Source organism: Agrobacterium radiobacter (genome assembly GCF_040801995.1).
Lineage (GTDB): Bacteria > Pseudomonadota > Alphaproteobacteria > Rhizobiales > Rhizobiaceae > Agrobacterium > Agrobacterium radiobacter.
Window position 1 is genome coordinate 1,270,390 of record NZ_JBEGHX010000001.1, and the last position, 56,522, is coordinate 1,326,911.

General features: G+C 59.6%; 53 protein-coding genes, 2 tRNA genes and 1 riboswitch (2 of these 56 only partly in view). Of the genes, 23 read left to right on the forward strand and 32 right to left on the reverse strand.

What is annotated here, in order from left to right; translation table 11 throughout:
• The 4 genes from MRBLRC7O_RS06430 to MRBLRC7O_RS06445 form a co-directional block, all read right to left on the reverse strand.
• Positions 1–489 carry the 5' portion of a CTP synthase gene (locus MRBLRC7O_RS06430; protein WP_003502929.1) on the reverse strand. 1,140 nt of this gene lie to the left of the window's left edge, so the window shows 489 of its 1,629 coding nt (coding positions 1–489); it begins with the start codon at positions 487–489; its stop codon lies beyond the left edge, outside the window.
• A gap of 159 nt (positions 490–648) precedes the next feature.
• Positions 649–1,104 carry a preprotein translocase subunit SecG gene (gene secG / locus MRBLRC7O_RS06435; RefSeq protein WP_003502931.1) on the reverse strand — a complete coding sequence of 152 codons (456 nt, stop codon included), beginning with the start codon at positions 1,102–1,104 and terminating at the stop codon, positions 649–651.
• 115 nt (positions 1,105–1,219) lie between these two features.
• Positions 1,220–1,990 carry a triose-phosphate isomerase gene (gene tpiA / locus MRBLRC7O_RS06440; RefSeq protein WP_080866158.1) on the reverse strand — a complete coding sequence of 257 codons (771 nt, stop codon included), beginning with the start codon at positions 1,988–1,990 and terminating at the stop codon, positions 1,220–1,222.
• Positions 1,991–2,201: 211 nt separating this feature from the next.
• Positions 2,202–3,083: an alpha/beta fold hydrolase gene (locus MRBLRC7O_RS06445; protein WP_080866159.1), complete on the reverse strand. Its 882-nt coding sequence runs from the start codon at positions 3,081–3,083 to the stop codon at positions 2,202–2,204.
• 224 nt (positions 3,084–3,307) lie between these two features.
• On the opposite strand from MRBLRC7O_RS06445, the gene parE reads away from it, so the two are divergent.
• Together parE and MRBLRC7O_RS06455 are read left to right on the forward strand one after the other, a co-directional pair.
• Complete coding sequence (parE, locus tag MRBLRC7O_RS06450) at positions 3,308–5,431, forward strand: DNA topoisomerase IV subunit B (protein WP_080866160.1); 2,124 nt, start codon at positions 3,308–3,310, stop codon at positions 5,429–5,431.
• A 67-nt stretch (positions 5,432–5,498) separates the two neighbouring features.
• On the forward strand, positions 5,499–6,389 hold the full coding sequence (locus MRBLRC7O_RS06455) for an NAD-dependent epimerase/dehydratase family protein (RefSeq protein WP_080866161.1): 891 nt from the start codon (positions 5,499–5,501) through the stop codon (positions 6,387–6,389).
• Positions 6,390–6,397: 8 nt separating this feature from the next.
• Here MRBLRC7O_RS06455 and MRBLRC7O_RS06460 read toward each other — a convergent pair whose 3' ends face one another.
• From MRBLRC7O_RS06460 to MRBLRC7O_RS06470, 3 genes are read right to left on the reverse strand one after another with little or no spacing between them, the layout of a single operon-like run.
• A complete protein-coding gene (locus MRBLRC7O_RS06460) occupies positions 6,398–7,006 on the reverse strand; it encodes an ATP-dependent Clp protease proteolytic subunit (protein WP_020809782.1) in 609 nt (202 codons plus the stop codon).
• Between the two features lie 43 nt (positions 7,007–7,049).
• Entirely contained in the window at positions 7,050–7,406 is a 357-nt protein-coding gene (locus MRBLRC7O_RS06465; RefSeq protein WP_080866162.1) for an SRPBCC family protein, read from the reverse strand.
• A complete protein-coding gene (locus MRBLRC7O_RS06470; RefSeq protein WP_003502944.1) occupies positions 7,403–7,717 on the reverse strand; it encodes an ArsR/SmtB family transcription factor in 315 nt (104 codons plus the stop codon). Before MRBLRC7O_RS06470 ends, MRBLRC7O_RS06465 begins: the two co-directional genes overlap by 4 nt.
• Positions 7,718–7,873: 156 nt before the next feature.
• On the opposite strand from MRBLRC7O_RS06470, the gene MRBLRC7O_RS06475 reads away from it, so the two are divergent.
• The gene (locus tag MRBLRC7O_RS06475) at positions 7,874–9,433 is read left to right on the forward strand and encodes a phospholipase D family protein (protein ID WP_003502946.1); all 1,560 of its coding nucleotides are present in this window, start codon (positions 7,874–7,876) and stop codon (positions 9,431–9,433) included.
• A 22-nt stretch (positions 9,434–9,455) separates the two neighbouring features.
• On the opposite strand, the gene MRBLRC7O_RS06480 is transcribed toward MRBLRC7O_RS06475, so the two are convergent.
• The 5 genes from MRBLRC7O_RS06480 to MRBLRC7O_RS06500 all read right to left on the reverse strand — a co-directional run bounded on the left by MRBLRC7O_RS06480 (position 9,456) and on the right by MRBLRC7O_RS06500 (position 17,682).
• Positions 9,456–10,289, reverse strand: a complete 834-nt coding sequence (locus MRBLRC7O_RS06480) for a response regulator (RefSeq protein WP_060725838.1) — start codon at positions 10,287–10,289, stop codon at positions 9,456–9,458.
• A 160-nt stretch (positions 10,290–10,449) separates the two neighbouring features.
• A complete protein-coding gene (locus MRBLRC7O_RS06485) occupies positions 10,450–12,963 on the reverse strand; it encodes a GcvT family protein (RefSeq protein WP_003502951.1) in 2,514 nt (837 codons plus the stop codon).
• Between the two features lie 216 nt (positions 12,964–13,179).
• Positions 13,180–13,515 (reverse strand): hypothetical protein, encoded by a 336-nt coding sequence (locus MRBLRC7O_RS06490; protein WP_020012673.1) that lies wholly within the window; start codon positions 13,513–13,515, stop codon positions 13,180–13,182.
• A complete protein-coding gene (locus MRBLRC7O_RS06495) occupies positions 13,512–14,780 on the reverse strand; it encodes a hypothetical protein (RefSeq protein WP_367727399.1) in 1,269 nt (422 codons plus the stop codon). The genes MRBLRC7O_RS06490 and MRBLRC7O_RS06495 overlap by 4 nt, the downstream gene beginning before the upstream one ends.
• Positions 14,781–15,012: 232 nt before the next feature.
• Complete coding sequence (locus tag MRBLRC7O_RS06500) at positions 15,013–17,682, reverse strand: mechanosensitive ion channel family protein (protein ID WP_162690803.1); 2,670 nt, start codon at positions 17,680–17,682, stop codon at positions 15,013–15,015.
• Positions 17,683–17,804: 122 nt separating this feature from the next.
• Between MRBLRC7O_RS06500 and MRBLRC7O_RS06505 the strand changes: the two genes are divergently transcribed.
• Together MRBLRC7O_RS06505 and MRBLRC7O_RS06510 are read left to right on the forward strand one after the other, a co-directional pair.
• The gene (locus MRBLRC7O_RS06505; RefSeq protein WP_035212520.1) at positions 17,805–18,059 is read left to right on the forward strand and encodes a GlsB/YeaQ/YmgE family stress response membrane protein; all 255 of its coding nucleotides are present in this window, start codon (positions 17,805–17,807) and stop codon (positions 18,057–18,059) included.
• Between the two features lie 155 nt (positions 18,060–18,214).
• A tRNA-Lys gene (locus MRBLRC7O_RS06510) sits at positions 18,215–18,290 on the forward strand.
• A gap of 171 nt (positions 18,291–18,461) precedes the next feature.
• On the opposite strand, the gene MRBLRC7O_RS06515 is transcribed toward MRBLRC7O_RS06510, so the two are convergent.
• Positions 18,462–19,298, reverse strand: a complete 837-nt coding sequence (locus tag MRBLRC7O_RS06515; protein WP_223568624.1) for a hypothetical protein — start codon at positions 19,296–19,298, stop codon at positions 18,462–18,464.
• Positions 19,299–19,376: 78 nt separating this feature from the next.
• Here MRBLRC7O_RS06515 and MRBLRC7O_RS06520 point away from each other — a divergent pair, with 78 nt between their 5' ends.
• The 3 genes from MRBLRC7O_RS06520 (at position 19,377) to MRBLRC7O_RS06530 (ending at position 20,537) form a co-directional block, all read left to right on the forward strand.
• Positions 19,377–19,628, forward strand: a complete 252-nt coding sequence (locus MRBLRC7O_RS06520) for a hypothetical protein (protein ID WP_020812120.1) — start codon at positions 19,377–19,379, stop codon at positions 19,626–19,628.
• A 202-nt stretch (positions 19,629–19,830) separates the two neighbouring features.
• On the forward strand, positions 19,831–20,061 hold the full coding sequence (locus tag MRBLRC7O_RS06525; protein ID WP_003502959.1) for a hypothetical protein: 231 nt from the start codon (positions 19,831–19,833) through the stop codon (positions 20,059–20,061).
• Positions 20,062–20,348: 287 nt separating this feature from the next.
• Positions 20,349–20,537, forward strand: coding sequence for a hypothetical protein (locus MRBLRC7O_RS06530; RefSeq protein WP_020012681.1), 189 nt, complete (start codon positions 20,349–20,351; stop codon positions 20,535–20,537).
• A 140-nt stretch (positions 20,538–20,677) separates the two neighbouring features.
• Here the strand turns inward: MRBLRC7O_RS06530 and MRBLRC7O_RS06535 are convergent, their stop codons facing one another.
• On the reverse strand, positions 20,678–20,926 hold the full coding sequence (locus MRBLRC7O_RS06535) for a hypothetical protein (protein WP_003502962.1): 249 nt from the start codon (positions 20,924–20,926) through the stop codon (positions 20,678–20,680).
• A 153-nt stretch (positions 20,927–21,079) separates the two neighbouring features.
• Positions 21,080–21,238, reverse strand: coding sequence for a hypothetical protein (locus MRBLRC7O_RS06540; protein ID WP_003502964.1), 159 nt, complete (start codon positions 21,236–21,238; stop codon positions 21,080–21,082).
• Between the two features lie 266 nt (positions 21,239–21,504).
• Between MRBLRC7O_RS06540 and MRBLRC7O_RS06545 the strand changes: the two genes are divergently transcribed.
• A complete protein-coding gene (locus tag MRBLRC7O_RS06545; protein WP_003502966.1) occupies positions 21,505–21,942 on the forward strand; it encodes a PACE efflux transporter in 438 nt (145 codons plus the stop codon).
• 34 nt (positions 21,943–21,976) lie between these two features.
• Here MRBLRC7O_RS06545 and MRBLRC7O_RS06550 read toward each other — a convergent pair whose 3' ends face one another.
• From MRBLRC7O_RS06550 to MRBLRC7O_RS06570, 5 genes are all read right to left on the reverse strand, one after another.
• On the reverse strand, positions 21,977–22,942 hold the full coding sequence (locus tag MRBLRC7O_RS06550; RefSeq protein WP_035212521.1) for an alpha/beta hydrolase family protein: 966 nt from the start codon (positions 22,940–22,942) through the stop codon (positions 21,977–21,979).
• A gap of 101 nt (positions 22,943–23,043) precedes the next feature.
• Positions 23,044–23,649 carry an ABC-type transport auxiliary lipoprotein family protein gene (locus MRBLRC7O_RS06555; protein ID WP_080866166.1) on the reverse strand — a complete coding sequence of 202 codons (606 nt, stop codon included), beginning with the start codon at positions 23,647–23,649 and terminating at the stop codon, positions 23,044–23,046.
• Positions 23,650–23,664: 15 nt separating this feature from the next.
• Positions 23,665–25,035 carry an MCE family protein gene (locus tag MRBLRC7O_RS06560; RefSeq protein ID WP_080866167.1) on the reverse strand — a complete coding sequence of 457 codons (1,371 nt, stop codon included), beginning with the start codon at positions 25,033–25,035 and terminating at the stop codon, positions 23,665–23,667.
• A gap of 8 nt (positions 25,036–25,043) precedes the next feature.
• Positions 25,044–25,880 carry an ABC transporter ATP-binding protein gene (locus MRBLRC7O_RS06565; protein ID WP_065656139.1) on the reverse strand — a complete coding sequence of 279 codons (837 nt, stop codon included), beginning with the start codon at positions 25,878–25,880 and terminating at the stop codon, positions 25,044–25,046.
• 11 nt (positions 25,881–25,891) lie between these two features.
• Positions 25,892–27,052 carry an ABC transporter permease gene (locus MRBLRC7O_RS06570; RefSeq protein ID WP_080866168.1) on the reverse strand — a complete coding sequence of 387 codons (1,161 nt, stop codon included), beginning with the start codon at positions 27,050–27,052 and terminating at the stop codon, positions 25,892–25,894.
• Positions 27,053–27,195: 143 nt separating this feature from the next.
• On the opposite strand from MRBLRC7O_RS06570, the gene dgcA reads away from it, so the two are divergent.
• Positions 27,196–28,179 (forward strand): N-acetyl-D-Glu racemase DgcA, encoded by a 984-nt coding sequence (gene dgcA / locus MRBLRC7O_RS06575; RefSeq protein WP_060726289.1) that lies wholly within the window; start codon positions 27,196–27,198, stop codon positions 28,177–28,179.
• A 568-nt stretch (positions 28,180–28,747) separates the two neighbouring features.
• Here dgcA and MRBLRC7O_RS06580 read toward each other — a convergent pair.
• Complete coding sequence (locus MRBLRC7O_RS06580) at positions 28,748–29,587, reverse strand: UDP-2,3-diacylglucosamine diphosphatase (protein WP_003502975.1); 840 nt, start codon at positions 29,585–29,587, stop codon at positions 28,748–28,750.
• A gap of 228 nt (positions 29,588–29,815) precedes the next feature.
• On the opposite strand from MRBLRC7O_RS06580, the gene MRBLRC7O_RS06585 reads away from it, so the two are divergent.
• Together MRBLRC7O_RS06585 and MRBLRC7O_RS06590 are read left to right on the forward strand one after the other, a co-directional pair.
• Positions 29,816–32,131: an NADP-dependent malic enzyme gene (locus MRBLRC7O_RS06585; RefSeq protein ID WP_003502976.1), complete on the forward strand. Its 2,316-nt coding sequence runs from the start codon at positions 29,816–29,818 to the stop codon at positions 32,129–32,131.
• A 136-nt stretch (positions 32,132–32,267) separates the two neighbouring features.
• On the forward strand, positions 32,268–33,374 hold the full coding sequence (locus MRBLRC7O_RS06590) for a DUF2865 domain-containing protein (protein ID WP_162690804.1): 1,107 nt from the start codon (positions 32,268–32,270) through the stop codon (positions 33,372–33,374).
• Between the two features lie 181 nt (positions 33,375–33,555).
• Here the strand turns inward: MRBLRC7O_RS06590 and bluB are convergent, their stop codons facing one another.
• Together bluB and MRBLRC7O_RS06600 are read right to left on the reverse strand one after the other, a co-directional pair.
• Positions 33,556–34,272, reverse strand: coding sequence for a 5,6-dimethylbenzimidazole synthase (gene bluB, locus MRBLRC7O_RS06595; protein ID WP_003502978.1), 717 nt, complete (start codon positions 34,270–34,272; stop codon positions 33,556–33,558).
• Positions 34,273–34,349: 77 nt separating this feature from the next.
• Positions 34,350–34,532, reverse strand: a riboswitch (cobalamin riboswitch).
• Positions 34,533–34,595: 63 nt separating this feature from the next.
• Positions 34,596–35,423 (reverse strand): TolB family protein, encoded by an 828-nt coding sequence (locus MRBLRC7O_RS06600; RefSeq protein ID WP_080866169.1) that lies wholly within the window; start codon positions 35,421–35,423, stop codon positions 34,596–34,598.
• A 193-nt stretch (positions 35,424–35,616) separates the two neighbouring features.
• Here MRBLRC7O_RS06600 and MRBLRC7O_RS06605 point away from each other — a divergent pair, with 193 nt between their 5' ends.
• Entirely contained in the window at positions 35,617–35,994 is a 378-nt protein-coding gene (locus MRBLRC7O_RS06605; RefSeq protein WP_080866170.1) for a glyoxalase superfamily protein, read from the forward strand.
• Positions 35,995–36,185: 191 nt separating this feature from the next.
• Here MRBLRC7O_RS06605 and MRBLRC7O_RS06610 read toward each other — a convergent pair whose 3' ends face one another.
• Positions 36,186–37,865: an NAD+ synthase gene (locus tag MRBLRC7O_RS06610; protein ID WP_080866171.1), complete on the reverse strand. Its 1,680-nt coding sequence runs from the start codon at positions 37,863–37,865 to the stop codon at positions 36,186–36,188.
• 222 nt (positions 37,866–38,087) lie between these two features.
• On the opposite strand from MRBLRC7O_RS06610, the gene MRBLRC7O_RS06615 reads away from it, so the two are divergent.
• The 3 genes from MRBLRC7O_RS06615 (at position 38,088) to sthA (ending at position 42,769) form a co-directional block, all read left to right on the forward strand.
• Positions 38,088–40,028, forward strand: coding sequence for an LTA synthase family protein (locus MRBLRC7O_RS06615; protein WP_162690805.1), 1,941 nt, complete (start codon positions 38,088–38,090; stop codon positions 40,026–40,028).
• 116 nt (positions 40,029–40,144) lie between these two features.
• Positions 40,145–40,678: a DUF1003 domain-containing protein gene (locus MRBLRC7O_RS06620; RefSeq protein ID WP_003502984.1), complete on the forward strand. Its 534-nt coding sequence runs from the start codon at positions 40,145–40,147 to the stop codon at positions 40,676–40,678.
• A 687-nt stretch (positions 40,679–41,365) separates the two neighbouring features.
• On the forward strand, positions 41,366–42,769 hold the full coding sequence (gene sthA / locus MRBLRC7O_RS06625; RefSeq protein ID WP_080866588.1) for a Si-specific NAD(P)(+) transhydrogenase: 1,404 nt from the start codon (positions 41,366–41,368) through the stop codon (positions 42,767–42,769).
• 248 nt (positions 42,770–43,017) lie between these two features.
• Here the strand turns inward: sthA and MRBLRC7O_RS06630 are convergent, their stop codons facing one another.
• From MRBLRC7O_RS06630 to MRBLRC7O_RS06645, 4 genes are all read right to left on the reverse strand, one after another.
• The gene (locus MRBLRC7O_RS06630) at positions 43,018–43,665 is read right to left on the reverse strand and encodes a hypothetical protein (protein WP_003502986.1); all 648 of its coding nucleotides are present in this window, start codon (positions 43,663–43,665) and stop codon (positions 43,018–43,020) included.
• A gap of 221 nt (positions 43,666–43,886) precedes the next feature.
• A complete protein-coding gene (locus tag MRBLRC7O_RS06635; RefSeq protein WP_080866172.1) occupies positions 43,887–44,447 on the reverse strand; it encodes an AAA family ATPase in 561 nt (186 codons plus the stop codon).
• Positions 44,448–44,660: 213 nt separating this feature from the next.
• Entirely contained in the window at positions 44,661–46,139 is a 1,479-nt protein-coding gene (tig, locus tag MRBLRC7O_RS06640) for a trigger factor (protein ID WP_003502989.1), read from the reverse strand.
• Positions 46,140–46,381: 242 nt separating this feature from the next.
• Positions 46,382–46,464 (reverse strand) — tRNA-Leu (locus MRBLRC7O_RS06645).
• Positions 46,465–47,124: 660 nt separating this feature from the next.
• Here MRBLRC7O_RS06645 and MRBLRC7O_RS06650 point away from each other — a divergent pair.
• The 3 genes from MRBLRC7O_RS06650 (at position 47,125) to trmFO (ending at position 49,899) form a co-directional block, all read left to right on the forward strand.
• Entirely contained in the window at positions 47,125–47,271 is a 147-nt protein-coding gene (locus MRBLRC7O_RS06650; RefSeq protein ID WP_003502992.1) for a DUF1127 domain-containing protein, read from the forward strand.
• Positions 47,272–47,728: 457 nt separating this feature from the next.
• A complete protein-coding gene (locus MRBLRC7O_RS06655) occupies positions 47,729–47,872 on the forward strand; it encodes a DUF1127 domain-containing protein (protein WP_003495735.1) in 144 nt (47 codons plus the stop codon).
• Between the two features lie 584 nt (positions 47,873–48,456).
• Positions 48,457–49,899: a methylenetetrahydrofolate--tRNA-(uracil(54)-C(5))-methyltransferase (FADH(2)-oxidizing) TrmFO gene (trmFO, locus tag MRBLRC7O_RS06660; RefSeq protein WP_162690806.1), complete on the forward strand. Its 1,443-nt coding sequence runs from the start codon at positions 48,457–48,459 to the stop codon at positions 49,897–49,899.
• Between the two features lie 47 nt (positions 49,900–49,946).
• Here the strand turns inward: trmFO and MRBLRC7O_RS06665 are convergent, their stop codons facing one another.
• From MRBLRC7O_RS06665 to MRBLRC7O_RS06680, 4 genes are read right to left on the reverse strand one after another with little or no spacing between them, the layout of a single operon-like run.
• On the reverse strand, positions 49,947–50,528 hold the full coding sequence (locus MRBLRC7O_RS06665; RefSeq protein ID WP_060726292.1) for a TadE/TadG family type IV pilus assembly protein: 582 nt from the start codon (positions 50,526–50,528) through the stop codon (positions 49,947–49,949).
• On the reverse strand, positions 50,525–51,100 hold the full coding sequence (locus tag MRBLRC7O_RS06670; protein WP_080866173.1) for a TadE/TadG family type IV pilus assembly protein: 576 nt from the start codon (positions 51,098–51,100) through the stop codon (positions 50,525–50,527). Before MRBLRC7O_RS06670 ends, MRBLRC7O_RS06665 begins: the two co-directional genes overlap by 4 nt.
• On the reverse strand, positions 51,087–51,785 hold the full coding sequence (locus MRBLRC7O_RS06675; protein WP_367727400.1) for a hypothetical protein: 699 nt from the start codon (positions 51,783–51,785) through the stop codon (positions 51,087–51,089). Before MRBLRC7O_RS06675 ends, MRBLRC7O_RS06670 begins: the two co-directional genes overlap by 14 nt.
• A gap of 41 nt (positions 51,786–51,826) precedes the next feature.
• Positions 51,827–52,255, reverse strand: a complete 429-nt coding sequence (locus MRBLRC7O_RS06680) for a hypothetical protein (RefSeq protein WP_367727401.1) — start codon at positions 52,253–52,255, stop codon at positions 51,827–51,829.
• Positions 52,256–52,769: 514 nt separating this feature from the next.
• On the opposite strand from MRBLRC7O_RS06680, the gene MRBLRC7O_RS06685 reads away from it, so the two are divergent.
• From MRBLRC7O_RS06685 to MRBLRC7O_RS06700, 4 genes are all read left to right on the forward strand, one after another.
• Positions 52,770–53,897 carry an S-(hydroxymethyl)glutathione dehydrogenase/class III alcohol dehydrogenase gene (locus tag MRBLRC7O_RS06685; RefSeq protein WP_003503003.1) on the forward strand — a complete coding sequence of 376 codons (1,128 nt, stop codon included), beginning with the start codon at positions 52,770–52,772 and terminating at the stop codon, positions 53,895–53,897.
• A 289-nt stretch (positions 53,898–54,186) separates the two neighbouring features.
• Entirely contained in the window at positions 54,187–54,927 is a 741-nt protein-coding gene (locus MRBLRC7O_RS06690) for a DUF922 domain-containing Zn-dependent protease (protein WP_162690808.1), read from the forward strand.
• Between the two features lie 105 nt (positions 54,928–55,032).
• A complete protein-coding gene (locus MRBLRC7O_RS06695) occupies positions 55,033–55,296 on the forward strand; it encodes an acyl carrier protein (RefSeq protein ID WP_003503006.1) in 264 nt (87 codons plus the stop codon).
• Positions 55,293–56,522: the 5' portion of an AMP-binding protein gene (locus MRBLRC7O_RS06700; RefSeq protein ID WP_003503015.1), read on the forward strand. Its footprint extends 303 nt past the window's final position; 1,230 of the gene's 1,533 nt are visible here — the first part of the coding sequence; its start codon is at positions 55,293–55,295; its stop codon lies off the right edge, out of view. The genes MRBLRC7O_RS06695 and MRBLRC7O_RS06700 overlap by 4 nt, the downstream gene beginning before the upstream one ends.

Below are 56,522 nucleotides of genomic sequence, written 5' to 3' on the forward strand. Positions count from 1 at the left end.
CAGGTCGTTGCCGAGCTGGCGGATCGCCTCCATGAACGGCATCGCCTCGATATCACCCACCGTGCCACCGATTTCGCAGATGACGAAGTCGTAGTCGTCATTGCCTTCGATCACGAAATCCTTGATCTCGTTGGTGACATGCGGAATGACCTGAACGGTTGCGCCGAGATAGTCGCCGCGCCGTTCCTTGTCGATGATGTTCTTGTAGATACGACCGGTCGTGATGTTGTCGGTCTTGGTGGCCGAACGCCCCGTGAAGCGCTCATAGTGGCCAAGGTCGAGGTCCGTCTCGGCACCGTCATCCGTCACGAACACTTCGCCGTGCTGTGTCGGGCTCATGGTGCCGGGATCAACGTTCAGATAGGGGTCGAGTTTGCGAAGCCGCACCCGATAACCACGGGATTGCAACAAAGCTCCGAGTGCTGCCGCGGCGATGCCCTTGCCTAGAGAGGAGACCACGCCGCCTGTGATGAATACATATCGCGCCATGGGATTCACCGGATACCTTTTTACCTCTGATTCCGCCAGCCCAAAATTAATGGTTTCGAAAATTCGCTGTTGACGAATCCGCGATGGGGCGAGCCGGAATGCGAACAAAAGAAAACCGGCAGGCTTTTGGCCTGCCGGAGCGTTAAATCAAAACCGGGCTTATTGACCGGTCGGAACTGCGTTCGGATCGGCGGGCTGCGCCGGTGCCGGGGCGGCCGTGCCGGAAGCGGCAGGGGCCGGTGTCGTCTGCGCCGGAGCGGCCGCACCATTATTTGTCGGAACGCCATTTTCAGCCGGAGCCGGGGCCGGCGTCGTTGCCGGACCGAGCGTGTCGAGAATGCCGTTGCCCTGACCCTGCGTGGCCGGAATACGGTTCAGGATGTCGGTCGGGCGCGATTCGTAGCGGGTCATAAGACCAAGGCCGAGCGACGTCAGGAAGAACAGCGCGGCGAGGATGCCGGTTGTGCGGGTCAACGCATTGGCCGTTCCGCGCGCGGACATGAAGCCCGAACCGCCGCCGATACCGAGGCCGCCGCCTTCGGAACGCTGAATCAGGACCACGCCGACAAGCGCCAGCACGATCATGAGGTGAATAACAATCAAAACGGTCTGCATGACAATCCATTCCATGCCCCGCGCGGAGCACCATAAAGAAGGTTTTGCGGCTCTTTACATGAGGCGACGGCTTATTCCAAGCCCCTTTCCCGCCACTCGTGCAGGAAAGCTTGGATCAAGCCGTCAGTTGCTCGTATGCCGCATAGATGGAAAGGAAGTCGGAAGCTTTCAAGCTCGCACCGCCAATCAGCGCACCATCGACGTTCTCGACGCCCATCAGTTCCAGCGCATTGGCCGGCTTTACCGAGCCGCCATAGAGGATGCGCATGGTCTTGCCGGCATCGCCGAAGCGCTTGACGAGTTCGTCGCGCATGAAGGCATGGGCCTCGCGCACGTCTTCGACCGTCGGCGTCAGGCCCGTGCCGATTGCCCAGACAGGCTCATAGGCGATGACGGTATTTTCGGCCGTCGCCTCATCCGGCAGCGAGCCGGCAAGCTGGCGCTTGAGAATATCGAGCGTCTGGCCCGCCTTGCGCTCATCCGCCGTCTCGCCGATGCAGACGATGGCGATGAGGTCGGCCTGATGGGCGGCAGAGGTCTTGGCGCGGACCAGATGATCCGTCTCGGCATGGTCGGTGCGGCGCTCGGAATGGCCGACGATGACATGGGTGCCGAAGCAGTCGGCGATCATCTCGGCGGAAATATCGCCGGTATGAGCGCCGGATGCTTTCTGGTGGCAATCCTGCGCGCCGATCATCAGCGGGCTGTCATCACAGAGCGCTGTTGCGACATAGAGCAGTGTCGAGGGCGGGCAGATCAGCGCATCCACCTTTTCGGACAGCGCGCCCTTGACGCCTTCTGCCATGGCCTTGATCTGATCGAGCGAGGCACGGGTGCCGTTCATCTTCCAGTTTCCGGCAACAAGCGGTCGAACATTCGGCGTCATGCGTATCCATTCCCTTTGTCTCTGGCCCCGCCTTTGGCGGCGCCCCATCCCTCAGCCGCAAGCGGCCCTTAATCACGACAGAAATACTGCCGGAAATCCCGGGATATTCCTTTAACCGCAGAAGGCCGCAAATGGTACAAAAAAGCGGCCCTTAGGTTCAAAATGACGGCCGATTTCGCAAATTTCACCGCCGCTGACCCAAATTGAGGCCTCAGCGGCTCAAAATCCAGTTCAAAACCGCCCGCCAGTCGGTCATGCGCACCGGCGTGCCGTGGCTGCCGGTCTCATACCGCGTGAACCGCGCCGGCTCACCGGCCTTCAGCAGGGTACGGAAGATCGTCGCCTGCTGATCGACCGAATAGACCTTGTCGGCGCTGCCATGGGTGAACCACACCGGCTTCCTGGCCTTGGCAAAGGCACTTTTCGGAAAATCGGGATCGACCGCACCACCGAGGATCGCCATGCCCTTGAGGTTGGCGACAGCAGCCTTGTCGCGGCTGATGCCATAGCAGATGAAGCTGCCCATCGAGGCACAGGTCAGTACGACCGGCTTCCCGCCCGATTTTTTGGCCGCATCGGCAATCAGCGCCGCGACATCTGCAACGCCGTTCTCATCGAAGGAACGCACGCTCGGCGCATAATAGGTGCCACCATTGGCGACGGCCAGATTCTTCAGCCGGTTGAAGTTGCCGCCGAAGGTGTAGTCATTCATGCCGAGCCGCCGGTCACCGCCGCGCCCGTGGATGAAGATGACGGTGAATGCCTGACCGCTTGCCGGCCCGACGCGCCCCACCTCGAGCGCCCTGCCCTCGACCGACACGGTTTCAAGCGCCTGCGCCTTCTTCGGCGTCATATCGACATATTGCCGCTTCACCCGCCGCTCCGGCACTTCGTCGCGGCCGTTGATGTCGCGCATTTCCTGATAGTCGATGACCTCGGATGCGCCGCCATCTCCGGTGGAAAGCAACGTCTGGGCGGAAAACAGCTCATCCTTGAAGGGGCGCAGCGGCCCGTCGGAGGCCGAAGCCGCAACCGGCATGGCCGCAACAGTCAGGCTGAAAAGAGTACAAAACGTGAAATGAGCTGTGGACATGCCTTGGCTAACCGTTCATTCGTGGCTGCGAGACTTGCCATTGCAAGGCCGGCAGCGCAATCCTCCTGTTGCGAAACCCTGACACAATCGTGGCATAGGATGCGCCGCGTTTGCCCGACGGACCCACTTCAATCGGACGGGAACCGCGTTTGGCGTTATGATTGACGCTACTGGCATAATGATTCGCATGGCGAAATTCTGACACACGCTTTTGAACTTTGGACATGATGGACGACAGCAACGATCTCTTCTCCGGTCTTCCGGCAGCACGAAACAGCGATACGGAAACGAACGAGGACGCCGCGAAGACGCCGGCGACCGCGGCCGCCAACGTGCCCGCCAACCTGAATGTGCAGCCGAAACCCGCAGCCGTTGCGGCCGTTACGCCGCCTGCCCCTCCGGCCCCCGTGTCTCCTTCCGGTGACGACTACGGTGCTTCGTCGATCCGCGTGCTCGAAGGGCTGGAACCGGTGCGCATGCGCCCCGGCATGTATATTGGCGGCACCGATGAAAAGGCGCTGCACCACCTCTTTGCCGAAGTCATCGACAACTCCATGGACGAGGCCGTCGCCGGCCACGCCAACTTCATCGAAGTCCATCTCGATACCGAAGGTTTCCTGACAGTCACCGATAACGGCCGTGGTATTCCCGTGGAAAACCATCCGCAGGTTCCGGGCAAGTCGACGCTCGAAGTCATCATGACCAAGCTGCATGCCGGCGGCAAGTTCGACGGCAAGGCCTATGAGACATCGGGCGGCCTGCACGGCGTCGGCGTGTCCGTGGTCAATGCGCTGTCCGATCTTCTGGAAGTGGAAGTGGCGCGTAACCGCAAGCTTTACCGCCAGCGCTTTTCGCGCGGCGCGCCGATCGGCGGGCTGGAGGAACTGGGCGACGTGCACAACCGTCGCGGCACCCGCGTGCGTTTCCACCCGGACCCGCAAATCTTTGGCGATCACGCCAAGTTCGAACCGGCCCGCATCTTCCGCATGGCCCGCTCCAAGGCCTATCTCTTCGGCGGCGTCGAAATCCGCTGGAGTTGCGATCCCGGCATGGTGCCGGCCGGCGGCGAAATCCCTGAGAAGGCCGTGTTCCATTTCCCCGGCGGCCTCAAGGATTATCTTGCCGCCACGCTCGGCAAGGAATTCACCGTCACCCGCGAGATTTTCTCGGGCCGCACCGAAAAGACCGGCGGCCACGGCGCGCTGGAATGGGCCGTCACCTGGTATGGCGGCGATACGCAGATCCATTCCTATTGCAACACCATCCCGACGCCCGAAGGCGGCACGCATGAGGCGGGTTTCCGCATCGCGCTCACCAAGGGCCTCAAAAATTACGCTGATCTGACGCAGAACAAGCGCGCCAAGGACATCACCACCGACGACGTGATGATCTCTGCCGCCGGCATGCTCTCGGTCTTCATCCGCGAGCCTGAATTCGTCGGCCAGACCAAGGACAAGCTCGCCACCGTCGAGGCCCAGCGCATCGTTGAAAACGCGCTGCGCGATCCCTTCGACCACTATCTCGCCGGCAATCCGGGCGAAGCGGCGAAGCTGCTCGACTGGGTGATCGAGCGCGCCGAAGAGCGCCTGCGCCGCCGCAAGGAAAAAGAAGTCAACCGCAAGACCGCGGTGCGCAAGCTGCGCCTGCCCGGCAAGCTGGCGGACTGCGCCCAGAACACGGCGGAAAATGCGGAACTCTTCATCGTCGAGGGTGACTCGGCGGGCGGCTCCGCCAAGCAGGCCCGCAACCGCGCCAATCAGGCCATTCTGCCGCTGCGCGGCAAGATCCTCAACGTCGGCAGCGCCAGCCGCGAAAAGCTCTCGGCCAACCAGCAGATCGCCGATCTCATCCAGGCGCTCGGCTGCGGCACCCGCACCAAATACCGCGAAGAAGACCTGCGGTATGAACGCATCATCATCATGACCGATGCCGATGTCGACGGCGCCCATATCGCCTCGCTGCTCATCACCTTCTTCTATCAGGAAATGCCGGAACTCATTCGCGGCAATCACCTCTATCTGGCGGTGCCGCCGCTCTACGTCATCCGTCAGGGCGCCAAGAGCGCCTATGCCCGCGACGACGCCCACCGCGCCGAACTGATGGAAACCGTCTTCAAGGGCAAGAAGGTCGAAATCGGCCGCTTCAAAGGCCTTGGCGAAATGATGGCCCAGCAGCTGAAGGAAACCACCATGGATCCCGAAAAGCGCACCTTGCTGCGCGTCGAGATCGACGATGTGGATTTCGAAGGCACCCGCGAGGCCGTCGACAATCTGATGGGCACCAAGGCCGATGCCCGCTTCCGTTTCATTCAGGAACGAGCGGCCTTCGCGGATAATCTGGATATCTGATCATCCGGATGCACCCTTGAAAGGCAGCGCATGGCGCTGCCTTTTGTGTTGATGTGGAGGGAACCTCATGCGGATAGTGCTGACGGGCAGTTCCGGTCGGGTCGGCCGCGCGATTTTCAGCGCCCTGGCCGGCAGGCACGATGTTACCGGCATTGACCGCTCCCCCTTTTCCACCACTCACATTGTCGGCGATTTCGCGGACATAAAACTGCTGCGTTCCGCTCTGGAGCGAGCGGATGCGGTGATCCATGCGGCAGCGCTCCATGCACCGCATGTCGGCATCGTTCCAGACGCAGAATTTCAGCGCATCAACGTCGGCGGGACCCGCATGCTGGCGGAAGCGGCCATGGCGGCGGGTGTGCCACGGCTGGTTTTCACCAGCACCACGGCGCTTTACGGACAGGCGGTATCTGCAGGGTCCTGCACATTTATCGATGAAGAGACGCCGCCCCGGCCGAAAAGCATCTATCACCGCACCAAGCTCGAAGCCGAGCAGGTGCTGGCGGAGATGGCCGGCCCGCATCTCGCCGTGCGCGTGCTGCGTATGTCCAGAAGTTTCCCGGAGCCCGCCGATGTGATGGCGGCCTACCGGCTGCATCGCGGCGTCGATATCCGCGATGTCGCCGATGCCCATGTGCAGGCGCTGAGCAATGCTGGAGACGATTTCCAACGCTATATCATATCGGCCGCGACCCCGTTTTCCGCTGATGACAGCGACATTCTCGCTCGGGATGCAGCCTTCATCCTGCGGCAGCGGACCCCGGCCGTCGCCGCCACTTTCGCGGAGATGGGATGGACGTTGCCAGCGACCATTGACCGGATCTATTCACCCGCACGCGCCGCAGAGGGGCTGGGCTGGACATCCCGCTTCGGTTTCGAGGAAGTAGTGGCTGAGCTTGCCCGGTGCAGCCTGGAAGTCCTGCCAGCAGGCGCCAATATCAGCCGGAAATCCGAGTAAGTCCGGCCCTATGCCGCCGCATCCTCGCGGACTTCCAGAATGCGGTCGATCAGGCCCCATTCCAGAGCCTCCTGCACCGTCATGAACCGGTCGCGATCCATCGCCCTCTCGAACTCCTCGTAGCTGCGCCCGCAATGTTCGGCATAAAGCCGCGTCATGCGGTGTTTTGTCTGCCTGATTTCCTCGGCGTGGATAAGCATGTCCGACGCCTGCCCCTGAAAACCGCCTGATGGCTGGTGAATGAGGATGCTGGCATTGGGCAGCGCCGCCCGCATGCCGGGTTCGCCCGCCATCAGCAGGAACGAGCCCATGGAACGGGCCGTCCCCATGCACAAGGTGTGAACCGGCGCGCGAATGTAGCGCATGGTGTCATACATGGCGAAACCGCTGGTCACCATGCCACCCGGCGAATTGATGTAGAGATGGATCGGCTTCTTCGGGTTTTCCGCTTCAAGAAACAGCAATTGCGCGCAGACCAGCGCGGAAACCGTATCGTTCACCTCTCCGTTGAGGAAGATGATCCTCTCGCGCAACAGGCGGGAGTAGATGTCGAAAGACCTTTCTCCCCTTGACGATTGTTCGACTACCATAGGGACGAGTTGCATCGTTTCGCGCATCGGCGAACTCCTGTCGTTTAAGAATATTGGGAAACGTGCCGGATCAGGCTGCGAGCTTGATCGGCGAACCGTTGTGGTTTGCGGCGGCCTTCGTCATGCGGCCGGTATTTACGGGCAGGTCATGAATGATGCGCAGGCTGGTGCCGCCACGGTCATTCGCTGCGATCTGGAACGTGACGGTGCTTTCCAGAAATGGCGGATGATCCTCCCGCAGCCGGTAGCAGACCTCCTGCCCCGGCGTGGATTTTATCGCCTCTGGTTCCGCCAGGGCTTGCCTCGGCAACCAGCGTTCGCGAAAGGCGGGAATGCTGATCGCACGCCACACTTTCTGCGGCGACTCGTCCAGATCATATTCAAGCTCCAGACCGTTTTTCGGTGCTTCCGGTATTTGCCTGTTCATTGATCCATATCCTTCAGCAGGAGCTTCAGAGCCTCGATGCGCTGCGGCCAATAGGCGCGATATTTGGCGAGCCATGCCGCAATGCGGGTCAATCCTCCCGGATCGACCTCATAATTGACGAAACGGCCCTGCCGTCTTTCAACCACCAGCCCCGCCCCGCGCAGGACAGAAAGATGCTGCGACATGGCCGGCTGGCTAATCTCGATGCCTTCGCGCAAGGCGGAAGCGTTCATGGCGCCGTCCGCCAGCTTCTCGAAAATGGCGCGGCGTGTCGGATCGGCCAGCGCACGGAAAATATCGTTCTCAGTCATGACAACACATAAGCACACACTTATCTGATTCACAAGTCCCTTCGGCGGGCGGAAGGCAGCGTTTTTCATCCACAGCGTCCAATTCCGTGAACGCTTTCTCCCCTCGCGCGTTTTCACTGCGCCTGATACTCTTCGGGCCGGGAGCGATCAAAACAAGTGACTGCATTTACGGTCTTCATCATCATCATTCTTCTCCTGGTCATAGGACCGAGCCTGTTCGTCGTCATCGGCAAGCAGCGGGAAAAGGCCATTCCCAAGCGCCCTTCCACCGCCCTGCCCGTTGCCGAAGATGAAACGGCGCTGGACCGGCACTGGCAATCGATCAGAAACGGCTGGAACGAGAAGAATGCGCTCTGCCTCTTACATTCCAATCTCGATGCCTTTGCGGTGCGCGTGGCGGCGGCCCGGGCGGCGGGGCGCAGCCTCGATCTCATGTATTACATGTGGAATGCCGACCTGACCGGACGGCTGATGATGCGCGAAGTCATCGCCGCCGCCGATCGAGGTGTGCGCGTGCGTCTGCTCCTCGACGATCTCGGCGTTTCCATTTCCGACCGTATCTTCCACGCCATCGACAGCCATCCGAATATCGAACTCAGGCTGTTCAATCCCACCCGGGCGCGGGAAAACATGCTGCATCGAGGCATCGAGCTGGTGCTGCGTTTCCGAAGCGTCAACCGGCGCATGCACAACAAGGCGTGGATTGCCGACGGGCGGGCCGTGATCGTCGGCGGGCGCAATATTGGCGACGCCTATTTCGATGCCGCCGAGCGCGCGAATTTCCATGATTTCGATATTCTCGGTTTCGGCAGCATCGTCGCCGACGCCACCGAGATCTTCGACGATTACTGGAACAGCGCCGTTTCCGTTCCCGTGCGTTCCCTGCTTTCACGCAGGCCAAACAAACTCGCCAAATTGCGCCGCGAACTGGATGCCCTGCCGAAAAGCGAGGCGGCCAAACCCTATCTGGAACGCGTCGAAAGCCAGTATGGCCGCGACCACTTCCTGATGTCGGACCGCCTGCACTGGGTCGAGGCGGCGGATATCCTTGCCGATCCGCCGGAGAAAGCGGCGGGCAAACGCCGCAAGGGTCACAACTTCCTGATGGAAAGCCTGCTGCCGCTGATGCAGGCAGCAGGCGACAGTCTGCACATAACCTCCCCCTATTTCATTCCCGGCAAACAGGGGGTGGGGATATTCCTGCAACTCGCCGAAAACGGCGTGTCAGTCGCCATCCTCACCAATTCGCTGGCGGCGACCGATGTTGCCGCCGTTCACGCCGGTTATGCCCGCTATCGAAAACCGCTCCTCTCCGGCGGGGTGCAGCTGCATGAGCTGCGCGCGCAGGCGGATCAGTCGAACTTCACCCTGCGCGGTTCGGGACAGGCGAGCCTGCACACCAAGGCCTTCACCCGTGATGGCAAGACCGGCTATATCGGCTCGCTCAATTTCGATCCACGCTCCGCCTCGCTCAATACGGAAATGGGCGTCGTGTTCAACTCGGCCCCGCTGGTCGCCCGTATGGATGAGATATTCGCCGACGAAATCCGCCGCACCATGAGCTTCGAGCTGGAAATCGACAAAGGCAGGCATATTGTCTGGATGACGGAAGAACAGGGCCGGACGAAAACCTACCGGCGCGAACCCGACGCCGCCATCAGCCGCCGCATCGTCGCCGGTATCATGCGCTTCCTGCCGTTTGAATCGCAGCTTTGACAGGCCGTCACGCCGCTCCCCTTCAGGCCGCCGGCCTTACCCCCGCTTTCGCCAGCTGTATCTGAACCAGCGTATCGAGGTTCTGGTTGACGCGGCAATAGAACTCCTCGTCAATGAAGGGCCGCAGCATGAAATCATTGCCGCCCGCCTTGAGGAACCGTGCGGAAAGCAGCCGGTTGGTGGAGGACGACACGCCGATGATGCGCAGCTCATGCGACCCGCGTACGGTGCGGATGCGCCGCGTCAGTTCGAAGCCGTCAATGTCGGGCATGTTATAGTCGGTCACCACGAGGCCGATATCGGAATTGGCCTTCAGGATTTCGAGCGCCTTGGCGCCGCTATCTGCCAGGCTGACGCGGAAATTATAGCGCTTGAGGCGGCTCGAAAGCAGCGCCCGCGCCGTCGGGCTGTCATCAACGATCAGCACATGGTGGCGGTGGTTGGTGAGAAAGCGGCAGACGGATTCCGTCAGCATATCCACGGCGAAAATATTGTCCTTCAGGATATAATCGACCACATCCTTGGCGATCAGCGTTTCGCGCGTCCCCTCGTGAAAGGTGCTGGTGAAAACGATGGTCGGGATCGAAAGATCGATCAGATATTCCAGCGCCTCGCCCTTTTCCGCCCCCGGCAGGTTGATGTTGGAAATCGCCAGCGTCACCGGTTCGGGAGAATGTTCGTAACAGGCCTGCAACTCCTCGAAATTGCGGCACACTTCCACGGTAACGCCCAGCAATTCATTCAGGCGCATGCTCACCATCTGGGTGAACACATTGGTATCTTCCGCCAGCAAGATGCGGCTGTTGGTAAAAGGCACGCCAGAATATTGCATGCCCGTAATGCCCAGGAAATTCATTCTGCCCCGATCCCCCATCGTATGTCAGGGAAAGATAGCAGGCTCATTTTTCAGAATGATTAATAACACTTTTGCGTGAAAGCCAGTTGAGCACATGCTTACTTAAAAGGAAATACGGCCCGCGAGGGGCCGTATTCCGACTTTGGGAGGGGATGTGGTCTTATACGCGCAGAAGCGCATTTTCGGTGTCGAACGGGCTCTCTTCAACCACTTCGGCATCATAGGACGTGCCGAGAATGCGGATCTTGAGCTTGGTGCCGACGGCCGCATAATCCGGCTTGAGCATGGCGAGCGCAATTGACTTGCCCATGCGCCAGCCGAAACCGCCGCTTGTCACGCGGCCAGCAAGCACGCCGTTTTCATCGACGATTGCTTCCGAACCGCGCGCATCGACATCCGTATTGCCAGACACGGTCAGCGTCGAGAACACCCATTTCGCGCCGGCTTCCTTGTAAGCCACCAGCGCATCGCGGCCGATGAAGGATTTTTCCGGGCGCACGAAGCGGTCGAGACCGGATTCATAGGCGTTATATTCGACCGACAGTTCGCGGCCCATATTGCGGTAGGATTTTTCGAGCGACATGGACACCATGGCGCGAATACCGAAAGGCTTGATGCCGAATTCGGCGCCCGCTTCCATCAGCCGGTCGAAGATGTAGTTCTGCATCTCGATCGGATGGTGCAGTTCCCAGCCCAGTTCGCCCACGAAGTTGACGCGCAGCGCATGCGCCGTCGCCACGCCGACGGAAATCTGCTTGCCGGTGAGCCAGGGGAAATCCTTGTTATCAAGGCTGGTGCGAGTGAGCTTCTTCAGGAGATCGCGCGACTTCGGACCGGCCAAAACCAGCACGCCGTATTTCTGCGTGATCGGCTGCAGCACCACGGACCCGTCGGTGGGCGCAAGGCGGCGCAGCACGTCATGGTCATGCGTCTCGAGACCACCGGCCGAAACCATGTAGAAGCGGCCCGGTGCCCACTCATAGACGGTGAATTCCGCCTTCACGCCGCCAGTCGGCGTCAGAAGATGGGTGAGCGCGATGCGGCCGCGCTTCTTCGGCACGATGTTGGCGAGAATGCTGTCGAGCCATGCCCGTGCACCGGGGCCGGAAACCTCCATCTTCGCGAAGGCGGACATATCAAGCACGCCGACATTCTGGTGAACGTTCTTCACCTCGTTGCCGACATGTTCGAAATAATTCGAGCGGCGGAAGGACCATTTTTCAACGATACGGCCATCATCCAGAGCCGGCGCATGATTGTGGCTGGTGATGACATCGGCACCCACGCCCAAGTCTTCCTCGCGCAGCGAATAACCTTCCGGCGCATACCAGTTGGCACGTTCCCAGCCATAAACCGAGCCGAACACGCCGCCGAGCTTCTTCAGGCGGTCATAAACCGGCGTGGTCTTCAGCGGACGGGCGGCGGAACGCTCCTCATCCGGATAATGCATGGTGAAGACGTTGGCATAGGCTTCCTCGTTCTTGGCGATGAGGTAACCTTCCGTTGCGTAAGGCCCGAAGCGGCGCGGATCGACACCCATCAGGTCGAGCGTCGGCTCGCCGTCGACGATCCATTCGGCCAGCTGCCAGCCGGCGCCGCCGGCGGCGGTGATGCCGAAGGAATGGCCTTCGTTCAGCCAGAAATTCTTCAGGCCCGGTGCGGGACCGACAATCGGGTTGCCGTCGGGCGTATAGGCGATAGCACCGTTATAGACCTTCTTGATGCCCACTTCGCCGAAGGCCGGAACACGCACCATGGCGGTTTCGATATGCGGCATCAGGCGGTCGAGTTCCTCCTGGAACAGCTCATATTCGCTGTCATCGGAGGGGCCGTCGACATAACAGACCGGTGCGCCGACTTCGTAAGGACCGAGGATCAGGCCGCCCGCTTCTTCGCGCATATACCAGGCCGAGTCGGATTCGCGCAGAACGCCCATTTCCGGCAGGCCCTGGCGGCGACGTTCCTGAATGGCCGGGTGCGGCTCGGTAACGATATACTGATGTTCGACCGGAATGACCGGAATGTTGATGCCGACCATCTCGCCGGTCTTGCGGGCAAAGGAGCCCGTGCAGGAGATGATATGTTCGGCGATGATCTCGCCCTTATCCGTCGTCACCTTCCAGTGACCGTCTTCCAGCTGCTCGATGGCGGTGACGGTGGTGTTGCGATAGATGGTCGCGCCACGATCACGCGCACCCTTGGCCAGCGCCTGTGTCAGATCGGCGGGCTGGATATAACCGTCATCCGGATGCTGGATGGCGCCCAGCAGACCGTCCGTCTCGCAGAGCGGCCAGATTTCCTTCACCTGCTCCGGTGTCAGCATGTTGACCCGCACACCGATGGTCTCGGCGATGCCGGCATAATACATATATTCGTCCCAGCGATCCTTGGTGCGGGCGAGACGGATATTGGAGACCTTGGAGAAGCCGACATTCATGCCGGTCTCTTCCTGAAGCTCCTCATAGAACTTGACGGAATATTTGTGGATCTGGCCGACCGAATAGCTCATGTTGAACAGCGGCAGAAGCCCGGCAGCATGCCAGGTGGAACCCGAGGTGAGCTCCTTGCGCTCGATGAGAACGCTGTCGCTCCAGCCCTTCTTGGCAAGATGATAAAGCGTCGAAACGCCGACGACGCCGCCACCGATCACCACCGCCCGTGCATGTGTCTTCATTTACAGAACCCCTGAAAAGCGCCGGCCTTGCCTTATTCCGCCGACATTGGATGGGAGGAATATGAAGCGCTTGTCGACCGTTCAGCCGCCTGATTGCGACATGGCCATAGGGTGCTGCGACAGGGAAGAAATTGCCTCCACCGGGGTGGGCTTTGGTTCGACTGCCGCCGCCCCTGTGGAGACGGCGACACAGGCTGGATAGTATCGATCCGATATTCAGGGTGACCGATTCTGAAGCTGCTTCTGCATCTCAAGCATCTTGGGCTGATCCAGTTTGAATTCTTCGAACATGTTGTTGCCGGGAATAATTATCGTTTCCTTGAAAACGGAGGCTCCAGGCAGATTGTGAATGCCTCCTCCCCCTGCTGCCGGTGGTGGAGAGACCGGAGGCTTACCTGGAACACTGACGATTGGAGTTTCGCAAGGCGGAATCTCAAATTGGCAATCGGCGTTGATCGGGGAACCGTTGCCACCAACAGGCTGCGAGAGGGCATTTTGAGTACTGGCGAGAAAGAAGCAGAAAAGTCCGAACAAAATCGATGCGTTTTTCATTTCTGCGCCTCCGTTGATGTCGCGCATGCCAGCGTCGTGCCTTTTACTTTCTCATCGGCGGCTGCCTTTGCCAGATCATCCCTCCAGGCAGGTGTACTGCCGCGCATACCCAGCGAAACGGAATTGAAACCAATAACGAGGGGCCGGGCAAAACGACGTTCGGAGAACAGGCCCGAACTATTGGCGCTGCGGATGGTATTTTCAGCAGCGAGCTTTTCCTTCACGGCGGCGTTCGCCGGGGTTTCCTTGGGTCGGTCGGTTGCCGCCGAATTCACGGCATCCTGCAATTGCTTCATGTCTGGCTTGCTACCGGCCAGATTGGCCTCAACCAACCGGCCACGGCCGTTGGTGACCTTCACACCACGCGTCAGGAATGCTTGGCGCACCACAAGCAGCCGGATGTCGTAGATGTAGCGCAGACCGCAATCCTTGGTTTCCGCACTTCTCAAAATGTCGCGGCCGAGAATATAGGACAGCTTCTCCCGCAGATATTCATCGTTACAAAGAAGCTGCGTTTTCTCGCCGGCACAAAACTGAATCAATGCGTATTGAGCGTGAAAAGGATTGATGGCGTACGTCTGAACGTTCTGCAGCTCGATTTCCTCGACATCCGCACGCGCGCCGCCGAAACCGATAGTGTTCCAGAGCCCGGCCATACCTTCTCGTCGCTCGATCTTGATAACCGGGAAAAGCACATCCTTCACCTCGAGACCCGACGTCTTGCCATTATTCTGGACTTCGGTGCGCGGCTGCGAAAGAGCAAGCTTTTCCTCACTCTGCTGCCAGGTATTGTCGCCGAAATAAGGGGCTTCCGATTTCAGGGAAAGGTATCGTCGAAGATCCGGTATCTGCGTCACCTTGACGTAGCGGCCGATGAAGGATTCGCTCTGGAGGTCGTCCGGCAGGGATTTGAACTTGTGGCCTGAATCTACGACCTCGGCGATGATATCGCCAACGTAAATGTCCTCCTGGGGCGGGTAGACCGGCGTGATACCCAACCGGCGGATGGATTCGTTCCAGCGTTTGGGCAGGTAATCGTCGGTCACATCCGTCTCGCCCATCAGGAAAAACAGACCCGCCGAGCCGATAGCGACCCCCGCCGTCAGAAGGGACAGCCGGGCGGCGTGGGGCTGCATCCACGCCCAAAAACCCTTCAGTCTTTCCCGAAGAGATGTTTTTGCAGAAACCGGGCCCGGAGGCTGGGCAGGCTGGGCAGGCTGGGCAGGCTGGGCAGGCTGGGCATTCTCATCGATTGGATCCGGCATTTGAACCCCGACAGAAAAGAAATAAACTAAATAATAACCACAATATATCAACTTACAGTTTACACAACAATACAGTCATTACGGGTATTCTGATTATATTTTCATGACGGCGGTCGGGCATATCCGGCCTCCATCAAGTAAAAGCCGCCCCGGCGCGCCCATCATTCACCGCAAGACAGTCGGATGCGAAGCCTGCCCCGCACCCGTCCGGACTGATACCAGCCGCAGCCGCTCACTTGTCCTTTCCGACCGCTTTTGCCGCGGCTGGCTGTTCCGCAACAGTCTTGTCGCCCGCCTTGCCGGCATCCTTTTCCGGCGCATTGCCGGCAACGGGCGATGCCGCACCCGTATGGGCCACCACCGCCTTGTCGCCCTCTTCCGAAAGCAGCGCCGCCAGCATCTGCGGATTGGCGTCGCCTTCGACGTGGATATTGAGGTTGCGCTGCGGGAACGGGATGTCGATCCCCTCCTCCCGGAAGCGCTGGAGGATCGCGATGCGCAGCGCGTTTTTCACGCCAAGCCCGTTCGAGAGATCGGCGAGATGGAAACGCAGTTCGAAATCCAGCGAGAAATCGCCGAAGCGCAGGAATTCCACATGCGGCTCGGGATTGCGCAGCACCGGCGGCTGGGCGCGCACGAGTTCCAGCAGAATATCCATGACCTTCTGCGGATCGGAATCGTACGACACGGAAACCGGGATTTCGGCGCGCATGATGCGGTTGCGGTGCGTCCAGTTACCAACAGAGGAATTGATGAATTCCGAGTTCGGCACGATGATCGATTGTCCACGGAAAGTTTCGATCTCGGTGGCGCGCACGGAAAGCCGCTTGACGGTGCCCTCCGTCGTGCCTGTCACCACCCAGTCCCCCACCTTGAAGGGGCGCTCGACCAACAGGATGAGGCCGGAGACGAAATTCGAGACGATGTTCTGCAGGCCGAAACCGATACCGACCGAAAGGGCAGAAGCCACCAGCGCCAGGCTTGAAAGGTTGAGACCGGCGGAAGAGACACCGAAGATGGCCGCAACTGCGATACCGAGATAACCGATACCTGTCTTGACCGAGTTGCGCACGCCGGCATCCACCTGCCCGCGCGCCATGACGTTGTTGTCCAGCCACTTCTGGAACCAGCGGGTGATGATATAACCGATGGCGAAGACGAGAACACCGCCAAAGAGGCCGATCAGCGAAATCGAGGCATTGCCGACGGTGATGCCGGTCAGCAGGCGATAGGCCCAGCTTTCAATATCGCCCGGCTGGAAACCCCAGGAAAACAGGATGAGCGGCACGCCGAAGGCAAGTGCTACCGCATAGATGCCGAGCCCGGCGGCAAGACCGGCCTGATCGAGCGCTACCGGGCCGAGGCCGAACCGTCGCCCAAGATAACGGCCGGCAAGGGATTCCGAAAAGGCCCCCTGCCGTGAAATCGCCTTGCCGGAGAGAATGCCGATATACATCGTCGCCAGTACCGCGCCGGTGGCGACGATCTGCGTGGCGAGGAAGCGCGCAAGACCGACATAACCCGTCAGGCAGGCGCCGATGAGAACGAGACCGCCAACCCGCAGCAGAATGACGAGCCAGCGCGGCAGTCGCTGGTTGCCGGTCTCGTAATCCTGCCCTTCGCCGATGACCGGCCGCAGGAACGACACGGTGAGCAGGATAAGGCCGATAATGATCGAGGCTACGAAACTCTTGGCAACGGTGACGATCAGCGGCGAATACAACGTCTCGCTGATCGTGCCGAACAGATAATCGAGCCCGTTAACGAGCGCCATCAGCAGCACGGCCGACGACAGCGTGTGTGCGCCGCGATTGGAAACCTGCAGCAGACGCCATTCCGACTGCGTCGGCGCAAAGATCGCATAGCTCAGCCGCGACACGAAATAAACGAAGCCCGTGACCGCCATGGCCCCGAACAGGATGGGCGCGATATCAGACCGCAGCACGTTGAAATTATCGAGGAAAAACGCCGAGGTGACGAGAAACAGGAAAAGCGACAGCGACTGCACCATGGTGGACCAGAAGGCCACCGAAAGCCGTCTCAGATAGGAAGGCTCGCCCGTAAACGCCCGCCGGTCCATGCGGCTGCCGAAAAAGCGGTAACCACCCACCAGAAACAGGAGCGCCGCCATGATCGACAGCGTCACGGCCCCGAACATCGGCAGGCGCTTGTAATTCCAGACGAAACTCGCCCAGCCGCTGAAAGCGTTGTTCAGGTTGGTCAGCTCGGTCAGAAAGGCGGAGGACGCATCGCCCAGCGTCTGCGCCGAAACTTCCGTGCGCTTGAACAGCGTGGCGGCGAAAAGCGCCCGGCGAACGGCGGTGATATTGTTGGAGATCTGCGCGGCATTGGTGGCCGTGCTCTCCACCTCGCCGGCAATCGCATTCACCTCGGCCCGTTCCGCCGTCAGCCGGTTTCGCTCTTCCGTCACCATGCTGGCTTCCGGCGGCTGGTCGTCCGCAGGCGCCGCACCCAGCGCATCCAGCCGGGTCTTGATCTGGTCGAGACGGGTGCGCAGCTTGGTGTTGGCGGCGGCCGCATCGGCGTTAATGGTATCGGCCCGTCCCTTGAGGTCCACAAGCTGCACGTCGTCGCTGCCGCCCGCTTCCACCTGTCTGGCGATTGCCGCGACATCGGCCTTCCATTTCTCCAGCTCCGCCCTCGCCTGTTCGACGGTCGAAGCCTGGATAGCCACCGGGGCGGGCGATGTCGTTCCCTCCTGCGCCGAGGCGGGCATTGCCGACAAAAGACCGCCGACCAGGAACAGCACCATGGCCATTATCGCCGCCATGGCGGTCCTTTGCCGCCGATCCCGCGTCAAGCCGCCGAACACCCGTTTGCCGTCCATCAATCCGCCCAACATCAACCGCACATCCATGCCTTTCGTCTCTTTGCGCCGCATCAGGCTATTTAGCGCCTGCCGCGCGGAAAACCACCCGCATAAAGCGAGGTTTTCAGGAGTTTGCCTTGCTTTTCACCACGGGAATCATCACCTTTGATGATGCAGCAACATGGGAGGAAATCATGGAATCTGCTGGCATTGGCTGGATCGCAGCCATCATCATCGGTGGTGTCGCCGGGTGGCTCGCCGAACAATTCATGAAAAGCAATATGGGTGTTTTCATGAACATCCTTCTTGGAATCGTTGGTGCGATCGTCGCCAACGCCATCGTTTCGCTATTTGGAATCGTTCTGCAAGGTTGGCTCGGTTATCTCATCGCCGGCTTCATCGGCGCCTGCATCCTCATCCTTATCGGCCGGGCTTTCAGACGCGGATGAATAAAAGGAAAAATCCGTAAAACCCCGGATTTCTAGGCTTTTCCAGCGCGACTGAAATTTTTTCGTCACAAAAATCGAAGAAATTTCATTTCCGCGCTGGACAAGCCCAAACTTCCCCTTTATACGCCCCCTCACACCGCCACACGGTGCCGGTCGGGTGATTAGCTCAGTTGGTAGAGCAGCTGACTCTTAATCAGCGGGTCGTAGGTTCGAGCCCTACATCACCCACCATTAACTCCTTGATTTATCATAAAATTAACGGACGCAGCCAGCGTCGGCCATACGGGCCGATGATGCCCAGGGGCAAGTTGCGAGCCTTAGACGCCGTCCGTTAAAAAGGCGGCTTGCGCCGCCTCTGTCGGTGTTCCCAAAGTGCATCGTTCACGCGGAGCTAAAAACCTGTCAGCGGCATTGCCCCGCCAGCTCGATACCTTCCTTGATCAACCCTTCATTGACCGCAAAACCGGTCTCCCGCCGGAATTTGCTTCCGAGAACGGCAACCAGATTGCCGACATTCGGTGAGCCGTCAGCACCAAAAAGCGCAAGATTGTCATTGATCCCGGCGTTCACGCTGGCCGCCATGCCCCGCGCAACGCCATCGGGGCAATTGCAGCTTCCGCACTGGCCGGCCGCCGGAGTGCCGTTTGCGGGTTTTGCGCAGAGAGGACCTTTGAAGCCTGCGGGCGGCTGCGGACCACCAGCGCATGATCTGCCCCAGCCGTTTCGAACCCCGACGGTGCCGAGCGTATCGCACCAGGGTGAATAGGTCTCGGCAATCTGCATTGCAGATCGCAATCCCCTCCGGTTCTTCGAGCAATAATCCCGGACAACTGCGCGTACCGACCATTTCGGATGCTCGAAGATGGCATGACCGGCCCTGTCGTTGCCGGCTGCCCCTTGCCAGCTTCTCCCCATAACGCATCCGTAATTATTCATTTTAACGCAACGCAAGCGGTTCTGGTGGCGCTGCAGGTCTGCCGCGTCGAACGTCAGGGCCTGACCATTATAGGTCAAATATTCGGAACCAAATTTTTTCCAGTCAGGAGCTGTATCCTGAGCAACCGACGGCGGTATGGCGAAGAGAAAAAATGCGAGCGTAATAAAAACGACCCTGATCATCTGAAAATCCCCATTTATAACCCCGAAGTAATAAAACCAGAATTCCCGTAAAACGCGAGTCATATTTAAAATTCGACTTAATGTTTTCGTCAATTCGTTGCGACTGGAAAAGATCTTCATTCCTTCTCAATGCTGCCGAAACGGTGAATATAGGTCTCGCCGTGACGCCGTTTCCCCAAAGCTGTCTCAATCATCCCTATGATCGGGGTCATGAGATTGTTCATCAACATATTGCTTTTCATTCTCGGCGCAGTCGGGAGCGGGATATGTGCGTTTTTATTGTCGGCAGCGCTTGCCGATTCCGGATTTCTCGGCTCCTGTTTTGAGGGAAACTGCGCTTATGCGGCGCTTTTCATGGTGCTGCCCGTCACCTGGTTCGTGCTTTTTGCGCTTTACGTGATGGCGCTGCTGATCTGGCGGCGAAAGCCTTTCCGGAGCGGAAGGCTCTGAAAACGAGCATGGCGACATCCCCTGCCACCCCACGCTCGTTGACAGCGATCAAGACTTACCGTTAACGTCCGCCTGCTGGGGGATTCGCTGCCAGTGATATGCGGGCCTCATGACCATACCCGATATCACCGGCCTCTGAATGTGCATGTTCCGATTTGCGTCTTGCGTATGATGGCATGCCGGAAAACAGGGAGACCAAAGGATGCGGGCCGCAATCAATTCCCCGTCGCTTTCGATCGACACCATGGACTATCAGGCAGAGTGCCAGTTCGCGCTGGAGCCTTCCATTCAAGGGCTGATCGAAAAAGCGGAACATGCCGGCTGGAACCGCCAGCAGGCCGCCCTTGCCATCGTCGCGCTCGCCAGCGAGCATCTCACCGATCTCTTGACCGCCGGCGGCCTTCCCGCGCCGGATCAACGTCCCCTCTCCTGATCCCCTCCTGAAGCAGGGCGGATCAGCCCCGCGCCTTCGAAACATCATCGTGAAAATCGACGTAGCTGGCCCGGAGTGTCCCTGTCGACACTGCCGGAACAGATCATGTCGTGAAGGTCGCCGCGTGGAGCAAAGCCGATCCCATGCGGCCACGCCTCCCACGCGGCCTTTCGCACCGCCGTGCCCAGCGTGGCGGGGCGTATCGATTACCTGCCCGCAACCCTGCCATAGTGTTGACACAAGCCACTAATAATGAGAACATAAAGTGAACATTATGGAGGTCAGCGATGAACACAGCAGACGCAACCATAGAAAATGCCCTTTCTGTCGTCGCCCGCTCCCGCGACATGCGCGAGCGCGCGCTCGAACGACGCCGCGAACTGCAACGGCGAACGGAAGTCATCATCACCCGGCCGCTTTACGTGCTGAAAAAGAACGAAGGGCCGAAACAGCTGTCGCTGAAACTCGACAGCTAGTCGCCCTGGAAATGCCGGAGAAGGCTCGCGAAGCAGGCCTTTACCGTTAGCATTCCTGCCTCCTCTCGTCTTCAAAAAGCAAAATCCCGTGCGGATCACCTCACGCACGGGATTTCTGAATGAAGAGGTTATTATTCTGTCTATTGCATGCGCTGCATTGCGGCTTCGGGCTCACCTGTCGTCGCAACCGCAGCCGGAAGGCGGTCGGTCTTTTTCAGGATGACGACAGGCTTCTCGACCGGGTCCGTCGGCGGAACGATGCTTGCAGTTTTGAATTCACGGTCTACGGCAGGAACGGAAGCGTTGATCTGTTGATGACCTGCGCATTCCGCAAGCGCTGCACTGGCGGAAAAACCAAAGACAGCGGCGATAATGAGAACTGATTTCATGTCATTCTCCCTTCGCTCTTGTGGCGATCTCCAGTCTAGGTGGAGACGGGCCGGATTGAAAATCACACTTTAGAGACATCTAAAGCTCTCGATCATTTCGGCAGTCGTCGTCATCAATGTGCGGGGCCAAGTAACAGGCAGATTCCCCTGCCCTTATTTCTTCCGCACATCCAGCGGATTTCGGCAAAGCGGTCTGCGAAATATCATCGCCACATAGCTTCCCTTGAGGGAAATGAGGCTTGGCGTGTAAGTCGAAACCTTCGCCGTGTTGGCGGCCTTGATCGTTCTTCCTTCAGAGGAATTCTGCTGCATGGCACGCCTCCTTCCATAAGCGATAACGAAAATGCGCCGGTCTTGTTCCGATCACGGTTTCGTTGGGGCGCGCGAGAGAAACGAACGCGTTGCCGCGTGTTTTCTTCTCCCCGCCCGAGAGAGGAAACAGGCGGAACACTCCCAGCCCCCAAATGCGCAGCGCTTGAAAATTCCGCCCAAAGGTTCTATATGACCCAGCGCGAGGACGACCTCGGCCATATCGGCGACAGCATGCGGGACGGCCCGGTCACATACCGGAGAATGAAATGCGTTCCCTGCAAGATCGTATCCGCCACGCCCTCAGTTTCGAAATCATCGGCCTTCTGCTCGTCATTCCCTTGGGCGCACTGCTCTTTGGCATGCCTATGGAAGATATCGGCATTGTCGGCCTCGTCAGCGCCACGCTGGCGACGGTCTGGAACTATGTCTATAATCTCGGCTTCGACCACGCCATGCAGCGGCTGAAAGGCACGACGCTGAAAACGCCCGCTCTTCGGGTCGCCCACGCCGTGCTGTTCGAACTGGGCCTCCTGATCGTGCTGATGCCCTTCATTGCCTGGTATCTGAATATCAGCCTTGCGCACGCCCTGGTGATGGATATCTCGTTTGCGCTGTTTTACGTGGTCTATGCTTTTGTCTTCAACTGGAGCTACGACCGGGTTTTCCCCCTTCCGGAATGGAAGTCGCAGCAGGACGCCGTCTGATCGACGGCTTCCACTGCCACGCTAGGACAGCGCCTCAGCGCAGCGATGCCTTGAAGAAGCTGACGACATCGGCGTTGAAGCCGCGATGGAACTCCACCCGGTCGAAGCCAGCCGCATCGCTGCAAATCTGGGGCACGGCCTTTTCCATCTCGGCGGGGCAAGGGGCGATAAACGAAAAGTGCCCCGCCCCTTTCACCATCCGATAGTCCGGTTTCGCCGGCAGATCGCCGCGCAGCCGCAAAACATCCTGCGGCGCGACACCGTCACCACCGCGTTCCGAACTCCAGAGCTGGACCGGGATCGTGATATTCTTCAGGTCGCCCGCGCCGGGAAAGGCATTCAACGGGTCGGCAGCAACCACAACCTTCACACGTGCATCCTGACCGCCGTGCTGCGGTAATGTCGTCTTCTGCCGCATCTGCGCGCAAATCGGCGCCTGCGGGTCCGGACAGGGCAGCGCGGCATTGGCAAAGTCGGGAGTGCCGCCGGCAAGCACCAGCGCGGTATAACCGCCACGCGAAAATCCGAAAACGCCGATCCGTCCGGCATCGATGGAACCGGCTTCGCTAAAACCTTCAAGCAGATGATCCAGCAAGCGGGCAATCTCCGCCGGCCGGCCCGTCAGCGCGGAAAGTTCACCCGCCTTCTGCATTTCAAGCGCATTGTCTCCGGGGTGATTGATCGCCGCGACAATGAAGCCGGCATCCGCCAGCGCCGCCGCCGTGTCCCGATGGCTGAAATAGGTGCCGCCAAAACCATGAGAGATGACGACGAGCGGATATTTCCCTTCGGGCACAGGGCAATCCCTGACAGCGGGTAAAAGGAAGGGGCCAATCCTGACCTCCACCGGCGCGGCCGCGCAGGGCGACCACACCGCAGCCTTCATGGCAGCTTTGCCATTCGCGGCTGGAACCTCGATCAGCCGGAGACCGGCCGCCATGGCGGCACCGGCTCCAGACAGGGTGGAAAGCACAAGGCAAAGCAGCAGCAGAAATCGCATCACGAACTCACGGATCGGCAATATTGCATATGGACCGATCAGCAACCGGTCTGACGCAAACATAAAGCGATTTCTTCTGACGGCAATGACCGCTGAAACGCCTAGAGCGATTTCAGCGTCCAGGCCACGATCTCCCGCGTGGCGGCAGCGAAAGCCTGATCCAGCGCCTTTACGAAATTGGCGTTGCCGGAGCCGCTGACACGGGCGCTGGCGCGGAACACTTCCTGCGCCTTCACCGTGCCATTGCGGTCATTCAGCAGCTTCACCGAGATTTCGATATTGGCGAGGTTCTTTGCCGTATCGATTTCGAAAGCGCGAATATCGGTCACGACCTGATAGTCGATTGCCAGCCCCTGCCCCGGCCGGCCGACGCCGCCCAGCTTGCCGGTATCCTCGAAGGCTTCCACGAGCTTGGATTGCACCATGCGCGGCAGGCGGTCACTCCATTGCGAATTGCCGAGATACTGCACCTCCGAGCCGGAAAGGCGCACCACGATGTTTTCGCTGTCCAGCGCCTTTAACGCCGTCGGATCGGCGATCAGCAGCTGCCGGCTCCTGAGCGAAGGCCCCTGCGTCACCGTCGCCGAAGAGACGGAAAGATCGAAAGTATCGTTCTTCGGCGCACCCGCACAGCCCGCCATCATCGCGGCAAGCAGCGGAGCCAGAATGAGGGCGCGGCGCCTTTGGCCGTTCATCGATAGTCTCATTGGCCCATACCCCTCTTAGCGCCTTGTTCTGCCGTCATATTGTTTCACGGTTTCGCCGCCGAAGATCAACCGCTGCGGATCGCGGTCGATATTGGTGATGGCGTTGTTGAGATTGTCGACCGTCTGCCGTGTGCTTCCGACGAGCGCCTGGAAATCCTTGAGGCCCGAGCTGGAGAAACGGGTCAGGTTGTCGGCAATCGGCCCGATGCGGGCGTTGAGATTGTCCGCCACCGCCTTGAAGGAGGTGAGCGTCTCGCGCGCCTTGGCAAACAGCGAATTGGCGTCATCCGTGCCGAGCATGCCATCCACCTTGGCAAGAATGCCGTCAACGCGGCTGGAGGCGAGGTTCAGCTTGCGGCCCATTTCCGTGAAATCGGAAACCGCCTGATCGATATCGGCGCGGCGGGCGCCCACATCATCGGCGATCCGCTTGAAGTTCGCCACCGCGTCGCGCGCATCGGCCGTGGCAGCCGAGACGTCGTTGACAACGGTGCCCACCTTGGCGGGATCAACCGAGGCGAGAAGCTCATCCGCGCGCTTCACGACCGTCTGAACTTCGGTGCTCGCCGCCTCGAAATTGCGCGCCGTGCTCTGCACCGTCTCCATGATGCCTTGGATATCGCTCGAAGCTGAGGCAACATCCTTCGTCACCTTGTCGACATTCGACAGGATGGAATCGATCTTGCCGGCATCCACAGCCTTCACCAGATCTTCGATCGCGGTCAGCGTGCCATCGAGACGCACCGAGACCGACTGCACGGTGGTCGAAAGCGAGCTGAGGCTTGCAATGAAGTTTTTGATGCCGTCGGAATTGGCCGCCAGCGCATCGGAGAATTTCTCGGCGTTGCGCACCGTCTGCGTCAGCGGGCCGCGCGCATCCTGCACGAAGCCCTGCAGCTCGCCGATCGCGCCGTCCGCACGTTTCAGGATCTTGTCTGCGGTGGCAAGCAGGTTGGTGACACTGGAAAGATCGGCCGTCAGCTCGGCGGGAACGCCGCTTTCGACGGCTTTCTGCAGAATACGCTCGCCATCCTTGTTGCCGCCGGAAAGCTCGATATAGGCAGCGCCCGTCAGGCCCTGGATTTCAAGCACGGCGCGCGTGGACGGGAAAACCGGGGCATCGGCCTGCACTTCAGTAAAGGCTATGGAATAGGCCGGGTCGTCGCGGTCGATGGCAAGGCCGCGCACGGTGCCGACAGGAATACCGTTGAAGCGCACGGGAGAACCGACGGACAAGCCGTTGGCCGAACCGGGAATACGCACGACAAGCTGCGCCGTCGGGCCGCCACGGCCGAATTCCGCCATCCAGTAAACGAAGCCGAATGCGGCGGCGATCACGATCAGCGTGAAAATTCCGACTATGGTGTAGTTCGCCTTGGTTTCCATGCTTCTTGTTACTCCACCGGATTTTCGTGTCTGCCGTCCGGAAGAACGACAGAGCGCGCCCGTTTGCCGCGGAAATAGGACTGCACCCAAGGGTCGTCGCAGGCGAACATGTCCTGCAATGTCCCTTCCACCAGCACCTTCTTCTGGCCGAGCACCGCAATGCGGTCGCAGACGGAGAACAGGCTGTCGAGGTCGTGTGTCACCATATAGACGGTCAGGCCGAGCGAATCGCGCAAGCGCGCAATCAGCATATCAAATTCCGCCGCCCCGATGGGATCGAGGCCGGATGTCGGCTCGTCGAGGAAAACGAGGTCGGGATCGAGCGACAGCGCCCGGGCAAGGGCTGCGCGCTTGATCATGCCGCCTGACAGTTCGGATGGATATTTGTCGCCCGCGTCGGGCTTCAGCCCCACCATCTCGATCTTGAGATAGGCAAGCTCGTCCATCAGCTTTTTCGGCAGATCAAGATATTCGCGCATCGGCAGCTGGATGTTTTCCTTCACCGTCAGGCCGGAAAACAGCGCCCCCTGCTGGAACAGCACGCCAAGACGCTGGTCGAGCATCATGCGGTCGTCTTCGCTCGCCTTGTCGTAATCGGTGCCCAGAATGCGGATCGCACCCGCCTGCCGCGGTAGGAGCCGCAAGATCGCGCGCATCAACACGGATTTGCCAGCACCGGAGGGACCGATAAAGCCCAAAATTTCACCACGATAGACATCGAGGTCGAGATTTTCGAGCACGTTCCGGCCGTTGAAACCGACGGTCACGCCCTCGACGGAAAGCACCACCTCGCGGCCGTCTTTTCCGGTTCTGGTCTCGTGCGGTTTCTGGTCCAGTTTCTCCAACGCGCCCTCCCTTAAAAATCGATGGCTGCGTAGAAGATGGCGAAAAGACCATCCACCAGAATGACGACGAAGATCGACTTCACCACCGAGGAGGTGACGTGCTGGCCAAGCGATTCCGCCGAACCGCCCACCTTCATGCCCTCAACCGCCGCGACAATGCCGATGATGAGCGCCATGAACGGCGCCTTGATCATGCCCGCTGCAATGGTCGATTCCTCGACAGCGCCATGCAGGCGCGACAGGAACACCTCGAACGTGATGCCGGAATAAAGCAGCGCCACGATGGCAGCGCCGAAAAGCGCTGCAAAATTGGCGAGAATGGTCAAAAGCGGCAGTGCGATGGTAAGCGCCACCAGCCGCGGAAACACCAGCACGCCGACGGGATTGAGACCGATCACCTTCAGCGCGTCGATTTCCTCGCGCATCTTCATCGAGCCGATTTCCGCGGTGATGGCGCTGCCTGAACGGCCGGCGATCATGATCGCGGTCAGAAGCACACCGATTTCACGCAATTGCAGAATGCCGACGAGATCGACAACGAAGACTTCCGCACCGAAATATCTGAGCTGGAACGCACCCTGCTGAGCGATGATCGCGCCGATCAGGAACGACATCAGCATGATGATCGGTACGGCGCGCACGCCCATATGGTCGATCTGGTTGACGATCGCCGCCGGCGAGACGCCGCGTCCGCGCCCAAGCTTCATCTGCGCGCCGCGCACGGCGGAGCCGAGAATATACATGCCCGCCAGGAAATCCGCGCCGTTCTGGATCACGGCCTTGCCGATGGGCGCAAAAATACGCTCGGCAAGCCCCTCCTTCGGACCGGCTTCGCCCTCCATCTCCACCTGTTCGGGCAACTGGCCGATGACCTCTTCAATATGGTCATTACCCGTCACGGTGACGGTGGCGCCGTTGGCCTCAAGGTCCTTGCGCAGACGCTGGATGATCCACGCGCCCGTGGTATCGATGGCCTCGACGGCAGAAAGATCGATTTCCACCGTGCCGGCGGATCTGCTTTTTTCGATCTTTTCGAGACTGGGGAAAACACCGGAGAGATTGCTGTTGCGCCAGGAGCCGCTCATGACAAAACGCAAGCCGCCGCCGGAGACGCTATCGTCTTCGGTGATGGCGGCCGGGTTCGCCTGTTGCCGTGTGTCCTGTTCTTGCATAATGCTCCGAGCGAGTGCAGCCGTCACGAGATTCTTAAAGGTTTCATAACGGTTTGGCCTTCGGCAAGCCACAGTGACCGCCGACAATTCGTGATAAATTTGGCGTCATGTGTCTTTTGCCGCCCAATCGGAAGTGAAAAAACATGCCCCGTTACCTGCAAGCCACAACAGAACGTTTTCCCGTTGCCGGCAGCTTCACCATTTCACGCGGCACCCGCACGCATGCGGATGTCGTAACGTGCACCATCCTCGATGGTTCCTTCGCCGGCAGAGGTGAATGTGTGCCCTATCCGCGTTATGGCGAAAGCATCGATGGCGTCATCGCCGACATCGAGACGATGGCGGAGCGGATTGCCGACGGCCTGACCCGACAGGAATTGCAGCAGGCGATGCAACCCGGCGCCGCCCGCAATGCGGTCGATTGCGCGCTGTGGGATCTCGAAGCCAAGATGAGCGGTAAAAGCGCCGCCGAAAGCATTCTCGGACAGGCGGCAAAACCGCTCGTCACCGCCTATACGATTTCACTCGCCGACCCCGAGACCATGGCCGCGAAAACGGCGGAAAACGCAGGCCGCCCGCTGCTGAAGATCAAGACCGGAACCGCCGATGACGAGGCACGCCTGCGCGCCGTGCGCGCCGCAGCACCGGAGGCGCGCATCATCATCGACGCCAATGAGGGCTGGAACGATTATAATATCGAATATTATCTGAGACTTGCGGCGGAACTGAAGATATCGCTGATCGAGCAGCCGCTGCCCGCCGGCAAGGACGCCATTCTCTCCCGTATCGACCATCCGGTGCTGATCTGCGCCGATGAAAGCGTGCATTCCACCAAGGACCTCGCCGACCTGCGCGACCGCTACGACGCGATCAACATCAAGCTCGACAAGACCGGTGGGTTGACGGAAGCGCTTGTCATGAAGGCGGAAGCGGAACGGCTCGGTTTCACCATCATGGTCGGCTGCATGCTCGGCACCTCGCTCGGCATGGCCCCCGCCATACTCGCCGCCCAGGGAGCAGCCTTTTCCGATCTCGACGGGCCGCTGCTGCTGGCCGAGGATCGCGAGCCGGGGCTGGTTTATGAGGGTTCGCTGGTTTATCCGGCGCGGCCGGAATTGTGGGGGTAAGCCCTAGATATTGAAGGCAGAGAAACAAGATAAAGGCACGACCTCACCGCTTGTTTGTTCTCCCCGCCGGGGAGAAGATGGCCCCGAAGGGTCGGATGAGCGGGCAAGCTTTCGGGTTATCGCTAACGTCGCCCCCTCATCCCGCTGCCGCGACCTTCTCCCCTCCTCGGGGAGAAAGACACAAGCGGCACGCGCTCGCCTCGCATGAAGGAGCTGGGGCATATCTCTAAAGGGTCGCTGATTTATCCGGCCTGCTGGAAATTGGAGGGCGCCGCTCTCGCGTGGACTAAGAATGACGCGACTGCGTGCCGTAATTCCGTCCGCGCCGGCCTTCACCAAAAGCAAACGGCAATCTAAACCTCTCCACTGTCATCCTCGGGCTTGACCCGAGGATCCATCGCTCCGGTTTGTGGATCCTCGGGTCAAGCCCGAGGATGACATAAGCAAGCTATATCAGAGTATGTCGGCACCACCAGCGAGGTCACACCATCGCCTTCATACACATTAGCCAACCTGCCCCAGCGCATCCCCAACGAAACGCGTCGTCGCGAAAGCTGGCATACCTCAATCAGGCCGCGTGTTTCCCGATCAGCCCCGGAATATCCACCGGCTCCATCTCATCCGATGCCTGTTCGACGGCAACCTCGCTCGTCTGCATCCAGGTGATCAGCTCGAAGCTGCCATCGGCATTTTCGGCGATTGCCGTGCAGCTTTCCACCCAGTCGCCGGTGTTGATGTAACGAATGCCGTCCATGTCTTCCATGACAGCATGGTGAATGTGTCCACAGATGACGCCGTCGACATTGTTGCGGCGTGCCTCGTCTGCCACCACGCGCTGGAATTCGCCGATGAAGTTGACGGCGTGCTTGACCTGCAGCTTGGCCCAGGCCGAGAACGACCAGTAAGGCAGGCCGATGCGGCGGCGTACGGCGGCGATGACGATGTTGAGCGCGATTGCAGCGTCATAGGCCCAGTCGCCGAGATAAGCGAGCAGGCGGGCGTTGCGCACCACCACGTCGAACTCGTCGCCATGGATGATGAGATATTTCTTGCCGTCGGCCGCCTCGTGGATCATGCGCTCGGCCACTTCGATGCCGCCGAAATGCATGCCCGGAAATTCCCGCAGGAATTCATCGTGATTGCCGGGAATATAGACGATGCGGGTTCCCTTGCGGGCCTTGCGCAGAAGCTTCTGCACCACGTCGTTGCAGCCCTGCGGCCAGTACCAGCTGCGGCGCAGGCGCCAGCCGTCGACGATGTCGCCGACGAGGATGATCGTCTCGGCCTCGTGATATTTCAGGAAGTCGAGCAGATAGTCCGTCTTGGCCGCCTTGGAGCCGAGATGAACATCCGAAATGAAAAGCGTTCTGAACTGTCTGGTTTCGATTTGACCGGCCACGGATTTCATCCCCCTGTTCGGTTGCGTCCCTGCGGCTTTCTTACCTCTCAGAACCAGACTCGTGTTGCAGCAACATGACAAACGCCGGTTTTTATAGGGAATATGACGAAGACCATCACGAAAACGCGAATAAGCCATGGCCGCATTTGCATAAGGGGGCGGTAAATAACGGCTGTACCATGGGAAAGTTTGTTGTATTCAGGGGGCCGGAATTGAACCAGACATGACGGTGGAAGAATGACCTCTCACGATAAGAACAACACGCCCGCCAACACGGCAAAGGCCGACATCGAGGAACAGGCGCTCTTTTTCCACCGCTACCCACGCCCCGGCAAGCTGGAAATCCAGGCCACCAAGCCGCTCGGCAACCAGCGCGATCTGGCGCTTGCCTATTCACCCGGCGTCGCCGCCCCCTGCCTCGCCATCCATGAAAATCCGGAAATGGCGGCGGAATATACCGCCCGCGCCAACCTCGTCGCGGTCATTTCCAACGGCACGGCGGTTCTCGGACTTGGCAATATCGGCCCGCTCGCCTCCAAGCCCGTGATGGAAGGCAAGGCCGTTCTCTTCAAGAAATTCGCCGGTATCGACGTCTTCGACATCGAAATCGATGCGCCCGGCATCAACGACATGGTTTCCACCATCGCAGCGCTGGAGCCCACCTTCGGGGGCATCAACCTTGAAGACATCAAGGCGCCGGAATGTTTCGAGGTGGAACGCCAGCTGCGCGAAAAGATGAATATCCCGGTTTTCCATGATGACCAGCATGGCACCGCGATCATCGTCGCCGCCGCTGTCACCAACGCTCTGGAACTGGCCGGAAAGTCGCTCTCGAGCGTCAAGATCGTCGCGTCAGGCGCGGGTGCTGCGGCGCTTGCCTGCCTCAACCTGCTGGTCGCCATGGGCGCGAAGAAGGAAAACATCTGGGTCCACGACATCGAAGGCCTCGTTTACGATGGCCGCAACGAGCTGATGGACGAGTGGAAGGAAGTTTACGCCCAGAAGACCGACAAGCGTGTGCTGGCCGAAACCATCGACGGCGCCGACGTCTTCCTCGGCCTTTCGGCCGCCGGTGTTCTGAAGCCGGAACTGCTGGAGCGCATGGCGGAAAACCCGCTGATCCTGGCGCTTGCCAACCCCAATCCGGAAATCATGCCGGAAGCGGCGCGCGCAGCGCGTCCGGATGCGATGATCTGCACCGGCCGTTCGGATTTCCCGAACCAGGTCAACAACGTATTGTGCTTCCCCTATATCTTCCGTGGCGCGCTGGATTGCGGTGCAACCACCATCAACGAGGAAATGAAGATGGCCGCCGTGCAGGCCATCGCCGAGCTTGCCCGCGAGGAAGTCTCGGAAGTCGCGGCAAAAGCCTATAGCGGTGAAACACCGGTCTTCGGCCCGAACTACCTCATTCCCTCGCCTTTCGATCCGCGCCTCATCCTGCGCATCGCGCCGGCTGTCGCCCGTGCAGCGGCCGCAAGCGGCGTCGCCGCCCGGCCGATCACCGATTTCGAAGCCTATTTCGACCAGCTGAACCGTTTCGTCTGGCGCTCCGGCTTCATCATGAAGCCGGTCTTCAATGCCGCGAAAGCCGCCGAAAAGAAGCGCATCATCTTTGCCGAAGGCGAAGACGAGCGCGTGCTGCGCGCCGCCCAGGTGCTCTTGGAAGAAGGTACCGGCATCCCGATCCTCATCGGCCGGCCGCAGATCATCGAGACGCGCCTGAAGCGCTTCGGCCTGCGCATCCGTCCGCATACGGATTTCGCCGTGGTAAACCCGGAAGACGATCCGCGTTACCGCGATTATGTCGATGATTATTTCGCCCTTGTCGGCCGCGCCGGCATCAACCCGGAAGCGGCGCGTACCATCGTGCGTACCAACACGACCGTCATCGGCGCGCTTTCGGTGAAGCGTGGCGAGGCGGATGCGCTGATCTGCGGTCTCGAAGGCCGTTATGACCGGCACCTGCGCGACGTGAACCAGATCATCGGCAAGCAGGAAGGCGTACGTTCCTTTGCGGGTCTCAGCCTGCTCATCACCCAGCAGGGTGCGCTGTTCCTCACCGACACCTTCGTCAACAACGACCCGACGTCAGAGGAAGTGGCTGAGATGGCCATTCTCGCGGCCAAGGAAATCCGCCGCTTCGGCATCACGCCGAAGATCGCACTCGCCAGCCATTCCAATTTCGGCTCGCGCGATTCCGAAAGCGCCCGCAAGATGCGCCGCGCCCTGAAGATCGTGCAGGCGGCAGCACCGGAACTGGAAGTGGACGGCGAAATGCAGGGCGGCTCCGCACTTTCGGAAGCGCTGCGCAAGCGCGCGATGCCGAACAGCGTGCTGACGGGCGAGGCGAACCTTCTGGTCTTCCCGAACCTTGATGCCGCCAACATCACGCTCGGCGTCACCCGCACGCTGACGGAAGGCCTGCATGTCGGCCCGATCCTCCTCGGCAGCGCCCTGCCCGCCCATATCCTGTCGCCCAGCGTCACCTCGCGCGGCGTCGTCAACATGGCGGCGTTTGCCGTGGTGCAGGCCTCGCATCCTTCGGTGTGATAGAGGCCGCATTAACGCAATTTTGAACATGCTGTTGCCGCATTGCGGCAACAGCTTATGTTATCTTCCTGAAACACGGATTTCGTGAAGTATAACGCCCCTGCCACCGGTCGGGGACATCGAACGGATCGCACAATTGACCCGGCGCAGCCGCATCATCGGCCTCCTGCTTCCCCTTGTTTTCATTGCTCCGGCCACCGCTTTTGCGGATCAGGTCTGCGATACGCTTTATGCGCAGTTGCGCGAGCCGCCACGCGTCATCGGCAATACGGCCGAGGTGCGGCGTTACGCCAATGCGCTCGCCCGCCAGAACATCGTCATTCGCAAGATCAGGAACGACCTGCGCGGCTATGGCTGCTCGTCTGGCAGCGTCATCGTCTACGGCAATCCCAATGCCGGTGTCTGCGCCGAGATCGGCGATGCACTGGCGGAAGCGGAAAGCGAACGCGACGCCATCATCCGTGATCGCGACGATGCCATGGCGGCCGCGCGTGACAACGATGGCGATATCAGGCGCCAGCGTATCCTCGCCGCCCTCGATGCCAATGGCTGCAGCACCGCGCCGCAGACGGAAGCACAGTTGCCGCCGCCTTCCGATGTGACGCGTTACCCCGACGCCTTCCGGCAGAATGGCGGTGAGCCGGGACAGGCGGGGCTTTCCCCCTACCCCAACGCCGCCGCCGAAGGCGGGCTTCGTACACTGTGCGTGCGCACCTGCGACGGCTCGTTCTTCCCCATCGCTTCCAATGCCTCGCCGCTCGATTTCCGCGCCCAGGCCGAGCAATGCCAGAAAATGTGTCCGGGGACGGAGACGGAACTTTATTTCCACTCCATGACGGATCAGGAAACCGCCGACATGGTGTCTGCGGAAACCGGAAAACCCTACAGGGACCTGCCGACCGCCTTCGCCTACAGGAACGCCCCGGCAAAAGTGCCGGGCTGCGCCTGTAACATGGCCGCCTATCACGAAGAAATGCAGAAGCAGGAAGAAGCCGCCCGGCCGGAATCCGAAACACCCTATTCCGGCATCACGAAAATCCCCTCACCGCAAGGTGACAAGGCCGCCCCCAAACCCGCCGAGCAGCAGCAGGCCGCCAAGCCGCCGGAACAACCCGTTCCCGAACGCGACTATGACCCGAACGATACGAAAGTGCGCATCATCGGCCCCAAATTTCTGCCGGACCAGACAGGCCGGATCGACCTGAAGAACCCGGCATTGAAGGGTATACAGCCGCAGCAGTGAAGCCGTCGTGGAGCGAGCGGACGCCGCTTGTTTCTTCAGTCCGCGGCAGCGGGATGAGAGGGCTACGGTAGAGATATGCTGAGAGCTTGCCCCCTCATCTGACCCTTCGGGCCATCTTCTCCCCGCCGGGGATAAGAACAAGCAGCAACGCCCCGCTTCCCTCGCGGAACTTTTATCTGCCTTACACCCCGCCCCAGCGGTTGCGGAACACAAGCTCCTCCAACGGCACGCGCTGCCGCCAGCCTTTCACCGCCAGTTCCGGCTCGGTATAGAGCGCATCGACACGGCCGACGCAGAGCCAGGCGACGATTTCGATGTGGTCGGGAATACCGAGAATGGTGCGAATGTCGCTATCGTGGAAAATGCTGACCCAGCCGACGCCGATGCCTTCGGCGCGGGCTGCGAGCCAGAGATTCTGGATGGCGCAGACGGTGGAATAGACATCCGTGCGCGGATTATGGGTGCGGCCCAGCACCACCTTGCCGCCGCGCGTGGGATCGCAGGTGACGCAGATGCTGAGCGGGGCCTTGCGGATGCCTTCAAGTTTCAAGCTCCGGTAGAGAGCCTGCTGCTCGCCCTCGAACATCGCCGCCGCCTCCTCATTGGCGCGGCTGAAGGCCACAAAGGCCGCCTGACGGATCGCGCCATCGGTGATGAGGGTAAAATTCCACGGCTGCATGAAACCGACCGAGGGTGCCGAATGGGCCGCCTTCAGGAGACGCTCCACCAGATCATCCGGCAGCGGATCGGACAGGAACTGATCGCGCACGTCACGACGGGTTTCAATGGCGCGGTAAATCGCCTCGCGCTCCTCACCGGAAAACGGGCGGGCGGGTGACAGCGCATGATCGAAAGAACTGGCGCCGGGCGGATTGCTCACGGACGGATCGGCTGGCATCGTTTATCCCCAACAATGCGAAGGCCGGGCGCAAACATACACCCCACCTCGACAACAACCTGCCGCCGTCCGCGCGGTTCGGTCTATCCCGTCAGGCCGGTCTTCTGACTTGGCTTCATCCGCCCTTTTCGCCTTCCCGAATTGCTTCAGTGGCTTCTAAAAAAGAGCGTCCGCCTCACAGCGCTGGGCACGTTCCGGTCTTTCACCGGATTCCCGATTCTCCCGTCGCAAGGGCGGGCACCTGACAAAGGAAGCTATGGGCAAAACAGTTTGCGAATGCAAGTATTCTGCCGGTGGTGCGGCAATGTGGCCTGCCTCCCCCATTACACCGGGAAATACCTGACATAGGCGAACTCATCCCCATCCGGTGACCAGTTGGGCGAGTTCATCGTTCCCTGCCCGCCGAAAAGCTCAAACAGCGTCTCGGCATTACCACCATCCATACCCATCAGCCGCACCCGCACATCAAGATCGCGCGGATGGTCGAAAACGTCGCCGTCATAGGAGATGAACACCACCTTGTCTCCCTTCGGAGACGGGTGCGGAAACCAGTCGCCATAGGGGCTGTCGGTGATGCGCTCGACGGCAGAGCCATCCACCCGCACGCGCCAGATCTGCATCAATCCGGTGCGGCTGGAATTGAAATAGATCCACGCACCGTCAGGCGAATAATCCGGCCCGTCATTGCGACCTTCGCCATGGGTCAACCGCGTCTCGACGCCGCTTTCTATATCCATGGAGTAGATATCGAAGACCTGATCGCGAATGCCGCAATAGGCGAAGCTCTTCCCGTCCGGCGACCAGCCATGCCAGTAGGAGGGAAGGTTTTTCGTCATCAGCCGTGGCGCGCCGCCCACGGAGGCCATGAGATAGATGGCGCTCTTGCCGAATTCCACCTTGTCGGAAATGGCGTAGAGTGACCCGTCAGGCGAAATGCCGTGATCGTTGTTGCACAGCGTGGCAAAGCCGGTATCGACCTTTTCCGGCGCAATATCACCGGAAAGAGACAGGCGATAAAGCAGGCCTTCGCAATTCAACAGCAGATATTTTCCATCCGGTGACCAGTTCGGCGCTTCAAAGAGATCAGGCGTCTGCCACACCACCCGCATCTGCCGGGTGCGGATGTTGAAGATTTCGATGGAGCTGCGCATTCTGCCTCCCGGGGCGTGTCCGTGTTCTCGTTCAAAGCGCTGGGCAATGCAGACATTCCGTTTGCATCCGCCATGGCCCTGATTATGATCCTAGGGCGGCAGGCACCGTCCTGCAAATTCAAACCGGAAAAAACGCCAGCGCCCCGGCACCGTCCGCGCCGCTTGCCGTTTCTCCCAAATCCGAGGTTCCGCGATGAATACCATCGCCGATCACGGCATCCGCTTCGGCCGGATCGCCGCAATGCTTCCTGTCAAAAATATCGAAAAAGCCCATGATTTCTACGTTGGCGTGCTGGGCTTTGAAAAGGCCTTCGAAAACGGCACTCCCGTCGGCTTCATGATCCTGAAACAGGGCAATGCCGAGCTGCACCTGACATTGCAGCCCACGCACAAGGCAGCGCCCTTCAACGTGGCGCATATGATGGTGAGCGATGTCGATGCGCTGCACGCGATCTGCAAGAGCCACGGGCTGCGCATCATCAAGGGCCTGCAGGACAAGGATTACGGCCTGCGCGCCTTCGTCTTTGAAGACCCCGATGGCAACCGCATCGATGTGGGGCAGGCTATTTGAGATGAGCGAGCGGCGCGGGGTGTTCTCCGCGCCGTCTATGGGTTGTCAAAAAGCTCCTCACACGCGAGTCATCCTTGGGCTTGACCCGAGGACCCACAATCTCAACCGCGCATGGATCCTCGCCTCAAGGGCGAGGATGACGGAGAAAGTCAGTAACTCACCCGCCAGAAATCAATGGCGCGCGCCCTCAATCACCGATCCCGGAACCGGTTGGTGATCGGATAACGCCGGTCACGACCGAAGTTCTTCTTGGTGATCTTAACACCCGGCGCCGATTGCCGGCGCTTGTATTCGGCGAGGTAAAGCAGATGCTCCACCCGGTGCACGGTGGCCACATCATGGCCGCGCGCGAGAATCTCCTCGACCGACATTTCCTTCTCGACAAGGCATTCCAGAATATCGTCGAGCACCGGATAGGGCGGCAGCGAATCCTGGTCGGTCTGGTTGGGACGCAATTCGGCCGAAGGAGCCTTGGAAATGATATTGGCGGGGATCACCTCGCCGGAAGGGCCGAGAGCACCCGGCGGAACATGGGCGTTGCGCCAGCTGGAAATGGCATAGACCTGCATCTTGTAGAGGTCCTTGATGGGGTTGAAACCGCCATTCATGTCGCCGTAAAGCGTGGCGTAACCCACCGACATCTCAGACTTGTTGCCCGTCGTCACCACCATCGAGCCGAACTTGTTCGAGACGGCCATCAGGATGGTGCCGCGCGTGCGGCTCTGCAGGTTTTCCTCGGTAATGCCCTCTTCCGTACCCTCGAAGAGATCGGACAGCGCCGAGAGGAACCCTTCCACCGGTTCCACGATCGGCACGATATCGTAACGGCAGCCCAGCGCCCTGGCGCAATCGGCCGCGTCCTTCAGCGATTCTTCCGAGGTATAATGGTAAGGCAGCATGATGCAGCGCACCCGCTCCTCGCCCAGCGCATCGACGGCAAGGGCGGCACAGATCGCCGAATCGATGCCGCCCGAAAGGCCGAGAACCACGCTCTTGAAGCCGTTCTTGTTGACGTAATCACGGAAGCCCAGCATGCAGGCGCGGTAATCCGCTTCCTCACCTTCGGGAATCTTCGAGAAAGGCCCGCTTTCGCAGCGCCAGCCATCTGCCGTGCGTTTCCAGTCGGTGACGGCAAGTGTGGCCTCGAACTGGCTCATCTGGAAGGCAAGCGTCTTGTCGGCATTGAAACCGAAGCTTGCACCATCGAATACCAGCTCGTCCTGCCCGCCCAGCTGGTTGGCGAAAACGAGCGGCAGGCCGCTTTCGATCACCTGCCTGAGCGCCACCTGATGGCGCACATCCAGCTTGCCGCGATAATAGGGCGAACCGTTCGGCACCAGCAGGATTTCCGCCCCGCTTTCGGAGAGCGTCTCGCAGACACCCATATCGTTCCAGATTTCCTCGCAGATCGGAATGCCGATCCTGACCCCACGGAAATTATAGGGACCGGAAATCGAACCCTCGGAGAAAACACGTTTTTCGTCGAATTCACCGTAATTCGGCAGGTCTATCTTGTCGCGCAGCGCGATGATCTTGCCGCCATCCAGAAGCGCCACGGAATTGTGTCGTCCCGTCTCGCCCTGTCGCGGAAAACCGATAACGACGCCCGGTCCGCCATCGGCGGTCTCCGCCGCCAGTTCTTCCACCGCTTTCAGGCATGCTTTCAGGAAAGCCGGCTTCAGCACCAGATCCTCAGGCGGATAGCCTGAAATGAAGAGTTCGGTCAGAAGCAGAAGGTCTGCGCCCTGCGTTGCCGCATCGGCCCTAGCCTCGCGCGCCTTGGCGAGATTGCCCGCCACGTCGCCAACAGTGGGATTGAACTGCCCGACGGCAATCCGGAGATGGTTCTGGATATCGTGTCTGTCGCTCATGGCTTTTCAATACCGCGCCCGTGCCCGCTCCGCAACGCGGCAATTGCATGGCGGCGCCCGTTACGCATCGGGCGCGCGCGTTCACGCTAAGGTTATCGCCGCACCGGCCAGGCTTCGCAAAGTTCATGTCGCGTTCATCGCGCTTATGTGACAGTTACATGACACTTTTGCGACACCCGATTCACCTCCCCGGATCGGCCGTGCCGCCTGAAATACCGGAGTATGGGTTTGAGACATTCGGCGCCAAAAACAACGGCTTCCGAAAAGGCTGGTTTTGTCTTTTCGCCTGCAGGGATTAGGAGCCGTTCGAAGCTTTCGGGCACGGCCTATACGCTTGCCAATCTGACGGTCGCATCCGTTGTGCTCGTTGTGGTGCTGGAGTGGATCGCCCGCGGTTCGCTCACGGATGTCGGTGCTTTCCTCACCTCATCCGCACGCCCCGGCATGACCACCATTGCCGCCGTGCTCGCCCTTCTCGTGGCGCTGGATGCCATCCTTGGCCGGCGCTACCTGTCGCTGATCGCCATTGCGCCGCTCTGCGCGATGACCGGGCTGATCTCCGCGCAGAAACAGACCTATCTTTCCGATCCGCTTTACCCCTCCGACCTGCTGTTCGGCCGGCAGATCCTCGAGCTTCTGCCGACCATGCTGAAGGCACAGCCATTGACGGCCGTACTGTTGGGGTTTGGCATCTGCGCCACCATTGCGGCACTTGTGGCGCTATGGCTGCTGGCACGCCGCCATTCGCCCGTCCTGCGCTGGCGTGAACGCGCGGCTGGTCTCGCGCTGGCGCTGCCGCTTCTTGCCGGTCTGGCCTCGCTGATGGACTATTCGCACTATTCCTGGGCACGTGACCGTCTCAACATCATACCCATGATGTGGGATCAGCAGGAAAACTACCGTCACAACGGTTTCCTGATGGCCTTCGCCTTCAATATTCCGATGGCCAATGTCTCGGCGCCGCAGGGTTACGGTGAAAACAGCATCGCCGACCTGACGTCCGAACCCGCCGCCTTCGCCGCCAACAAGGGCGACTACCCTGACGTCATCATGCTGATGAGCGAATCGCTCTGGGACCCGGCGCGGCTCGAAAACGTGAAGCTCTCGGCCGATCCGATGCCGACCATCCGCGCCAAACAGTCGGGCAACGTCTTTTCGCCCGAGTTCGGCGGCATGACGGCGAATGTGGAATTCGAGGCGCTGACCGGCTTTTCCAACGCCTTCCTGCCCTATGGCAGCATACCCTATCAGCAATATATCCGCCGCCCGGTACCCTCGCTCGCCAGTTTCTTCCGCGGTGAAGGCTATTCCGCCATCGCCATGCACCCGTTCCAGGAATGGTTCTGGAACCGCAAGCAGGTCTACAGGAATTTCGGCTTCGAGGAATTCCGCTCGGAAGAGACGCTGCCCGCCATGGAAAAACGCGGCAACTTCGCCTCCGACGATGCGCTGATGGACGAGATCATGGCGACGGCGGACCGGACGCAGAACCCGCTTTTCCTCTTCGCCGTCACCCTGCAGGGACACGGTCCTTACGAAGCGACCCGTTACGCCGAAAACACCATCAGCGTGGAGGGCGCCCTCTCCGCCTCGGCCTCGCAGGCGCTCGCCACCTATTCGCAAGGGGTGGCGGAAGCCGATGAAGCGCTGCTGAAACTGATGCGCTGGGCAAAAAAACGCGACCGCGAAACCATCGTCGTCCTCTTCGGCGACCATCTGCCGCCGCTCGGCCAGACCTTCGTGGAAAGCGGTTACATGCCGGGCATGGTGGCAAGCCGCCGTGCGCCGCTGGAGGTGATGAAGAAGGAACACGAGACACCGCTCGTCGTCTGGTCCTCCAAGAAGGGCGTGCGCAAGAATATCGGCACCATCAGCCCGGCGCTTCTGCCCTATCATGTGTTGAAGACGGCCGGCTTCTCCGATCCCTTCTATACCGGCACGCTCGGCGAGGTGCAGAAGGCCTTCTCCGTCATCGACCGGCATATGCTGGTGGCGACCGACGGCAAGGCCCTGCCCGACTGGTCGATTGCGCCCAATGCCGTTCCCGACGTGGTGCGCGATTACCGCCTGCTGCAGTTCGACATGATGTTCGGCCAGCAATATGGCCGCGAGCGCTTCTTCCCCGGTTTCAACTGGCTGCATGAGGGCGCGCCGTCGGTCTGATGGTTTTCGGCGGGGACGCCTGAACCGCATGGCGGTGGAAATCGTTTGAATTCCACCGCCATGCGGGTTTATCTCGGGAAACATCCGCATCGCCCCATCAGAACCGGAGAAACACCGTGTCAGATATCTCCGACTATATCGTTTCGCACTTCAAGCGCTCCTCCCGCGAAATCGGCGAGGTGGAGCAGCGTATTCTCGAACTCTCGCACCAGAAAAAGCTGGTTTCGAGCGACATCAACGCGGAATTTTCCGCCGGCGCCAGCCTCGGCGACAGGCTGGCCGACAATATCGCCAAGGTCGGCGGCTCCTGGGGTTTCATCCTCAGCTTCTGCTTTTTCCTGGTGGTCTGGGCCATCGTCAACACCATCGTGCTGACAACGCGCGCCTTCGACCCCTATCCCTTCATCTTCCTCAACCTGCTGCTCTCCATGCTGGCCGCCATTCAGGCGCCAATCATCATGATGTCGCAGAACCGCCAGGCCGCCCGCGACCGTTTTGAGGCCGCCAAGGATTATGAGGTGAACCTGAAGGCCGAGCTCGAGGTTCTTTCGCTGCATGAAAAGATCGATGTGAAAGTGCTGGCCGAACTGGCGGCGCTCCGCCAGGACCTTGCCGCGCTCCACCGCCACGTTACCCGCAAGGAAGACTGACGCCGGAAAAATTCGTCCCCGCTTTCCCCGCTCCGCGGCGCGCTGTTAGAGTGAACGCAGTCCTGCCGGGTGGCTGCCAGACGTGGCGGAAACCAAGGGACGGTCCTGTGGTGGGAACGCTGGCAACGTTCGTGGAAAGGACCATTTCGCAACAGGCGGTGCACGGCCCTTTGCGAAATACGGCATGGTGAAAGACCCGGCTGCGCAACGCATCCGACCCACACCAACCCCAACCAAAGCGCGGCCGGGCAATCGCCCGACGCCCAAACCATCCCCGCCCGGTAGCGCCGTGCGGGATGAAGCTGTTGGGTTTTTGGGGCATTTTCAGGAGTGAACGGAGGAGCGTGAACACCACTTCATTCGCAAATATTGAGATGGGCGAAACCTGCCCGCGAGTCGATCTCCCCCCTTGAGGGGGAGATGCCCGGCAGGGCAGAGGGGGGGTAAGCCCCGCGCACCCCGCCCACTAAGAATCACACAACCTCCTGAAAACTCACCCCCCAGTTACGAATCCGTCAGATTCTTACGCTACAGATTGACGCAGGCGTTTGTTGCATTGCACTCTTGCGGGCAAGGCTGAAGGGGGAATCACTCCCCATCGTCAAAATGGCATCACGACCATTTCGCGGCGACGCCATGCCGGATGCGACATCCGGTCATTGCAATAATTCTGTTCCGGGGTTTTTCATGCACCAGTTCGATCTGATTGTTGTCGGCAGCGGTCCGGCGGGAAGACGGGCCGCCATTCAGGCCGCCAAGCTCGAAAAGAGGGTTCTGGTCATCGAGAAGGGCAGCCGCGTCGGCGGCGTTTCGGTGCACACCGGCACCATCCCTTCGAAGACCCTGCGCGAAACGGCGCTCAACCTCACCGGCTGGCGCGAGCGCGGTTTTTACGGGCGCGCCTATCGTGTCAAGCAGGAGATCGACGCCGAAGACCTGCGCCGCCGCCTGCTCATCACGCTGGATCACGAAGTGGAAGTGCTGGAGCACCAGTTCGCCCGCAACCGCGTCCAGCACATTCGCGGCACGGCAAGCTTCATCGACGCCAACACCATGAAGGTGGTGAAAAGCGATGGTGAGATCATGACCGTTACCGCGACATCCATCCTGCTGACCATTGGCACCCGCCCCTACCGGCCGCCGCATATTCCCTTCGATGGCGAAGCGGTGCTCGATTCGGACGAGATTCTCGAGATCAAGGAGCTGCCGCGCTCGATGATCGTCGTCGGCGCCGGCGTCATCGGCATTGAATATGCCACCATCTTCAGCGCGCTCGACACGCAGGTGACGGTGGTGGAGCCGCGCGAAACGATGCTGGAATTCATCGACAAGGAAATCGTCGAGGATTTCGCCTATCAGCTGCGCGACCGCAACATGAAGCTGATCTTCGGCCAGAAGGCGGAAAAGGTGGAGCGTGACGAAAGCGGCAAATGCCTCGTCTCGCTTGGCAATGGCCGCGTCCTCAAGGCCGAGACGGTGCTGTTTGCCGCCGGCCGCGTCGGCGCTACCGATACGCTCAACCTTTCGGCCTGCGGGCTGGAGGCCGACAGCCGCGGCCGCCTGAAGGTCGATCCCGAGACCTTCCAGACCTCGGTGCCGAACATCTATGCCGCCGGCGACATCATCGGTTTCCCGAGCCTTGCCTCCACCTCAATGGAACAGGGCCGCATCGCCGCCCGCCATGCCGTCGGTGCACCGGCCGGCGAACCGCCGCAATTTTTCCCATATGGCATCTATGCCGTGCCTGAGATCTCCACCTGCGGCCTGACGGAAGAAGAAGTCATCGAACGCGCCATTCCCTATGAATGCGGCATCGCCCATTTCCGCGAAACCTCCCGCGGCCACATCATGGGTCTCGACAGCGGGCTCTTGAAGATGATCTTCTCGCTGAAAACCCGCCGCCTGCTCGGCGTCCACATCGTCGGCGAAGGCGCAACGGAACTGGTGCATATCGGCCAGGCGGTGCTGAATCTCAAAGGCACGGTGGAGTATTTCGTGGAGAATACGTTCAATTACCCCACGCTCGCGGAAGCCTACAAGATTGCCGGGCTGGATGCGTGGAACCGCATGGGTGAGATCAAGAAGGATTGAGAGAGTATTCAGCGGAACGGCACAACGCCATACGGGCGCTTGTGGTAAGGTCGTAGCCTCCTCTCCTCGTCACCCCGGACTTGATCCGGGGTCCCGCCAGCCCAAGTCCTTGGGCTGAAAAGACTCGCCTCACGGCGCAGACGCGCCGTGGCTGGATGCCGGATCAGGTCCGGCATGACGGAAGAGAGACATTCACCTGCATCTTTCCTCTTGTCCAGAGATGATCCCGGCCCAAGCAGCCCGCCCCCTCACCAGCGAATACTATACCGCGCACTCACCCCCGGCCGGAAATGATCCGCAAAACCCTGATCAAGCGTTCCGCGCACCGTCAGATTATCGCCGATCTTCTGCTCCACCGCCACGCCGCTGCTGAACTCGTTGAAGCTGTTGCGGCTCGCCCCCGTCAGCACAAAGGCCGTGCCGGTTTCCGAGCGGGACAGGCGCAACGACTGCGACACATCAAGACCGTTCCATTGCTGCGCCGTGCCGTCGTAACGCACGGTGAAATTGCGGTTCGCCTCGATATCCAGTTCCGGCGTGACGATGCGCTTCTGCTGCGATGTCATGGAGAGGCTGCTCGACCCCGTTAATGCATTGACGATGACACCGACGTCGCGTGCAAGCGAGACACCGGGCAGCTGTTCGGCCAGCAGCGTGACATTACCCCACAGCCGAACCGGCGTATCCACCACCTGCCCTGTCCTCGAGGCATTCATGCCCATTTCCAGCCCCGCCCGGATCGGCGTATCGACCGGCAGCTTGGCACCGATACGCGCCGTGTAGGAACGATCGGAATTCTTGACCGGTTTCCAGATCAGCCCGGCCTCATCCGCATGAGCGGCCGTGGCAGCGGTGAAGAGCGACAATGCAAGGGCAGAACCCGTTCGGAGCGACATACTTGTCCCCTGGCAAATTAAGGGCGCGCCGGAAGAACCCGGTAGGCACGGTAAAAGCGGAGGCCAATGGTTTGGCAGCGATGAGGCCACATCAGAGCGGCGCACGATACCCGAGCGACCGCGTTCAGCGACCGGGGCAAATCATGCTGCGCAGGGTGCCAGATGAACGGGAGATGAACAAGAGCAGATGCAGCAAAAAATCATGCTGCACCGCATTGTGATCAAAACGAAGAATCCCCGTGCTGCTCATTTCCTGAGGTCGGGCCAACGCAGCGGGCCAGGATGTCATCAATCACCACGTCTAAAGGCCTCGATGAATCAATGGCCGTTGCATTGGCGGGAAGGTCTTCTTTCGTCGCATGGAGTTGCAAGACAAATTCGCGTTCGGCCGCCTTTCCGCCGAACTCGTCCTCAGGCCTCTCCATCAACCGTCTTCGCAATGTCGCGACGTCAACATCCAGAACGAAGACCTGATCGAAGCGATCTATAAAACGCCCAAAGTTCCTTGAGCCGCCGCAGAAGAACGTGATTGCGTGACCTCGATCAGTCACCAGCGCCCGCACTTTTTCGACGTCCCAAATATGACGCCGGTGACGGTAGATAATATCCCCTTCGCCTTGAAACAGCGAGAGATCGACCGGTTCGCCTGTTTCAGGATCACCTTTGTAGGCAAGTTCACGGTCGCCGTGGATGACATGATAGCCACGTCGCTGGAGTTCGGTTGCCACCGAGGTTTTACCGGTGCCGGAAACACCCTCGATCAAATAGTTTCTGACACCCATGACACGACCCTTCCACATTCCCCGGCGTCGTGGCGATGGTGCCTATATTTCCGGTTCGGCGGCCACGGTCTCTAACGATAATGATTCAGAATAACGCAACGATGTCAAAAGCCCGAAACCGGGTGGGCAATACTGCCAGGAAACCGGCGCCCAAACAAAAAGGCCGCAGCTTTCGCCACGGCCCTTTGTTCAATCAGCTTGCACTGAAGAAGATTATTCGGCGTCGCCTTCGGCGGCCTTCTTCTTGGCCGGAGCCTTCTTCTTCGGAGCGGCTTCTTCGCCTTCAGCGGCGTCGTCAGCCTTGGCAGCAGCCTTTTTCTTGGCCGGAGCCTTCTTCTTTGTTTCCGTTTCTTCTTCGCCGTCGTCAGCCAGCAGCTCTTCCTTGGAAACGGTCTTGTCCGTTACCGAGATTTCGGAGAGCAGCTTGTCGATGACCTTCTCTTCAAAGATCGGAGCGCGCAGCGAAGCGGAAGCGCCGGGGGTGTTGCGGAAGAAATCGAGGATTTCCTTCTGCTGGCCGGGGAACTGCTGCAGCTGCTGGAACAGCGCGCGCTGCATTTCTTCTTCGGTCACTTCAACGCCGGCCTTTTCGCCGATTTCGGAGAGAACGAGGCCGAGACGAACGCGACGCTCAGCAAGCTTGCGATATTCTTCGCGGGCTTCTTCTTCGGTCGTGTCTTCGTCAGCGAAGGTCTTGCCGGACTGGGCGAGATCGGTGTTGATCTGGCGCCAGATGTTATCGAACTCGGCGTCGACGAGGCCAGCCGGCGTGTCGAACTTGTACATCTCGTCCAGCTGGTCGAGGATCTGACGCTTGACCTTCTGGCGGGTGACGTTGCCGTACTGGCTTTCGATCTGGCCCTTGACGATTTCCTTCAGCTTTTCAGCCGATTCGAGACCGAGCTTGGTGGCCAGTTCGTCGTTGATTTCAACAGCAGCGGCAGCAGCAACTTCCTTGACGGTGATGTCGAAGTTGGCTTCCTTGCCCGCGAGGTTCGCAGCCGGGTAGTCGGCCGGGAAGGTCACGGTGATGGTCTTTTCGTCGCCGGCCTTGACGCCAACGAGCTGGTCTTCGAAGCCGGGGATGAAGCGGCCAGAACCGAGAACCAGTTCAGCGTCTTCAGCAGCGCCGCCGTCGAAGGCAACGCCGTCAACCTTGCCGAGATAGTTCATGGTGACGCGGTCGCCGTCAGCGGCCTTGCCCTTCTTGGCCTCGTAGGTGCGGGCGCTTTCGGCGATCTTGAGGATCTGCTCGTTGATTTCGTCTTCAGAGACTTCAACAACTTCGCGGGTAACCTTGATGCCGTCATTGGCCTTCAGTTCGATGGCCGGAATGATTTCGTAGGCAACGGTGAATTCGAAATCGGATTCGGCCGACAGGATCTTTTCAGCTTCCTGCTCGTCTTCGGTCATGGAGATGGCCGGCTGGGTAGCAGACTTCTCGCCGCGGCTGGAGAGGATTTCGGAAGGCTTTTCACGAACCAGCTCGTTGACGAGGTCGGCCATGATGGACTTGCCATACATCTTCTTCAGGTGGCCCATCGGCACCTTGCCTGGACGGAAACCGTTGATGCGAACCTTGTCCTTGGCGTCAACCAGGCGCTCGTCCAGACGGGCCTTCATGTCGGCAGCCGGGATAACGATCTTGAGTTCGCGCTTCAGCCCTTCAGCGAGCGTTTCAATAACCTGCATTTTCTCAAACCTTCACATCATGGCGGCGGTGCTCAGACAGCCGTTGGTTTACTTTCGAGCACTGCGCCGGAAACTTCGTTCCCCGGCCGTGGCTTCCCTTATTTCTTTACACAAGCGCCTGCCGCACACCTTTGCGCCTGCACCGGAGACCAAAGACCAAAGGGGAGAAAAGAACCCCGAAGCTCCCCGCATCTTATAAAGATGCACTCTGGCGCAAGCGTGGCACAGCCATGCCTTGCTTGTGGTGCGGGTAGAGAGACTCGAACTCCCACGCCGAAGCGTTGGTACCTAAAACCAATGCGTCTACCAATTCCGCCATACCCGCACGTTGGGCGGCGGTATGTCACAATGTTCTGAAAGGGTCAAGCACGCCGTTCCCCCGCCTTTCGTTTCCTCCGGACTTTTCTTGTTGCCCGCGCCGGCGGGGAGAGGCAGCCGCCCCCTAAGCTTATTTGCCGCCGCCGCCAGGGGATGAGGCGCAAGGACCGGACTGGGGCGATTCTGGGCTGGAAACGGGAAACCGCGGGGCATCCGCCCCCTCTCCTTGCCGGCCCGCCCCAAGCGGCACATCTACATGATAGCGGGCGGGGAAGCAGGCAATATTTATGCGGCTACATTGACATTATATATAGCCTCTCCCGCAACCGACATTGCCGGATTGCCGCCCCCCGCTTCATATCTGCAATTCAAGGCTTCTGCGCCGCGCCCACCCCGTATCCGGCCATGCCTCCCGGATTCGCAACGCCCAACCCCATTCGATCACCAAAAGCACACAAATTGGTCACAAATTATGCACAGATCGCCGCAATCGGGTCGATTTCTCCACTTGCCTTGCGTTTAATGCATAGGTGACATCTTGCTTTGTCTGTTTTTGTTTTGATTAAACCGATTATATTCATGGTCATACAGAGATCGAGTTCAGCCCCGGACCAAAGCCTCCCAAGACTGGCCGTAGAGACTGAACAGCACGAAGAGGAAGATGAAAATGAACATCACACGCTCGCTGACCAACTGGCGCAAGTATCGTCAGACCGTAACCGAACTCGGCCGCATGACCGACCGCGAACTGAATGACCTCGGCATCGGCCGTCAGGACATCCGCCGCGTCGCCCGCACCGCCGTCGGCATCTAATTACACGCCCCGCCGCTTATTGCGGCGGATGCGAGACGACCTACCCAAAAAGGCCTGAGGCTTCCGCCTCCGGCCTTTTTTCGTTTTAGGCGACTGCACAGCCACTCGCCGCATCGGCAGATGAAAAATGCATCGATGGGCCAACCATTTGCACAGACCTGGATCGCGCTGGAGCCTCTCCACCGCTGCTTTTCACACAGGAAAGCCTCTCCTGCGCCGCCAAAGGCTGCCAAATCAGTCAAACCGCCTGAAACGCAGGCATTTCCGCTCATATTTTGCCCAGCTGATATTCAAAGCCGCAAATTTAGCCGACATAGTGCACAAATGCATGGCAGTAGCCTAAATTCTGCACTGCACAACATGGCTCAATGTCTATATATAAACCTCAACAGCCGAGAGCACAGAGAAACACTGGGCCGGCAGACGAAATCAACAGAGATAGATTGAGGAAACGACCATGAACCCCATCCGCATCGCAAAGAACTGGATCTCCTACCGCCGCACGATCAACGAACTTGGCAGCCTGTCCAACCAGGCTCTGAGCGACATCGGCCTGACCCGTTACGACATCCGTAACGTAGCAGCCCGTTCGTTCCGCTAAGGCGTAAACGATCGTCCCGCTGCCCGACCTCCAGGGCGCGACGATCGAGCGACAGGTTAAAAAAGCGGCGCCTCTGGCGCCGTTTTTGATTCTGGCGGAATATGCTGGAAATTCTCGCCAGTCGGCGGTTGAAGGACATCAGCACACCACGCCATGTGGTGTCGCCCCCTCCTTGTCGGTTGCTCTTCCGCTACACTCCTCTCCCGTCATGCCGGACTTGATCCGGCATCCAGTCACGGCGCGTCTGCGCCGTGGGAAGAGTCCTTTCAGCCCAAAGACTTGGGCTGGCTGGATTCCGGCTCAAGGCCGGAATGACGGAGGAAGATGGCCCCCTACAAAAAAACGCTGCCAACCATCACAGCAAATTACACATCCAGACGAAGACGAGGTCACCAATCACATTGGGCGACCTGCTAGCATAAAGACCACATCCCCTCCGTCGTAATCCTCACCCCAAAAACATTTGGCTGCCCCGGCCATGCATGCTAGTGCATCCGCAAACAATGCAGCGTCCTTCGGGACCCGCGCGGAACAATCACTCGAAAGACAGCCGCCGGACGGGAGCCTTTGCCCCGCGGCCGCCTATGGACACCGAAATGCAAGACAAGACCACTTCTCCCATTCATGTCGTGGGCGGCGGACTGGCCGGTTCGGAAGCCGCATGGCAGATCGCGCAAAGCGGCGTCCCCGTCATCCTGCACGAAATGCGCGGCGTGCGCGGCACGGATGCGCATAAGGGCGATACGCTGGCGGAACTGGTCTGTTCCAACTCCTTCCGCTCCGACGATGCAACGGCGAACGCAGTCGGCGTCATCCATGCGGAAATGCGGCTCGCCGGCTCACTGATCATGGCCTGCGCCGACAGACACCAGGTGCCGGCCGGCGGTGCACTCGCCGTCGACCGAGACGGGTTTTCTGAAGCCGTGACGAAAGAGCTGGAAAGTCACCCCCTGGTGACGATCGTGCGCGAAGAGGTGAACGGCCTGCCGCCGAGGGAATGGGGCAACTCGATCATCGCCACCGGCCCGCTCACCTCGCCGGATCTCGCCGCCGCCATTCAGGCCGAGACGGGTGAGGATGCGCTCGCCTTTTTCGACGCCATCGCCCCCATCGTGCACCGCGACAGCATCAACATGGATATCTGCTGGTATCAGTCGCGTTACGACAAGGTCGGCCCCGGCGGCACGGGCAAGGATTACATCAACTGCCCCTTGGATGAGCAGCAATACAACGCTTTCATCGATGCACTGATCGCCGGCGACACGGTGGGTTTTAAGGAATGGGAAGGCACACCCTATTTCGACGGCTGCCTGCCGATCGAGATCATGGCCGAACGCGGCCGCGAGACACTGCGCCACGGCCCGATGAAGCCAATGGGCCTGACCAACGCCCATAACCCCACCGTCAAGGCCTATGCCGTCGTCCAGCTGCGGCAGGACAATGCGCTCGGCACGCTCTACAACATGGTCGGTTTCCAGACCAAGCTGAAATATGGCGTTCAGGCGGATGTGTTCCGCATGATACCGGGCCTCGAAAATGCGGAATTCGCCCGCCTCGGCGGCCTGCACCGCAATACCTATATCGATTCCCCCATCCTGCTCGACCGCTCGCTGAAGCTGAAATCCCGGCCGGACCTGCGTTTCGCCGGCCAGATTACCGGCTGCGAAGGTTACGTGGAAAGCGCCTCCGTCGGCCTTCTCGCCGGCCGCTTCGCCGCCGCCGAACAGAAGGGCGAGACCCCGAGCCTGCCGCCGGCCACCACCGCGCTCGGCTCGCTTCTCAACCACATCACCGGCGGCCACCTCTCCTCCGATGATGAGCCGGGCAAACGTTCCTTCCAGCCGATGAACATCAATTTCGGCCTCTTCCCGGAACTGACGCCGGGCTCGATCGTCAAGCCTGAAGGCGTGAAGCGTTTTCGCGGCAAGGACAAGACGATCATGAAACGTCAGCTGATTGCAGCGCGGGCGTTGAGGGATTGCGCGGAATGGCTCGACCTTTCAAAGGCTTCCGTCGCCACATCCTGAATTTGAGACCACCCGCGCTCCACGCAATGGCGGGGCGCGGTCATGGCTTACATGACATTCCATTTATTGAAATCGGATTTGCCGGACTGATAGGGGTAGTGCCGCGAAAAGAATGGATTGATCGCCGTTACATATTCGAAGTCTATGGTGGTATCGGCCAGAAAGGCAAATAGCGGTCGATAGCTGTAACGCCCTGAAACCACGATAATCGCTTCATTTGGCCCGAAATTGCCGTCCTTAATCGCCTTGTCCCATTTTACGCCTTCGGCTGAACCGAAGAAATTATACGGCTGAAATTGCAGCTCGGGAACATTGCCCACCAGCTTTGCGCTTCTCAAAGTGAGGTTAAGCTTTTCGGTCTGAAGAAGACCGTTTCCGGACATGAGCACGAACGTTTTGACGCCCGTTCTCACCCGGGTCTCGAACTCCGGAAACCGTGCCGACCAACGGGCCGTATTGTCCACGGCCGTCACAAAGCGATCGTAGCTCAGCCATCCGCGTCCGATTTCAAGAACAACGGCCAGAACAAGGATGAGTAGTGGCGCCAGAAGAGCCATCTCGACGGCAGCGGCGCCGGAGCGGCAAAGCCCCATGGAATACAGACGGGATATAGGGCGCATGATGCTCATTCGGTCACCCGCACAGCCGTTATCGCCAGCGACACATTTTGGAGCTGACGGACAGTCCCTGAGCTTGGAACGAGCAGGTGCGTCGTCGGCATGACGAAGTTCCACCTGTACCCCACCGCCAGAATATATTGTCCTGCCGCGGCGGTCGGCGACTGAAAGCTGTTCTCTATCGGAAATGCGACGGGGGCCGCGGCAATGTCGTCATCAAGTATTGGCGTGAGTGAAATCTTCAAATTATCCGCATTAGTCGCGGTGATGAACCCGGACGAAATCGCCTGCCGCAATGCCCTCTCCGTCACCTGCTGACGATGCATCGCAGCTCGGCGCAAATATTCAACGCCGGCACTCGAAGCGGTTGAGAGATAAAGATGGTAGAGCAGCAGCAGCCCGATTTCGAGGATTCCGAAAATCAAAATCAGAAAAACGGGCAACAGCAGGCCCACTTCAACGGCGGCGGCAGCCTGCCTGTCGGCAAGAATCCTCAGGTAAAGCCGCCTGAAAAGCCGGTGCCGTGAACCGTCATGCGATTGCTTGCCGCCATGAGCCGCAGGTGCGATTTCAGGAACGCTCATCGCCGTGCCGTCCGATATATCGCAACTCAAAGCCGGTAATGATGCCGCCGAAGCTATCACTTAACCCCGAAGCCGCAATGGTCAGCCTGTATATGGAATAAGTGTCGACCGTGATCTGCTCCCGGTATTGCCGCCATCTGATGACCTGATCGATGGCGTTTTTCATCCCCGGGCCTTGTTTCATCTGGAAGATGGTTTTCACCGCCCCGGATTGCGGCAGCAGCGGTTGCAGAGATATATCGATACCATTGGTCAGTTCGGCACTTTTCACGTTGTTAAAACTGCTCTTTCGGCCATTGTACCAAACCAAAATCTCGTATTTTCCCGGGTGAAGTTCGACGTCTTTGTAGATCGAGCTGTTTGCATCAGTGCGCTTCTTGCCCTGTATTGATGTCCCCCAGTCACTATCCAGTTCAATAACATAGCGAGTGGGCAGGGACGCAAGACTGCTATTGGCACCCTCCTCAAACAGCGGCCTGTCACTTGACTGCACTGCCTTTTCATTTCCTTTTAACTTGCAAGCCTTGTCATTTGCGGTTTCGTCTCCCTTTTCAGCCTCTTTTTCGAAACCTTCCGGATATCCCTCCCATGCATGGATCTTACGGCAGCAAGGGCTACTCCAGTCCTGCAATTCGATACCGGGTCCCGTTCCGCCGTGCCATTTCAACTCCGTGTAAGGATACACACCCCAGCACCCGCTGGGCGTCTGGGTCGTTATGCCGTTCTTCAGAATACGCTCCCGGCCGAGAGTATTGTTTTCAAAATTATATCGACGAGTACTTCACCGTCATATGGATAGGGCGGGATACCCTCGCAGGAATAGGCAAGGCGATATTTCATCTCATCGACATCGAACATATCCGCAAACAAGAGCCGATAGCTGAATTCGGCTTTGATATCAGTCCGCAGCCAGTTGATGGTGACATCACGTTCCAGCACCTTTTGTTTTGTCGACTGGATCATCGCATCGAAGGTTGTCAGCACATTTTCACGGCGTGTCGAATCCGCACCCACATCGGTACGCGTCGGTTTGGTCGAGCGCTCACAGGCAAGCGCCATAACGCGCTTGGACTGAAGAAAATAACTCAGGCCTCTACCGCCCTCAAAAAGCAGTCCCATCAGGATGATAAAAACCGGCAGAAGCAGCGCCGTCATGATCGCAAAGGCGGCCGTGCGGTCGCCTATGAAAAGCGAAAACAGCCCTTCACGAACAGCTTTTTTTCTTGTCCACTCAAACATCCTGAAAACACCGTCTCATGTCGCTCATCGCGGCGGGAAAGGCGCACTGTGAAAAGCGGTGCGCCCGGCTTTCTGCCACGCTAAAAAATATCCGGCCTGCCGCCGGGTGCTGAAAATTGCCTGTCGATTGGCGAACGCATTTTCGGGAGCAGTTCTCGCCGACCTCTTAAAATCCACGGGGTCATTAGCACGGAAACCGTAAACCAAAGGCCAAAAAAAACCGGAAAATATGCTGTAAATTCATATGCTTAATTCATTTATTAATAAATTAGAACGTATGAATTACGGCCATCATGCCGTGCATGACGGGGCCGATTTCGGCAATGCAGTTTTCTTCGGGGCGACAAACCGGGGTTTGCCCCTTGTCCCTCCAGCCAAGCTCGGGCAAAACAGCCCTGTTCAATCACAAGACAATGCCAGGAGATAAGATATGGACGTTCGCGCCGCAGTTGCCATTCAGGCCGGAAAACCGCTTGAGGTCATGACCGTTCAACTCGAAGGCCCCCGTGCCGGCGAAGTGCTGGTTGAGGTCAAGGCGACCGGCATCTGCCATACGGACGATTTCACCCTGTCGGGCGCGGATCCGGAAGGCCTGTTCCCGGCCATTCTCGGCCATGAAGGCGCGGGCATCGTGGTGGATGTCGGACCGGGCGTCACCTCGGTCAAGAAGGGCGACCATGTCATTCCGCTCTACACGCCGGAATGCCGCGAGTGCTATTCCTGCACCTCGCGCAAGACCAATCTCTGCACCTCAATCCGCGCCACCCAGGGCCAGGGCGTGATGCCTGACGGCACCTCGCGCTTCTCGATCGGCAAGGACAAGATCCATCACTATATGGGCTGCTCGACCTTCTCGAACTATACGGTCCTGCCGGAGATCGCGCTGGCCAAGATCAATCCCGATGCACCCTTCGACAAGGTCTGCTACATCGGCTGCGGCGTCACCACCGGCATCGGTGCGGTCATCAACACCGCCAAGGTCGAGATCGGCTCCACGGCGATCGTCTTCGGTCTCGGCGGCATTGGCCTCAACGTTCTGCAGGGCCTGCGTCTTGCCGGCGCGGACATGATCATCGGCGTCGACATCAACCCCGACCGCAAGGCCTGGGGCGAGAAGTTCGGCATGACCCATTTCGTCAACCCGAAGGAAGTCGGCGAGGACATCGTGCCCTATCTCGTCAACATGACGAAGCGTAATGGCGACCTGATCGGCGGCGCGGATTACACGTTCGATTGCACCGGCAATACCAAGGTCATGCGCCAGGCGCTGGAAGCCTCGCATCGCGGCTGGGGCAAGTCGGTCATCATCGGCGTTGCCGGCGCCGGCCAGGAAATCTCCACCCGTCCATTCCAGCTCGTCACCGGCCGCAACTGGATGGGCACCGCTTTTGGCGGCGCGCGCGGCCGCACGGATGTGCCGAAGATCGTTGACTGGTACATGGAAGGCAAGATCCAGATCGACCCGATGATCACCCACACCATGCCGCTCGAAGACATCAACAAGGGCTTCGACCTGATGCACAAGGGCGAAAGCATCCGCGGCGTCGTGGTTTATTGATTGGATAAGACAGAGGCGGGACGCACGTAACCGCGCGCGCCCGCCTTTCATACAAATGTGATCGCCTCCAACCGCCTGCAGCCATTGCGATTAACGGGACGGTAAATCTATCGTCGTAAGCCGATACTACGCGGTGGAGTTGAAAATCCCTCCCCGCCCAGAACGGCGCCAGACCAGCGGAGAGCGACCCCTGAAAATCGTACCGATCGACAACGGAAACCGCGTCGCCGCCGTCGCTCTTCTGGCGAAAGGCTTCCCGGAAAAAAGCGAGGCCTTCTGGTCGCGTGGGTTGTCGCTCATCAGAGAACATCACGAGCGGCGCGAACTGGGTCCGATCGGGCAATTGCTGATGAAGGGCGACGATGCCGCAGGCGTGCTGCTGACGATCAAAAGCCGCCTGCCCGACACCGGCACGATCATCGTCAACCTGTCCAGCTGGTATGTGGAGCCTTCCTGCCGCTGGTTCGCACCGCGCATGCTGCAGATGGCCTCATCCAATGAGGACGAAATCTTCACCGATCTCACCCCCTCTCCCGAAGCCTGCAGGCTGAATGAGAGGCTGGGCTTTGCGACGGTGACCGATTGCACGCTTTTTTATCCGCTGCCCTTTGCTGCACTTCGCTCGGCGAGTGCGCGGCTCCGCCCGCTTGCGGACATAAAACCGGGAATATTGTCCGCCGAAACGCGCGACATGCTGGAAGACCACGCCCGCCTCGGCTGCATCGTGGCCGTGATGGAGGCGGAGAACCGCCACCACCCGCTGGTCTTCCTGAAAACCACAACCAGAAGACTGCCCTCCGCGCGCCTCATCCATTGCGACGACCGGCAGGTTGCGCAAAGGCACATATCCGCAATTGCCCGCCACCTTCTTGGCCACGGCCGGGTTGCGCTGACCATGGCGGCGCTTGAGGGAGAGCGAAAGGCCGGCGGCCTGGCCGCACATAAATCTGCACCCATACAAGTAAAAGGCGTATGGAACCCACAATTTATTAACGAAACATACTCAGAGTTGGTGTTATTGCCACCGTAGGTATTTTAGTGATTCGTGCGCGACTTGACGGAATCTTGGCCTTTACAGACAAAGCGCCGTTCCGGGCAGTCTTCTGGGGAACACGAGGGAAATCGGAGAACGAGCATGCTTGCAGCGCAAAAGAGTGAAATCGACGTTGCTGATACCATCTATTCCTACCTCTCCAATCGTTTTCCCGCCTATGCCCCCTTTTCCGCCGACACGCTGCTTCTCGAAGGCGGTGTGATCGATTCGCTCGGGTTTCTTGAGTTGATGATCTTCCTCGGGGAGGGTTTCGGCATCATTCTCGATGACGAGCATTTCACCCCCGACAATCTCGGCACGCCGGCCGATCTCATCGCCTTCGTCCTCAGGGAACGGAGGAGATGACACCCCATTTCCTGCTGCACCATCTTCTTACCGCGCGCGCGGCGAGCGACGATCCGGCCGTCGTCCACAAGGACCGATCGCTGAACTATCGCGAATTCGCCGAGGCAGCAGCCCGTTGTGCAGCGGCATTGCAGGAAGCCGGAACACAACGCGGTGACCGCGTCGTCATCTATCTGCCGCGCGGCATCGAGGAATGCTGGTCGATCTTCGGCGTGAGCATGGCGGCCGGCGTCTTCGTGCCTGTCAACGCATTGCTGAAGGCGCAGCAGATCCGCCATATCATCAGGGATTGCGGCGCAAAGATCGTCATCAGCAACGCTGCGATGATGGATGAGCTGAATGCAGCATTGGCAGACCTTCCCGATGTCACGATCCTGCTGGCGGAGGAGATTGGGACCCGCACCGGCGCACCCGCCCGGCCTTCGGCGGCGATCGGCGAAGACCTGGCCGCAATTCTTTATACCTCCGGCTCCACCGGCTCGCCCAAGGGCGTGATGCTGTCGCACCGCAATCTTCTGGCCGGCGCGCGCATCGTGCGCACCTATCTGGACATCACCGGCAGGGACCGCATTCTTTCCCTCCTGCCTTTCAGCTTCGATTATGGCCTGAACCAGCTGCTGACGGCGGTGGAACAGGGCGCGGCCACTGTTATCTCCACCTTCCGGCTGGGCGATGAGATCGTCCGCGATCTGCGCGACCACGCCATCACGGGTCTGGCCGGCGTGCCGACCATCTGGGCGATCCTGACGAAAGCGGCCCCATCGCTCACAAAGACGCCTCTGCCGCATCTGCGTTACATCACCAATTCCGGCGGACGCGTGCCGCAGGAAACCGTAAAAGCGCTGCGCGAGAAGCTGCCGGATACGAAAATCTACCTGATGTATGGCCTCACCGAGGCCTTCCGCTCCACCTTCCTGCCGCCTGATGAAATCGACCGCCGCCCGACCTCCATCGGCAAGGCCATTCCCGAATGTGAAATCTTCATCGTCACCGCCGAGGGACAGAGAGCAAAACCGGGTGAACCCGGCATTCTCGTGCATCGCGGCCCGACCGTCTCGCTTGGTTACTGGAACCGGCCGGAGGACACCGCCAAGGTGCTGCGCCCTCACCCCTTCATTCCGGCGGCGCTGGGCGGCGAGACCGTCTGTTATTCCGGCGATCTGGCAGTGGAAGACGAGGACGGTTTCTTCAGTTTCGTTGCCCGCAACGATGCAATGATCAAATCC

Coding starts and splice junctions, on each gene's coding strand:
- MRBLRC7O_RS06540 (WP_003502964.1), bottom strand. CDS start 21,238: ATGCAGCAGAATTCCTCTGAAGGAAGAACGATCAAGGCCGCCAACACG.
- MRBLRC7O_RS06445 (WP_080866159.1), bottom strand. CDS start 3,083: ATGTCCACAGCTCATTTCACGTTTTGTACTCTTTTCAGCCTGACTGTT.
- MRBLRC7O_RS06630 (WP_003502986.1), bottom strand. CDS start 43,665: ATGTCGCTCCGAACGGGTTCTGCCCTTGCATTGTCGCTCTTCACCGCT.
- MRBLRC7O_RS06680 (WP_367727401.1), bottom strand. CDS start 52,255: ATGACGGCGCTGCTTCTGCCGGTTTTTATCATCCTGATGGGACTGCTT.
- MRBLRC7O_RS06460 (WP_020809782.1), bottom strand. CDS start 7,006: ATGCGCGAAACGATGCAACTCGTCCCTATGGTAGTCGAACAATCGTCA.
- MRBLRC7O_RS06545 (WP_003502966.1), top strand. CDS start 21,505: ATGCGTTCCCTGCAAGATCGTATCCGCCACGCCCTCAGTTTCGAAATC.
- MRBLRC7O_RS06685 (WP_003503003.1), top strand. CDS start 52,770: ATGGACGTTCGCGCCGCAGTTGCCATTCAGGCCGGAAAACCGCTTGAG.
- MRBLRC7O_RS06520 (WP_020812120.1), top strand. CDS start 19,377: ATGATCGGGGTCATGAGATTGTTCATCAACATATTGCTTTTCATTCTC.
- parE (WP_080866160.1), top strand. CDS start 3,308: ATGATGGACGACAGCAACGATCTCTTCTCCGGTCTTCCGGCAGCACGA.
- tpiA (WP_080866158.1), bottom strand. CDS start 1,990: ATGACGCCGAATGTTCGACCGCTTGTTGCCGGAAACTGGAAGATGAAC.
- MRBLRC7O_RS06555 (WP_080866166.1), bottom strand. CDS start 23,649: ATGAGACTATCGATGAACGGCCAAAGGCGCCGCGCCCTCATTCTGGCT.
- MRBLRC7O_RS06490 (WP_020012673.1), bottom strand. CDS start 13,515: ATGAAAAACGCATCGATTTTGTTCGGACTTTTCTGCTTCTTTCTCGCC.
- bluB (WP_003502978.1), bottom strand. CDS start 34,272: ATGCCAGCCGATCCGTCCGTGAGCAATCCGCCCGGCGCCAGTTCTTTC.
- MRBLRC7O_RS06665 (WP_060726292.1), bottom strand. CDS start 50,528: ATGAGCATCATGCGCCCTATATCCCGTCTGTATTCCATGGGGCTTTGC.
- MRBLRC7O_RS06605 (WP_080866170.1), top strand. CDS start 35,617: ATGAATACCATCGCCGATCACGGCATCCGCTTCGGCCGGATCGCCGCA.
- MRBLRC7O_RS06600 (WP_080866169.1), bottom strand. CDS start 35,423: ATGCGCAGCTCCATCGAAATCTTCAACATCCGCACCCGGCAGATGCGG.
- MRBLRC7O_RS06610 (WP_080866171.1), bottom strand. CDS start 37,865: ATGAGCGACAGACACGATATCCAGAACCATCTCCGGATTGCCGTCGGG.
- MRBLRC7O_RS06495 (WP_367727399.1), bottom strand. CDS start 14,780: ATGCCGGATCCAATCGATGAGAATGCCCAGCCTGCCCAGCCTGCCCAG.
- MRBLRC7O_RS06635 (WP_080866172.1), bottom strand. CDS start 44,447: ATGGGTGTCAGAAACTATTTGATCGAGGGTGTTTCCGGCACCGGTAAA.
- MRBLRC7O_RS06550 (WP_035212521.1), bottom strand. CDS start 22,942: ATGCGATTTCTGCTGCTGCTTTGCCTTGTGCTTTCCACCCTGTCTGGA.
- MRBLRC7O_RS06525 (WP_003502959.1), top strand. CDS start 19,831: ATGCGGGCCGCAATCAATTCCCCGTCGCTTTCGATCGACACCATGGAC.
- trmFO (WP_162690806.1), top strand. CDS start 48,457: ATGGACACCGAAATGCAAGACAAGACCACTTCTCCCATTCATGTCGTG.
- tig (WP_003502989.1), bottom strand. CDS start 46,139: ATGCAGGTTATTGAAACGCTCGCTGAAGGGCTGAAGCGCGAACTCAAG.
- MRBLRC7O_RS06585 (WP_003502976.1), top strand. CDS start 29,816: ATGACCTCTCACGATAAGAACAACACGCCCGCCAACACGGCAAAGGCC.
- MRBLRC7O_RS06570 (WP_080866168.1), bottom strand. CDS start 27,052: ATGCAAGAACAGGACACACGGCAACAGGCGAACCCGGCCGCCATCACC.
- MRBLRC7O_RS06580 (WP_003502975.1), bottom strand. CDS start 29,587: ATGAAATCCGTGGCCGGTCAAATCGAAACCAGACAGTTCAGAACGCTT.
- MRBLRC7O_RS06655 (WP_003495735.1), top strand. CDS start 47,729: ATGAACCCCATCCGCATCGCAAAGAACTGGATCTCCTACCGCCGCACG.
- dgcA (WP_060726289.1), top strand. CDS start 27,196: ATGCCCCGTTACCTGCAAGCCACAACAGAACGTTTTCCCGTTGCCGGC.
- MRBLRC7O_RS06695 (WP_003503006.1), top strand. CDS start 55,033: ATGCTTGCAGCGCAAAAGAGTGAAATCGACGTTGCTGATACCATCTAT.
- MRBLRC7O_RS06465 (WP_080866162.1), bottom strand. CDS start 7,406: ATGAACAGGCAAATACCGGAAGCACCGAAAAACGGTCTGGAGCTTGAA.
- MRBLRC7O_RS06505 (WP_035212520.1), top strand. CDS start 17,805: ATGGAATCTGCTGGCATTGGCTGGATCGCAGCCATCATCATCGGTGGT.
- MRBLRC7O_RS06470 (WP_003502944.1), bottom strand. CDS start 7,717: ATGACTGAGAACGATATTTTCCGTGCGCTGGCCGATCCGACACGCCGC.
- MRBLRC7O_RS06485 (WP_003502951.1), bottom strand. CDS start 12,963: ATGAAGACACATGCACGGGCGGTGGTGATCGGTGGCGGCGTCGTCGGC.
- sthA (WP_080866588.1), top strand. CDS start 41,366: ATGCACCAGTTCGATCTGATTGTTGTCGGCAGCGGTCCGGCGGGAAGA.
- MRBLRC7O_RS06615 (WP_162690805.1), top strand. CDS start 38,088: ATGGGTTTGAGACATTCGGCGCCAAAAACAACGGCTTCCGAAAAGGCT.
- MRBLRC7O_RS06500 (WP_162690803.1), bottom strand. CDS start 17,682: ATGCGGCGCAAAGAGACGAAAGGCATGGATGTGCGGTTGATGTTGGGC.
- MRBLRC7O_RS06515 (WP_223568624.1), bottom strand. CDS start 19,298: ATGAAGATCTTTTCCAGTCGCAACGAATTGACGAAAACATTAAGTCGA.
- secG (WP_003502931.1), bottom strand. CDS start 1,104: ATGCAGACCGTTTTGATTGTTATTCACCTCATGATCGTGCTGGCGCTT.
- MRBLRC7O_RS06455 (WP_080866161.1), top strand. CDS start 5,499: ATGCGGATAGTGCTGACGGGCAGTTCCGGTCGGGTCGGCCGCGCGATT.
- MRBLRC7O_RS06530 (WP_020012681.1), top strand. CDS start 20,349: ATGAACACAGCAGACGCAACCATAGAAAATGCCCTTTCTGTCGTCGCC.
- MRBLRC7O_RS06480 (WP_060725838.1), bottom strand. CDS start 10,289: ATGAATTTCCTGGGCATTACGGGCATGCAATATTCTGGCGTGCCTTTT.
- MRBLRC7O_RS06560 (WP_080866167.1), bottom strand. CDS start 25,035: ATGGAAACCAAGGCGAACTACACCATAGTCGGAATTTTCACGCTGATC.
- MRBLRC7O_RS06670 (WP_080866173.1), bottom strand. CDS start 51,100: ATGAGCGTTCCTGAAATCGCACCTGCGGCTCATGGCGGCAAGCAATCG.
- MRBLRC7O_RS06650 (WP_003502992.1), top strand. CDS start 47,125: ATGAACATCACACGCTCGCTGACCAACTGGCGCAAGTATCGTCAGACC.
- MRBLRC7O_RS06535 (WP_003502962.1), bottom strand. CDS start 20,926: ATGAAATCAGTTCTCATTATCGCCGCTGTCTTTGGTTTTTCCGCCAGT.